The 57,671-nt window shown below is 47.0% G+C and carries 44 protein-coding genes and 1 pseudogene (1 of these 45 running past the window's edge); 14 read left to right on the top strand and 31 right to left on the bottom strand.

Going from position 1 to position 57,671, the window contains the following annotated elements:
• The 5 genes from VIM72_RS31175 to VIM72_RS31155 form a co-directional block, all read right to left on the bottom strand.
• Positions 1 to 446: the start of a DUF1266 domain-containing protein gene (locus tag VIM72_RS31175; RefSeq protein ID WP_332006700.1), read on the bottom strand. It extends 448 nt beyond the left edge of the window; only the first 446 of its 894 coding nucleotides appear in the window; its start codon is at positions 444 to 446; its stop codon lies off the left edge, out of view.
• A 317-nt stretch (positions 447 to 763) separates the two neighbouring features.
• Entirely contained in the window at positions 764 to 2,008 is a 1,245-nt protein-coding gene (locus tag VIM72_RS31170) for a DEAD/DEAH box helicase (protein ID WP_332006699.1), read from the bottom strand.
• 288 nt (positions 2,009 to 2,296) lie between these two features.
• Positions 2,297 to 2,704, bottom strand: coding sequence for a c-type cytochrome (locus VIM72_RS31165; protein WP_332006698.1), 408 nt, complete (start codon positions 2,702 to 2,704; stop codon positions 2,297 to 2,299).
• Positions 2,705 to 2,885: 181 nt separating this feature from the next.
• The gene (locus VIM72_RS31160) at positions 2,886 to 4,349 is read right to left on the bottom strand and encodes a RagB/SusD family nutrient uptake outer membrane protein (protein ID WP_332006697.1); all 1,464 of its coding nucleotides are present in this window, start codon (positions 4,347 to 4,349) and stop codon (positions 2,886 to 2,888) included.
• Positions 4,350 to 4,360: 11 nt separating this feature from the next.
• A complete protein-coding gene (locus VIM72_RS31155) occupies positions 4,361 to 7,504 on the bottom strand; it encodes a TonB-dependent receptor (protein ID WP_332006696.1) in 3,144 nt (1,047 codons plus the stop codon).
• Positions 7,505 to 8,042: 538 nt separating this feature from the next.
• Here VIM72_RS31155 and VIM72_RS31150 point away from each other — a divergent pair.
• From VIM72_RS31150 to VIM72_RS31135, 4 genes are all read left to right on the top strand, one after another.
• A complete protein-coding gene (locus VIM72_RS31150; protein WP_332006695.1) occupies positions 8,043 to 8,879 on the top strand; it encodes a methylated-DNA--[protein]-cysteine S-methyltransferase in 837 nt (278 codons plus the stop codon).
• A gap of 484 nt (positions 8,880 to 9,363) precedes the next feature.
• Entirely contained in the window at positions 9,364 to 9,783 is a 420-nt protein-coding gene (locus VIM72_RS31145; protein WP_332006694.1) for an SRPBCC domain-containing protein, read from the top strand.
• Between the two features lie 160 nt (positions 9,784 to 9,943).
• Positions 9,944 to 13,876 carry a Pls/PosA family non-ribosomal peptide synthetase gene (locus tag VIM72_RS31140; RefSeq protein ID WP_332006693.1) on the top strand — a complete coding sequence of 1,311 codons (3,933 nt, stop codon included), beginning with the start codon at positions 9,944 to 9,946 and terminating at the stop codon, positions 13,874 to 13,876.
• 18 nt (positions 13,877 to 13,894) lie between these two features.
• Positions 13,895 to 14,422 (top strand): GNAT family N-acetyltransferase, encoded by a 528-nt coding sequence (locus VIM72_RS31135; protein WP_332006692.1) that lies wholly within the window; start codon positions 13,895 to 13,897, stop codon positions 14,420 to 14,422.
• Between the two features lie 18 nt (positions 14,423 to 14,440).
• On the opposite strand, the gene VIM72_RS31130 is transcribed toward VIM72_RS31135, so the two are convergent.
• The 8 genes from VIM72_RS31130 to VIM72_RS31095 form a co-directional block, all read right to left on the bottom strand.
• Positions 14,441 to 15,697 carry a DUF2264 domain-containing protein gene (locus VIM72_RS31130; RefSeq protein ID WP_332006691.1) on the bottom strand — a complete coding sequence of 419 codons (1,257 nt, stop codon included), beginning with the start codon at positions 15,695 to 15,697 and terminating at the stop codon, positions 14,441 to 14,443.
• Between the two features lie 18 nt (positions 15,698 to 15,715).
• Complete coding sequence (locus VIM72_RS31125; protein ID WP_332006690.1) at positions 15,716 to 16,909, bottom strand: glucuronyl hydrolase; 1,194 nt, start codon at positions 16,907 to 16,909, stop codon at positions 15,716 to 15,718.
• Positions 16,910 to 16,930: 21 nt separating this feature from the next.
• A complete protein-coding gene (locus tag VIM72_RS31120; RefSeq protein ID WP_332006689.1) occupies positions 16,931 to 17,983 on the bottom strand; it encodes a LacI family DNA-binding transcriptional regulator in 1,053 nt (350 codons plus the stop codon).
• A gap of 28 nt (positions 17,984 to 18,011) precedes the next feature.
• Positions 18,012 to 18,773 carry an SDR family oxidoreductase gene (locus VIM72_RS31115; protein ID WP_414649078.1) on the bottom strand — a complete coding sequence of 254 codons (762 nt, stop codon included), beginning with the start codon at positions 18,771 to 18,773 and terminating at the stop codon, positions 18,012 to 18,014.
• Positions 18,774 to 18,826: 53 nt separating this feature from the next.
• Positions 18,827 to 21,112 carry a DUF4861 family protein gene (locus VIM72_RS31110; RefSeq protein ID WP_332006688.1) on the bottom strand — a complete coding sequence of 762 codons (2,286 nt, stop codon included), beginning with the start codon at positions 21,110 to 21,112 and terminating at the stop codon, positions 18,827 to 18,829.
• Complete coding sequence (kduI, locus tag VIM72_RS31105; protein WP_332006687.1) at positions 21,072 to 21,914, bottom strand: 5-dehydro-4-deoxy-D-glucuronate isomerase; 843 nt, start codon at positions 21,912 to 21,914, stop codon at positions 21,072 to 21,074. Before kduI ends, VIM72_RS31110 begins: the two co-directional genes overlap by 41 nt.
• A gap of 56 nt (positions 21,915 to 21,970) precedes the next feature.
• Positions 21,971 to 23,299 carry a DUF2264 domain-containing protein gene (locus tag VIM72_RS31100; RefSeq protein ID WP_332006686.1) on the bottom strand — a complete coding sequence of 443 codons (1,329 nt, stop codon included), beginning with the start codon at positions 23,297 to 23,299 and terminating at the stop codon, positions 21,971 to 21,973.
• Positions 23,300 to 23,468: 169 nt separating this feature from the next.
• Complete coding sequence (locus VIM72_RS31095) at positions 23,469 to 25,418, bottom strand: heparinase II/III domain-containing protein (protein ID WP_332006685.1); 1,950 nt, start codon at positions 25,416 to 25,418, stop codon at positions 23,469 to 23,471.
• A 557-nt stretch (positions 25,419 to 25,975) separates the two neighbouring features.
• Here VIM72_RS31095 and VIM72_RS31090 point away from each other — a divergent pair.
• Positions 25,976 to 27,622: an altronate dehydratase family protein gene (locus VIM72_RS31090; RefSeq protein WP_332006684.1), complete on the top strand. Its 1,647-nt coding sequence runs from the start codon at positions 25,976 to 25,978 to the stop codon at positions 27,620 to 27,622.
• 213 nt (positions 27,623 to 27,835) lie between these two features.
• On the opposite strand, the gene VIM72_RS31085 is transcribed toward VIM72_RS31090, so the two are convergent.
• The 5 genes from VIM72_RS31085 to VIM72_RS31065 are packed head-to-tail and all read right to left on the bottom strand — an operon-like array spanning position 27,836 to position 33,718.
• On the bottom strand, positions 27,836 to 29,125 hold the full coding sequence (locus tag VIM72_RS31085; RefSeq protein ID WP_332006683.1) for an MFS transporter: 1,290 nt from the start codon (positions 29,123 to 29,125) through the stop codon (positions 27,836 to 27,838).
• 33 nt (positions 29,126 to 29,158) lie between these two features.
• Positions 29,159 to 29,821, bottom strand: coding sequence for a bifunctional 4-hydroxy-2-oxoglutarate aldolase/2-dehydro-3-deoxy-phosphogluconate aldolase (locus tag VIM72_RS31080; RefSeq protein WP_332006682.1), 663 nt, complete (start codon positions 29,819 to 29,821; stop codon positions 29,159 to 29,161).
• 3 nt (positions 29,822 to 29,824) lie between these two features.
• Positions 29,825 to 30,823, bottom strand: a complete 999-nt coding sequence (locus VIM72_RS31075) for a sugar kinase (protein WP_332006681.1) — start codon at positions 30,821 to 30,823, stop codon at positions 29,825 to 29,827.
• Positions 30,823 to 32,217 (bottom strand): glucuronate isomerase, encoded by a 1,395-nt coding sequence (uxaC, locus tag VIM72_RS31070; protein WP_332006680.1) that lies wholly within the window; start codon positions 32,215 to 32,217, stop codon positions 30,823 to 30,825. Before uxaC ends, VIM72_RS31075 begins: the two co-directional genes overlap by 1 nt.
• Before the next feature lie 7 nt (positions 32,218 to 32,224).
• Positions 32,225 to 33,718 carry a tagaturonate reductase gene (locus VIM72_RS31065; protein WP_332006679.1) on the bottom strand — a complete coding sequence of 498 codons (1,494 nt, stop codon included), beginning with the start codon at positions 33,716 to 33,718 and terminating at the stop codon, positions 32,225 to 32,227.
• 197 nt (positions 33,719 to 33,915) lie between these two features.
• Between VIM72_RS31065 and mnmA the strand changes: the two genes are divergently transcribed.
• Positions 33,916 to 35,022 (top strand): tRNA 2-thiouridine(34) synthase MnmA, encoded by a 1,107-nt coding sequence (gene mnmA, locus VIM72_RS31060; RefSeq protein WP_332006678.1) that lies wholly within the window; start codon positions 33,916 to 33,918, stop codon positions 35,020 to 35,022.
• A gap of 69 nt (positions 35,023 to 35,091) precedes the next feature.
• On the opposite strand, the gene VIM72_RS31055 is transcribed toward mnmA, so the two are convergent.
• The 3 genes from VIM72_RS31055 to VIM72_RS31045 all read right to left on the bottom strand — a co-directional run bounded on the left by VIM72_RS31055 (position 35,092) and on the right by VIM72_RS31045 (position 40,776).
• On the bottom strand, positions 35,092 to 36,249 hold the full coding sequence (locus VIM72_RS31055; protein ID WP_332006677.1) for an RsmB/NOP family class I SAM-dependent RNA methyltransferase: 1,158 nt from the start codon (positions 36,247 to 36,249) through the stop codon (positions 35,092 to 35,094).
• A gap of 98 nt (positions 36,250 to 36,347) precedes the next feature.
• Complete coding sequence (odhB, locus tag VIM72_RS31050) at positions 36,348 to 37,925, bottom strand: 2-oxoglutarate dehydrogenase complex dihydrolipoyllysine-residue succinyltransferase (protein WP_332006676.1); 1,578 nt, start codon at positions 37,923 to 37,925, stop codon at positions 36,348 to 36,350.
• Between the two features lie 91 nt (positions 37,926 to 38,016).
• On the bottom strand, positions 38,017 to 40,776 hold the full coding sequence (locus tag VIM72_RS31045; RefSeq protein ID WP_332006675.1) for a 2-oxoglutarate dehydrogenase E1 component: 2,760 nt from the start codon (positions 40,774 to 40,776) through the stop codon (positions 38,017 to 38,019).
• Between the two features lie 241 nt (positions 40,777 to 41,017).
• Here VIM72_RS31045 and rpsT point away from each other — a divergent pair, with 241 nt between their 5' ends.
• The 5 genes and pseudogenes from rpsT to VIM72_RS31020 all read left to right on the top strand — a co-directional run bounded on the left by rpsT (position 41,018) and on the right by VIM72_RS31020 (position 44,224).
• The gene (gene rpsT / locus VIM72_RS31040; protein WP_291923005.1) at positions 41,018 to 41,272 is read left to right on the top strand and encodes a 30S ribosomal protein S20; all 255 of its coding nucleotides are present in this window, start codon (positions 41,018 to 41,020) and stop codon (positions 41,270 to 41,272) included.
• 73 nt (positions 41,273 to 41,345) lie between these two features.
• Complete coding sequence (locus VIM72_RS31035; protein ID WP_332006674.1) at positions 41,346 to 43,070, top strand: M14 family metallopeptidase; 1,725 nt, start codon at positions 41,346 to 41,348, stop codon at positions 43,068 to 43,070.
• A 151-nt stretch (positions 43,071 to 43,221) separates the two neighbouring features.
• A pseudogene (locus VIM72_RS32490) lies at positions 43,222 to 43,688 on the top strand (PDDEXK nuclease domain-containing protein).
• A 172-nt stretch (positions 43,689 to 43,860) separates the two neighbouring features.
• Positions 43,861 to 44,019 (top strand): hypothetical protein, encoded by a 159-nt coding sequence (locus tag VIM72_RS32485; protein WP_414649077.1) that lies wholly within the window; start codon positions 43,861 to 43,863, stop codon positions 44,017 to 44,019.
• Between the two features lie 58 nt (positions 44,020 to 44,077).
• Positions 44,078 to 44,224, top strand: coding sequence for a hypothetical protein (locus VIM72_RS31020; protein ID WP_332006672.1), 147 nt, complete (start codon positions 44,078 to 44,080; stop codon positions 44,222 to 44,224).
• On the opposite strand, the gene VIM72_RS31015 is transcribed toward VIM72_RS31020, so the two are convergent.
• From VIM72_RS31015 to VIM72_RS30970, 10 genes are all read right to left on the bottom strand, one after another.
• Entirely contained in the window at positions 44,221 to 45,237 is a 1,017-nt protein-coding gene (locus VIM72_RS31015; protein WP_332006671.1) for a beta-ketoacyl synthase chain length factor, read from the bottom strand. The two genes, VIM72_RS31020 and VIM72_RS31015, sit on opposite strands and share 4 nt — an antisense overlap.
• A gap of 16 nt (positions 45,238 to 45,253) precedes the next feature.
• Complete coding sequence (locus VIM72_RS31010) at positions 45,254 to 46,468, bottom strand: beta-ketoacyl-[acyl-carrier-protein] synthase family protein (RefSeq protein WP_332006670.1); 1,215 nt, start codon at positions 46,466 to 46,468, stop codon at positions 45,254 to 45,256.
• 13 nt (positions 46,469 to 46,481) lie between these two features.
• Positions 46,482 to 46,739 carry a phosphopantetheine-binding protein gene (locus tag VIM72_RS31005; RefSeq protein WP_127035163.1) on the bottom strand — a complete coding sequence of 86 codons (258 nt, stop codon included), beginning with the start codon at positions 46,737 to 46,739 and terminating at the stop codon, positions 46,482 to 46,484.
• Positions 46,740 to 46,831: 92 nt separating this feature from the next.
• Positions 46,832 to 48,151: an ABC transporter permease gene (locus tag VIM72_RS31000; protein WP_332006669.1), complete on the bottom strand. Its 1,320-nt coding sequence runs from the start codon at positions 48,149 to 48,151 to the stop codon at positions 46,832 to 46,834.
• A gap of 7 nt (positions 48,152 to 48,158) precedes the next feature.
• Positions 48,159 to 48,905, bottom strand: a complete 747-nt coding sequence (locus VIM72_RS30995) for an ABC transporter ATP-binding protein (RefSeq protein ID WP_332006668.1) — start codon at positions 48,903 to 48,905, stop codon at positions 48,159 to 48,161.
• Between the two features lie 18 nt (positions 48,906 to 48,923).
• Positions 48,924 to 49,928, bottom strand: a complete 1,005-nt coding sequence (locus tag VIM72_RS30990) for a BtrH N-terminal domain-containing protein (RefSeq protein ID WP_332006667.1) — start codon at positions 49,926 to 49,928, stop codon at positions 48,924 to 48,926.
• A 90-nt stretch (positions 49,929 to 50,018) separates the two neighbouring features.
• Positions 50,019 to 50,417, bottom strand: coding sequence for a hypothetical protein (locus VIM72_RS30985; RefSeq protein WP_332006666.1), 399 nt, complete (start codon positions 50,415 to 50,417; stop codon positions 50,019 to 50,021).
• A 24-nt stretch (positions 50,418 to 50,441) separates the two neighbouring features.
• Entirely contained in the window at positions 50,442 to 51,578 is a 1,137-nt protein-coding gene (locus tag VIM72_RS30980; RefSeq protein ID WP_332006665.1) for a beta-ketoacyl-ACP synthase III, read from the bottom strand.
• 225 nt (positions 51,579 to 51,803) lie between these two features.
• Positions 51,804 to 52,724 (bottom strand): hypothetical protein, encoded by a 921-nt coding sequence (locus tag VIM72_RS30975; RefSeq protein WP_332006664.1) that lies wholly within the window; start codon positions 52,722 to 52,724, stop codon positions 51,804 to 51,806.
• 325 nt (positions 52,725 to 53,049) lie between these two features.
• Positions 53,050 to 53,787, bottom strand: coding sequence for a head GIN domain-containing protein (locus VIM72_RS30970; RefSeq protein WP_332006663.1), 738 nt, complete (start codon positions 53,785 to 53,787; stop codon positions 53,050 to 53,052).
• A gap of 92 nt (positions 53,788 to 53,879) precedes the next feature.
• Here VIM72_RS30970 and guaA point away from each other — a divergent pair, with 92 nt between their 5' ends.
• The 3 genes from guaA to VIM72_RS30955 form a co-directional block, all read left to right on the top strand.
• Positions 53,880 to 55,418 (top strand): glutamine-hydrolyzing GMP synthase, encoded by a 1,539-nt coding sequence (gene guaA, locus VIM72_RS30965; RefSeq protein WP_142685473.1) that lies wholly within the window; start codon positions 53,880 to 53,882, stop codon positions 55,416 to 55,418.
• 129 nt (positions 55,419 to 55,547) lie between these two features.
• Positions 55,548 to 56,858 carry an ABC transporter substrate-binding protein gene (locus VIM72_RS30960; protein ID WP_332006662.1) on the top strand — a complete coding sequence of 437 codons (1,311 nt, stop codon included), beginning with the start codon at positions 55,548 to 55,550 and terminating at the stop codon, positions 56,856 to 56,858.
• 73 nt (positions 56,859 to 56,931) lie between these two features.
• Positions 56,932 to 57,671 (top strand): ligase-associated DNA damage response exonuclease (locus tag VIM72_RS30955; RefSeq protein WP_332006661.1); only part of this gene is annotated, 740 nt, incomplete at its 3' end.

The raw sequence follows: 57,671 nt of genomic DNA, 5'->3' as shown, positions 1-57,671 counted from the left end.
GCCTGCCAGATAATATCGTATTCTATCCGGTGGCCGCTTTCCTGTAACCAGCCCAGCTTTTCCTGCAATGCAGCAGTATCCCTGATATCCCACCACTCCAGCAACTGCTCACGGCATTGTTCCCAACCGGCCCCGGTGCTGAGATCATTCAGGTACTGGCGGTTTACAAAGGCTATATCAGCCCCGCAGGCAACCGCCCATTGCTGCCTGGCATCCAGCCGGCTATGCTGATTCAGATATATAACCGGCGGATGTTCATCCCCATCGGTTACATCTGCATCGTCGCCTGAAAATAACTGGTTGAATTGTTTCACACTATTCTTATAAAGGGCTGGCCAATCAGCCGGACTAGCCGGGTGTGCCAGTTGCTGCTTATACATGGCAATTGCTTCTTCACTAAGTCCCATGTTACGCAGTTGTTGCTCCATATAGTGCTGCTGATCCATTAGGATTGGTTAAGGGTTCGGTTAAAATGAGCTAATTCCTGGTATTTACGGATAAAACCGGGGCAAAGATTTTTCTTTAGGTACAGCAAATATAGATAATGTTCTGATACCTACCTGTTATTTAAGTAAAAGTAGGCCCAATATCTGCCTGGGGGAAGGGCGGTTTGTGGCGACCGGAACAAAGTTAAATGCCCGTTTACCCGTTACCGGTAGTGCCTTCAGTTCCGGGCCGGCGCCCGGGATCATGGCTGAAAGCTGGCCTGTATATGCAAAATAAAAGGGATGTTGTGGTACAACATCCCTGTCACTATGACTATCTAAAACGTTTTGTCGCGCTTATCAATTTTGCCCCTGCGGTTATGCGGTTTGGGCCTTCTTGGCGGCGCCTTTGGCATATCCGGGTTAGCGCTGTTGGCTTCCATCAGGGCCGCCTCTTCAAACGGATGAGGCACAGACGGAATGGTTTGCCGGATCAGTTTATTGATACTGTGGAGATATGGCCTTTCAGTGGTATCACAGAAAGAAAGCGCATAACCAGCCGCACCTGCCCTACCGGTTCTGCCTATACGATGTACGTAAGTTTCAGACACATTTGGCAGGTCGTAGTTGATTACATGTTCCAGCGAATCCACATCAATCCCTCTCGCTGCAATATCTGTAGCCACCAATACCCGGAGGCGGCCGTTCTTGAAATTGTTCAGGGTATTCTGACGGGAAGCCTGCGACTTATCGCCATGCAGGGCATCTGCATTGATATTGCGTTTCTTCAGGTTTTTAGCGATCCTGTCGGCGCCATGCTTGGTTTGCGTAAACACAATGGTGCGCTCAATACGGCGGTCTTTCAGGATGGTTTCCAACAGCGACTGTTTATCTTTCTTCTTCACAAAATAAACAGATTGCTCAATCCTTTCCGCGGTGGAAGATACCGGTGTAATGGTAACTTTCTCCGGTTTATAAAGTAATGAGTTAGCCAGTTGCGCAATGCTTGGCGGCATGGTAGCCGAGAAGAAAAGCGTTTGGCGTTGCTGTGGCAGTTCCCTGATCACCTTTTTGATATCGTTGATAAAACCCATATCCAGCATACGGTCGGCTTCATCCAATACAAATATTTCGAGGTGACTCAGGTAAATATACCCCTGGTTCATCAGGTCGAGCAAACGGCCTGGCGTGGCAATGAGAATATCGGTTCCGTTACGCAGGGCAATGGTTTGCCTGTGCTGGGGAACACCACCAAAAATCACATCGTGTTTCAGGCCGGTGTATTTGCCATAAGCGGCAAAACTTTCATCGATCTGCATGGCCAGTTCCCTGGTAGGCGTGAGGATCAGTGTACGGATATGTTTAAAACCCTGTTTTGCCGGGGTATTGTTATGTAATAACTGCAAGATGGGAATAGCAAACGCGGCCGTTTTACCGGTACCCGTTTGTGCGCAGCCGAGAAGGTCTTTCCCTTCCAATACAATAGGAATAGATTGTAATTGTATAGGAGTAGGTGTGGTGTACCCTTCGTTTTTAACTGCTTTTAAAATAGGCTCAATAAGCCCTAATTGCTCAAATAACATGTTGATATATGTGATGTAATAAATATAAAATAACGCTTCTTAGTTTTTAGCGTTATTACAATTGAGGAGAGCAGTAAAGAAAAGATTTCCGGACTGGAGAGAATAGATATTTCTGTGCTTTATGCTTTTAACTCAACAGACGGAGCAAAGATACTGATTTTTCTTGTCAGGATGTGGATAAATTAAAAAAAAGACATATGAAAGGGGTTTGTCCCGGTGTAAAAATGCCCAAAATTGCCATTATACAGGGCTAAATTAAAAAGGCCGCTATGACGCGGCCTTAAAAATTTACTTTGCCGCTTCCGGTGCAGCATCCGGTTTGGTTTTTGGCTCTTCATTCCCGTGGTGGCAGGTATAGCAGGAAACCGCCATTACTTCACTACCCTTAAAGAACTTCTTGTTGATACGTTTGGTCATTTTCATCATGTCCCTGGCAGTGCCTTTATGCGGATTGGCGTCGCTGGCGAAATCCAGTTTCTTGGCGTCATCCTTCCGGGGCTCGTGACAGAAATTACATTTCACACCCAACGCGGCGTTAAAGCCCCGCATTACCTTAATGAGGTCGTCATGACTAATGTCTTTCGGTAATACTTTCAGATTAGTAGCCTTCTCCGGCTCCTGGGGCAATGCGAGTGAACATAGGGTACCGACAGCCATAAATGCCGCCACCACTACATAGCTTTTCCTGATTTTCATTGACAATGGGTTTAAATAAGTCTATAAATGCTTCCTTCAGAAAGGAATCTACAAAAAAGAACAATAGGTAGTAGAGGTATATACCTGCTTTTTCTTTCATCCCACCGGCGGCGCCAAACAAACGGTAATAAAAACCCCGTACCCAAATGGGCACGGGGGCTTTTTTTGCAATTAAGAGGACTTAGTTATTGTCAACACAAAGCTTGTTATAGATCAACTCATCGGAAGATATTGGCCAGATGTATTGCGCCACTGTTGGTGCAATAACAGGCACCGTACTGCTTTTCGCAGGGAAAGGGATACCCAGCCGGGTAATTTCCATGCTACGGAAGCCTTCTCCCAGCAATTCAATATGTTTTTCCCGGGTAATAGCTGCCAGTAAAGCCGCTGCATTGGCAAAATCGGCGATGGTATAAGTAATAGTGGCATCAGAGCGGTGCCTTACTGCCGATAATAACGCCACTGCAGTTGGATCAACCGAATTGGTTTGCCGCACCCTGGCCTCTGCCAGGTTCAATAACACTTCTGCATACCTGATCACCGGAATATAATCTGTAAAAGGACTGGGAGTCGGGAACTTCGTCCAGTAGTTCTTCCCGAGCGACTGAACAATGAACTTCCTGCGTGCATCTGTGGCTGACTTCCAGGAAGAATCAGCAATGATGCCATTGGGATGCATGGAGTATTCTCCATTACCTGTAAACGGTTTGGAGGATGGTGTAAAATAATATCCCAGCTGGGTTTGCGTACCCGGGAAATCATCTGTAGAACCGGTAAATGGCAGTGAAAATATAGATTCTTTTGTAGAATAAGGTGGTGCAAATACCTTCTGAATGTCTGCTTCCAATGCGTGCCCGCCTGGTGAAACAAACGGTGCGCTGCCGGATACCAGTTTTGCCGCCTCTGCTATCACCTTATCATACTGTTCCATGAACAGGTATACCCTGGTTTTATAAGCGATGGCGCTATAGGCATTAGCACGTGTAATTGAGGTTAGCGCCCCGGCAGCGGGTTTGGGCAATAATGCCTCTGCCGAATCCAGGTCGCGGATAATCTGTGCATAGGTTTCATTTACGGTGCTACGGGCACGGGCATAATTCCCGATTTTAGCATGGCCTTCTGTATGAATAATCAAACCGGGCTTGCTACCTGCCCCATCCCAGTGAGGGCGTGCAAATAATTGCAGCAGCGAGAAATAACTTACGCCACGTACAAACTTCGCGTCGCCGGCATACAGTTTCGCTATAGAGTCGCCCACTACCTGGTTCCCAACTGCATTCATGCCCGCCAGGAAAACATTCACGTTATTAATAGTGATATATCCCTGTGACCAGATCTCTTTCACCTCCTGCGTTTCGCCGGTTGGCACCATTCTCCAGCTGGCATTCATTGTTACGTTGTTCGCTTTTTCATTCACAAAGTCCTCTCCCCTCACTTCATTGGCGATGGCATATTTTCCCCCCAGGAACTTACCGTGCTTCATTACAGAATACAGTCCATTCGCCTGGCTGGCAATCCGCTCTTTGGTTTCAAAAGCCCTGAAATCGGGGATATCTGTAGATGGCACCGGGTCCAGCAAATCTTTCTGGCAGGCGTTCAACCCTATCACCGCAACAACCAATATATTCAAAGCATATTTTTTCATCTTCCGTTAGTTTAAAAGTTAACATTAAGCCCCACAGTAAATGTCCGGCCATTGCCAAGTGTATTACGGTCCACGCCCTGACCGGAGGCATTATTACCATTGGAGGATACCTCGGGGTCCGGTCCCGGGTACTTCGTGATCAGCGCCAGGTTCTGGCCCCTTACATATACCCTGGCGCCCTGCAACCGGATGGATTTTGCAACATTATCGGGAATATTATACGTGAGTGCCGCCGTACTTAATTTCACAAAATCACCTTTAAAAACATTCGCGGCAATGGCAAAGGAAGAACCGTTGGAAATGTTATCTCCATATACTACACGTGGCATGTCTGTCTGGTCACCCGGTTGCTTCCACCTGTTCAGTACATCGGTACTGTTGTTCCAGTAACGCTGATCCCTTAATCCTGCATTACTGCCATAGTAAACATAAAACCCGGTTTGATAAGTAAGCAGTACATTCAGCTCAAAAGCTTTATAGCGGAAAGTATTCTCCAGTCCGCCGAGTACTTTGGGATTAGTGTTTTTATAGGCAACTGCATCTTTCACACCAACGGTAGGCGCTGTTTTACCATCTTCGTATTTATACTTCACCGCGTCGGCATTATTAAAATAAACCTTGTCGCCATTCGCATTAATAAAGATCCTTCTGCCGGTAGCGGGGTCCACTCCATCGGTACGCACTACATACAACATACTGGCAGGATATCCCACCTTATTGATGCTGGTTTGCTCCAGGCCACTGGTAACAAAAGGAATAGCGGTGATATCGCCGGCCAGCGATGTTATCTCATTTTTATTGTGCGCAATATTGAAACCTATGTTCCAGGAGAAATCGCGCTTATCAATCGCAACTGCATTTACACTGAACTCAATTCCCTTATTGTACATACTGCCCACGTTGGTAGGAATGGTAGCAATAGTAGCAGTGATGCTGGTAATTGGAATACCAGCCGATGGCATCTGTGGTACAAACAGGATTAACCCGTTAATATCATTGTAGTAGTATGAGAACTCACCACTGATCCTGTTGTTCAATAAGCCATAGGTAAACCCTACATCTGTTTTCTTGCTGGTTTCCCAGTTCAAATCAGGGTTACCGGCCTGGTTAAAATAAATAGATGGACTGCCGCCATAGGGAGAAGGTTTGTACAATGATAATGCATCATAGTCGCCAAGACCTGCGAAGTTGCCCACCTTACCATGGCTTGCCCTGATCTTGAAACTGCTGAACACATTATTAAGACCAGCGTTTGTCCAGAATGCTTCTTTTGTAATTTCCCATCCGGCGGAAAAACCATAGAATGTACCTTTCTTAAAATTGGGACCAAAAGCGGAGTACTGGTCCTGTCGTATATTGGCGCTTAAATAATATTTCTCGTTATAATTATAATTTAAACGGGCGAAGGCAGATAACAGGTAGTTCTCCTTTCGCAGTAAGTAGCGCGACAAGTCCGTGAGCCAGCCGCCTTCACTGTTATTGAAATAATTATCCATCTGCTTCTGGCGGCGCAGGCCATAACGTTCGCGGGCATCACGCTGCTGTTCAAAACCGGCCAGCAGGCTCAGGTTGTGCTTACCAAAGGAACGGTCCAGTTGTGCGGTATTTGTCCATACCCAGCGTTTGTTCTGTGTATAAATGCTGTTAACATCGCCGGTAGAAGAAACGCCATCGCCCGAGAGGTAATTAAGGTAAATATCATTATTCATCAGTATGTAGTCTGCACCATACTGGGTTTTTAATGTGATCCAGTCGGCCGGTTTTAACTGCAGGTAAACGTTTCCCTGGATATGACTGGCTTCTGTATTGGAATGATCCATATCCAGCAGTACCTGCGGGTTGTAAATCGCAACAGGCAGTGTATTTTTTCCACCGCTCATACCCGAGCCGCTGATATTGTAGCTTCCGTCGTTGTTATACGGAGATACCAGTGGAGAAGTAAGAAAAGCAAGACGTGCAAGTCCTCCCGAGTTAAAGGCTTCTCCTTCCAGTGAGCCGGATGATCCGGTGATCAGGCTTTGTTCATTAGAGTAAGACATACGCGCTCCAATGGAAAACCCTTTTCCCAATTGCTGGTCAATACTGAACAGGAGGCTTTTACGGGCAAAGTCATTCTTTTTCAGGATACCCTGTTGCTTGGTGTATCCGGCTGAAAAATAATAGCTGGTGTTCTCCGAGCCGCCGGAAACATTTACGTTGTGATTATGTGATATTGTTTTATCGCGGTATATCACATCCATCCATTTTGTATCAATCACTTTGCCGTTGGCATCTGTGTTAGCTACATAGCGATCGGTATTACCGGCATTTGCCAACGCCTCATTTTTCATTTCAAGATACTGTTCCGTGTTCAATACCCTGGGCAGGCGGGTGGGCCTGGTAGTACCCACCCATCCATCGTAGGCTACTTTCGGGCGGCCGGCCTTTCCTTTTTTGGTGGTTACAAACACTACACCATTGGCAGCGCGGCTACCGTAAATAGCCGTAGCGGCGGCATCTTTCGCAATGTCAATAGAAGCAATATCAGCCGGGTTAATGCTTGATAATGGGTTCAGGGGAGAGTTGGAAATACCGGCGCCTACATCTCCTGAAAATGCAGGTACTCCATCAATAACAATCAACGGATAGGCGCTCATGGAAATAGAGTTGGAACCGCGGATACGGAATACCGGCGGGTTATTCACAATCCCGTTGGGCACCGTGATCTGTACGCCGGCGGCGCGCCCGCCCAGGCCGGCTTCAAAGCTCTGCACCGGCAATTCAGCGATAGCGCCTCCTTTAACGGAAGCGATACTGCCGGTTACATCTTTCTTTCGTTGTGTACCATAACCCACTACCACTACTTCCGAAATAGCTTTTGAATCTGGCATCAGGATTACACTGCCTACCGTGTTACCAGTAATAGCCAATGTTTTTGTTTCGTATCCTACGAAAGATACTTTCAGTGATTGAGCGCTCTCTGGTACGGAAAGGGAAAACTCTCCCTTTGAATCGGTGACGGTACCTGTTTTCCCCCCGGGCAAGCTTACAGAAACACCGGGTAATCCATTCCCTGTATCATCTGTTATCTTTCCTTTCACGGTACGGGAATGCTGTGCCAGCAGCGAGGTAGCCACCAATAGCATACCTGCCAGCACGAGTAGAAGTTTCCTCATGTCAGTTAGATTTAATTGTTGATAAAAATTACAATGGTAGTATTCAGATTTTGGCAATAAACATCCTGCTCCGGATCATGAAACCGGATTGGGACGCATAAAAAGACCAGGTTACTAAATTAGCTACAATGCTTTACAGTATTGAATTTTAGGTTTCAGATTCAGTTATAGTATTTAAAGGTTTAGATTCAGATTTTTGGTTGCCGCTACAATTACATAATAAGGCTTGCCAGTATTACTGGTCGCTTAAAAATAAAAAAGAAATTTCAATTTTCATTGCAGTAAAAAAAAATTACTGCCGGTTCATCTCTTCAAAAATAATTGAATCACCTGCCAATACTAGCTATCAGCATCTTATATATTTACTTCATAAAAGATTTTCTTTTGTTCTCCTTATCCTGTTAACGTATAGGCATCACCGGTACCTGAAGGATGCTACTTCAGTAGCGGCACCAGGCAGGCGCCTGTAATTAATCCGCAATAACCGGGTTTTTTGCCGATATTCACGAAGCTACCTTTGTTTAAAAACATTGAAGCCATGAATCATTACAACACCATCGCCTCGGCAATCGACTATATTAAAGCGCATTTCAAAACGCAGCCCGATCTCCGGGAGATTGCTGCAGCCGTACATATGAGCCCGTTTCATTTTCAGCGGGTATTTGCAGAATGGGCAGGGGTAACTCCTAAAAAATTCCTTCAATACCTTACACTGGATTATGCTAAAACTATATTGAGAGAAGAAAAAGTGACCGTTTTCGACGCAGCTTTTGAAGCAGGGCTTTCAGGTACCGGACGCTTGCATGACCTGTTTATCAACATAGAAAGCATGACGCCGGGAGAATACAAAAACGGCGGTAAAGCGCTGCACATTAATTACAGTTTCGCGGAAAGCCCATTCGGCGATATCATAGTGGCATCCACTTCCAAAGGTATTTGCCATATGGCCTTTGCAGACAACCAGCAACAGGCCTTCGAGGATCTGAAAGCCCAGTTCCCCCATGCACAGTTTACCCAGATGGTAGATCTTATCCAGCAAAACACCCTGTATATTTTTACGCAGGACTGGAGCCGGCTGTCTGAAATTAAGCTGCACCTGCGGGGAACGGACTTTCAGCTGAAAGTATGGGAAGCGCTCCTGAAAATCCCGGTGGGAAACCTAACTACTTATTCGCACCTGGCAAGTACTATCAAGCATCCCAACGCATCCCGTGCAGTAGGCACTGCAGTTGCCCAAAACCCCGTGGCATTCCTGATCCCCTGTCATCGTGTTATTAAAGCCAGCGGCGATACCGGCCAATACCACTGGGGCAGCACGCGCAAAAGCGCCATCATCGGATGGGAAGCTGCAAAAAAAGGGAATAAAGACGGATGAAAAATATAATCATCTTATCAACCTCCTGTAAAAGTCAAAACAAAGGGCTGCCCGCTTGTGTAGGACAGCCCCGTTTTTGCTTATGAAAAAAAGGACCAGCACTAAATAGTGCCTGCCGGTTAGACGAGGAAAAAAATTTATCAGAAAGTCAAAAATACCACTATTGTATAAGCGTTATCAACATGCCTGCAGGCATGCGCATTAGTTTCTCACGAAAGATCAGCGCCTGGTTTAGATATTGATCAAGTTAGTATATCGTTTGTGATAATTCCGTTTTTCAGATTTTGGTTGCTATAAACACATCCTCCCGCAGATGCTCAGTAGTGCTTAATAGGTTACCTTAAAAATAAAAAATTATTTCGCATTTCCATATATAAATTTTTGCGTTTGTTCCCCGGGATCAACAAAAACTATATCAATATTCAGCATCAATCCTTTACATATACCAATATCCATTGGTTTTCTTACCTTTCCGAAAAAAACAATGACATCCGGAAAGAAACCTGTTGGCCTTACAGACTCCCAGGGCTGGGAAACCGGCATCCGGCGCACTCTTGCCATCAACCCCGCAGATGCCTGGGAAATGTTGTTTACACAACCTGTTCTCGGGTACTGGCTGGACGGTAGCGCCAGTCTCCCTTTTGAAAAAAACGATACCTATACTACCGCTTCCGGTATTACTATCAGGGTTGCTTCCGTTACTACCGGTAAAGTGATCCGGATGAAATGGCAGGAAGCTCCGGGCACAGATTCATCTACCCTGCAAATAAGGGTGATTCCGGCCAAAGAAAAAACGGTTATCGCCTTTCACCACGAATGGCTGAAAGATGAGAAGGAAAGAATAAAAATGAACGATTACTGGAAAGGAGTACTGGATAAAATAGAAACTTACCTGCAGAAATGATGTTTAAAGTTTACCTGTGTGAAGATGTGACCTTAAAAACACCTTAACAAATTATACGCTTTTTTCCCCAAAGAACCTATTATTTTTAAGCCTATTATAAGGCTGTGCTCCGATTCTTACCCCTAACTTTGCAATACCAAACCTACGGGAACGCGAACTTATGAATGTTTACAGTATAGTTAAAGGGCCCCAACAGCCAGAACTGCTTCACCATGAAACACTGGCGGATATCTTTTCCCAAACCGTGCGGGAACACGCCCAACACACCGCACTGGTATTCCGGCAACAAACACTCACTTATCAGCAGCTGGATCACTGGAGTAATGCGATTGCCGTATATCTTCAATCGAAGGGAATAGGCCCGGGAAGCGTGGTGGGCATCTGGTGGCCGCGCAGCCTGGAACTGCATGCAGCAATACTTGGCATTATAAAAGCCGGTGCTGCCTATGTACCGCTCGACCGGGAAATGCCTGCAGAAAGAGTGGAAGGCGTGCTTACAGAAGTGAAGGCAGCAGCCTGTTTCAGCGAAGTGCCCCTGCAGCTGAATGCCGAAATACTAACCGTTCCCCCAATGCCGGATCATTCCGGGGTGTTTTCTCTGGAAACTGGTCCGCAGCCGGAAAATTTCGCTTATGTGCTGTATACCTCTGGCAGTACCGGTAAGCCTAAAGGCATCCCCATCAGTCACCGGCAGATCTGCCACCTGATCAGGGCGGAACAAACCGTATTAAATATCCGTGCTACAGATAAAGTATACCAGGGCTTTTCCGTATCATTCGATATGTGGTGCGAGGAAACCTGGCTTAGCTATTTTGCAGGCGCCACCCTTTGGGTGGCCGATGCAACTACTGCCAAGGCCATCGATGAACTGGGCGATGTATTGCGCCGGGAAAACATCACCATATTACATGCTGTTCCCAGTTTACTGGCCATCATGGATGATAACATTCCTTCGCTGCGCCTCATCAACGCCGGCGGGGAAGCATGCACCCCCCAGGTATTATCCAGGTGGGCCATTCCACCACGCCGCTTCTATAACAGTTACGGCCCTACGGAAACTACTGTAAGCGCTACTTTTGCGGCACTCAAACCCGGGGATTATATCACCATCGGTCAGCCGTTGCCTAATTATAACATGGCTGTGGTAGACGAAAAACTGGATATTCTTCCGTTGGGAGAACGTGGAGAGCTGGTGATCTCCGGCCCGGGTGTAGGCGCAGGCTATATCGACAGGCCCGAGCTTACGCACGAAAAGTTTGTGGATAAACCCGCCAGTATGACCGAACTGCCTGGCGATCGCCTGTACCGCACCGGTGACGCCGCTATCATTTTGCCCGATGGCAGTATCGATTTCCAGGGCCGGCTGGACGACCAGATCAAACTACGCGGATACAGGATCGAACTGGGGGAAATTGAAAACCAGCTCCATGCCATTGCCAGCATCGCAGCCGCCGCAGTAGCGGTTAAAAAAGACAGCAACGACCAGGATCAACTGGTAGGTTATATTCTGAAAGAAAATGATACTCCTTTTGATGAACAGGCCCTCCGCACTGCGCTCGCAAAGGTATTACCACCTTATATGGTACCAGGCACCATTGTGGCATTGGAAGATATGCCACGCCTGCCCAGCGGAAAAATAAACCGCAAAGCCCTGCCTCTGCCGGCTGCCTTTGCAGAAGTAACCACCCATGAAGCCATCAACCCGGATGCACCTGTAGCTGAAAGGATCACGGCTATACTGTCGAAAGTGTTCCCCGACCGGACGATCGATCTCCAACAGGATTTCTTTACAGACCTCGGCGGGCATTCATTACTGGCAGCGGCCTTTGTATCACGACTGCGCCGCGAGGCCAACGTGCCTAACGCATCTCTCAAAGATATTTACATACACCGCCCCTTACAGGAACTGGTAAATGTATGGGCGGCACAACCACAGGAAGGTCAGAAACCACCGCGTGTATTTAATAAAATACCCTGGTGGCGCCACCTCAGCTGCTGGATAGCGCAAACCATTGCGGTACTGGTGATCTTTGGATTATTTGCTATGCAGATATTCCTGCCTTACCTGGGATACTATTATGTAGAACAGGATACCAGTCATCTGGGATATGCTATTCTTACTGCCCTCATCATGTTTTGCCTGCTGCCTCCCCTTTTCTCTGTTCTTATTATCAGTACCAAATGGATCGTTATAGGAAAGATGAAAGCAGGTGATTATCCATTATGGGGCACATACTACTTCCGTTGGTGGCTGGTAAAAACAACCCAACGGCTGATGCCATCCCAATTCCTTAACGGCACACCGCTATACCCCAGGTACCTGCGGATGCTGGGTGTGAAAATAGCGCCGGATGCACAACTCGGCGCAGTAACCATTGGCGCAGAAGACCTTGTTACCATTGGCAGTGATGTGAGCATCAGTTCACAGGCGGTCATCAACAATGCCTTTATAGAAGATGGCCTGTTGAAACTGCGCACCGTACATCTGGGCGATCACGCATACATAGGTAGCAGCGCGGTTATAGGTGGCAACACAGTAATGGAAGACTGGAGCGAGTTACAGGACCTTAGCTTTTTGCCTGGCAACAGCAGGGTAAAATCCGGTGAAGTATGGCAGGGAAGTCCGGCTGTATTAAAAGTAACCAAAAGTATCAGCGACTTACCGCAACCATTGCCTGTATCCAATGCAACCCGCAGAAAATACGGCGCCATCTTTTCCATGTTCCTGCTGGTGTTTCCATTCACGGTATTACTTCCGTTATTGCCCACCATCATCATCCTGAACCAAATGGATAATGCAGCGCCGGATTACAACTTTAATTACATGGTGATCACACCGGCATTGGCGCTTACCTATATTATATTATTCACTGCGCAAACAGTGCTGCTCACCCGCTTACTGCAATGGGGAATAAAGCCCGGCACCTACCCCGTTTACAGCCCATTCTATGTTCGCAAATGGTTTGCCGATCAACTCATGTCTTTATCATTGATCGTGATACATCCCATTTTTGCCACGGTGTATATTTCTTCCCTGTTCCGCGCACTGGGGGCTAAAATTGGCCGTAACACGGAAGTATCCACCGCCAGCAGCGTTACCCATCCTTTACTGGAAATTGGTGAAGGCGCCTTTATTGCAGACGCGGTAACACTTGGTGAATCAGATGTACGCGGACAAAAACTGATACTGGAAAAAACGATTATCCATAATACCAGCTTTGTAGGTAACAGCGCCCTGATACCCCAGGGATATGAACTGCCGGAAAATATGCTGATAGGCGTGTTGTCCACACCGCCTTCCAAAGAACAACTGGAAACAAGCACTGCACGCGATTGGTTTGGTTCGCCGGCTATTGCGCTGCCAAGGCGACAGGAAAGCCATTTCTTTCCACCGGAGCTAACCACCCACCCTTCGCCTCAACGCAGGCTGGCCAGGGCCACCGTGGAGTTTATCCGCATTCTTATTCCTGAAACAGTGGTGATCTGTTGCAGTATCCTCTTCATTGCCTATGCGCATGACCTGGTAACAGATGAATCCTGGTGGATGATCCTGCTGCAGTTCCCGTTCTATTATCTGTTTTTCCTGGGACTGCCTGCATTCCTCTTTACCGTACTGCTCAAATGGATCCTTACCGGCAAATACAAAGCTTTACAAAGCCCCATGTGGACCTCCAAGGTGTGGCGCAGCGAAGCCATCACTTCCACCTATGAAGCGCTTTCTATTCCATTCCTGCTGGAATACCTGAAAGGCACTCCATGGCTTCCCGTACTGCTTCGCTTACTGGGCGTAAAAACAGGTCGCCGCGTATTATTGAACACCGCAGACATTACCGAATTTGATATGGTGGAAATTGGGACCGACAGTGTGCTGAATGAAGATAGCGGTCCGCAAACCCACTTGTTTGAAGACAGGGTAATGAAGATAGGGCCTATTAAAATAGGCCGCAGGAGCAGTATTGGTGCAAGGTCTATTATCCTGTACGACAGCGAAGTGGGCGATGATGTAAACATTGCGCCATTATCGCTGCTGATGAAAGGAGAAAACTTACAGCCAGGTACCAGCTGGACAGGTAGCCCGGTTAAACCTGACTAACGCTTTCAGCTATACGAAATGATCACTATTACATCCATACAGATCAGGGAGCATTATGAGCTCATCAACGCCATGATGGAACAGCTGCATCTTTCAGAGAAAGTATTTTTCTTCAAAACGGCTGACTGGGAAAGCATTGCCGCCAATTATATGCAGCATGTGATGGAAATGCAGGAAACCTGCAAGGGTACCTGCCTGGTGGCTTATGCAGATGATGTGCCGGCGGGTTTTATTTTTGCCTACCTGGAAGAAGCAGATGAAAGCCGGATTGAAGATTACACCGGCAATACCTTATATGTTTCTGATGGTTATGTGGCTCCTGAATTCCGCAGGCAGGGCATCTACCGGATGATGAACGAGGAACTGGAACGGATATACGTAGAGATGGGTGTACGCAGAATAGTAAGGTATACATTAGCTAATAACTATCGTATGCAACAGTTCCTGGCGTTGGAAAACTATGAACCGGTGCGGCTGGTGTATGAAAAATGGCTGACGCCCGACGGGACAAAACCGGTTCCGTTGTTTCCGTCCCGTACGGAATGACCTTTTTTTTACAGCATATCAGTAATCAATAGCGTGATCTTTTTTTACCATAGCTCCACTGTATACCTTTGCAGTTGTCCATAGTTGCGCGGGGGCCGACCAGAATGGATGCGCAGGCGGTAATCCAAGTGCCAGGAAGCCCGTGCTGCACAGGTACAGGCTGCCTGTAGAGGTATAAACATCCGCAATGTCCGGCTGGTGCCCACAGAAACCTATCTGCAGCCATCCCTTTTTATCAAAGGTACCGGGCGCTTCAAATATTCGTTTATTCACTGCCGTTAGTGCGCATCTTACCTGGGCGGGTGAAAGCTCTTCCGGTAACTTTTCCTCCAGTGCAATTTGTGCCAATGCCTGAAATGCTGCATTGCGGTAGGGCATAGAGCGGCCTACTATAGGGAAAGTGCCCTCCGGAGATATTTGCCGTTCCAGGATAGCGGCATAACGCTGCATACGTTTTAATGCAAGTTCATAATTTGCTTTACTGCTTTCTTCTTTTTCAGCCATTACCTTGAGTACATCCACCAGCATAGGCTGGATCACAAAGGAGTTGTAGTAGTCGTAATGAAAATGTGCGCCATCTCCGTACATACTGTCGCCTTTATACCACTCTATGATCTTTTGCACGGCAAAGTCTATTGGCTTGCGGTCCCAGTCGGCGCCAAACTTCAGCAACATCGCTTCAATAATAGCGGAGAACAATACCCAGTTACTTGTATATGCTTTAATACTGCGCAGGCTGACCAATCCGTCGATCACCTGTTGCTGTGTTTTTGCCGGTAACTGCGCCCATACCTGTTTAGGTGCGCGCAGTAATCCATGCGCCAGGAAGGCGCCGTCTACCAGCGGCTGTGCATCAAATTTACCGGTAAAGTTCATGTAATCGGGGGATGCAGGATCTACCGCCATAGCTATTGCTTTACGGGTCATTTCCAGCATGGCCAAACGCTTACCGGCTTCAGACGTATTATCGTCTCCCAGTTCAAGCCAGGGAGCAATACCCGCAAGGGTTCTGCCAAACGCCTCCAGGTAGGTTACTTTCTCCACCGGTTTTGAGTAGTTGGGCGCCACTTCGGTAGGCATAGTTGCTTTCAGTTGCCCTTTACTCAATTGCTCAATAACGGGACGGCATATACGAATCATCAGCTCCAGGTTATATGCCCTGTCGCCCAACAATGGTTTCTCCGCAGCCATCGCTTTCAGCACTCCTTTTTCCGAACCTATTGAGCTGGCTATACCCGCCATGGGAATAGCTTTGATAAAAAAGCGTCTGTCCATGTAAAAAAATTTACCGTGTTATTTCGCCCATTGTTTATACCGCAGCAATGCTTCTACAAAATAGTAATCCGCATAGGTAAGCGGTACATCCACTTCCGATTTGTTTGGCAGGTGGCCTACGCTATGCATCAAAATAAAATCATTATTCTCTCCTTCTTTTGCCAGGTATGCCGGGCTGCAAAGGCTTGTCAGCATTTTCTCTGCTGCATTCCAGTAACGTTTGCCATCTGTTTTGTTGGTGTAACGGCTCAGTTCAAGCAGGGCAGATGCAGCTACTGATGCAGCTGATACATCTCGCAGGGCATTGGGAATATCCGGCGCATCGTAATCCCAGTATGGCACCAGGTCGGCCGGCATATGTGGGTTATTCAGGATGAAGTCCGCAATATGACGTGCCTGTTCCAGGTAAGCTTTATCCTTTGTATCCCGGTACATAAGTGTATAGCCATATAACCCCCATGCCTGTCCGCGCGCCCAGGCGGAGCTGTCTGCCAGTCCCTGGTGTGTTTTACGCTCATTTACGGCGCCGGTGGCAGGATCATAGTCCACAACGTGATAAGAGCTGTAATCCGGGCGGAAATGATGCTTCATGGTAGTGTTGGCATGCGTGCGCGCAATGTCCGAGAATTTTTTATCACCGCTTTCACGGGCTGCCCAGTTGAGCAGTTCCAGGTTCATCATGTTATCAATGATCACAGGAAATTTCCAGGTGCCATGATCCCAGGATTTTATACAGCCTACTGTTGGATTAAAGCGGGTGGATAAGGATTGTGCGCTGGTAAGCAGAATGGCTTTGTAGGCAGAGTCTTTCGTAATACGCAGGGCATTTCCGAACGGACAGTACATCATAAATCCAAGGTCGTGTGTATGCGTATTATATTGCTCCTTTTCCACTAACGCCATTTTTTTGAGCGCTTCGTTCTTAAAGGCCGGATCTTTTGTATACTCAAAAAGATACCAGTTGGTGCCGGGATAAAAACCGGATGTCCACCAGCTGGAGTTGGAAGTCATCAGGCTGCCATCTTTATTGGTGCTGCGTGGCAATACGGTATCGGGCACGTGTGCCATCATCAGCTTATATTGCCGGGCGGCAAATTGCAGGGTAGCATCAGCTTTCGCAAGCAAAGCTTTATCTGCTTTTCCTGACTGTGCATACGATTGCATGAAAAATGCGGGTAATAACAGTACCGTAAAGAACAGGTTCTTTTTCATAATAACGTGATTATAGTATGATCATTTCTTTTTTCCGCCGCTCTTTGCTGCACCGGCAGAAGACTCGCGGGCTATCAGTTGAATAGGTATTATTTCCTGTGAATAACGTGGCGTATTGGATGGTGCAGTATTGATCAGTTCCATAAGGGCGGCTACTACGCGCTCACCCATCATAGCCGGATACTGGTCAACGCTGGTAACAGGAGGTGTAACTATCTCTGTGCGGGGATCGTTTGAATAGCCCACTATTTTCAGATCTTCGGGCACCCTTACATTGATCTTGCGGCAATACTGCATAATAGTAATGGCGGTAGTATCATTGGAAGCAAATATGCCATCGGGAAACGGTGGTTGCGAGAATATTTTTTCGCAGGTTTGCCAGGCGTTGTCACGTGTAAGCTCGTGGTAGAACACCCGCGTTTTTTTGAACGGTAATTTGAATTCCTGTAAGGCATTCTTATAGCCGGCCACCCTTTCCACATAAAGATTACAGCTCAATGGGCCTGATATGTGAACAATATCCTTACATCCTTTTTCTATCAGGTGAGTAGTGGCAGTATAACCTCCTACATAATCATCTCCCTTAATTACTTTTACATTATAATCTTTGGGCACCCTGTCAAAAAATATCAATGGTATTTTATTATCCTTGAATACATCGAAATGGGAAAAATCGGTGGTGTACAAAGTGGTAGATACAACTAAACCGTCTACCCGTGCGGAGTACAGCGTATTCACCAACGCCACTTCCTGTTCATAGGAATCGTTCGACTGGCAGATGATGAGATTATAGCCATGCTCCTGCAGTTTGTTTTGAATGATAGTACTGATGGCAGCAGGAAAGAACATAGAGATGCGCGGCACAATAAGCCCGATGGTTTTACTTTTATTGTTGCGTAAACCGGCAGCCAGCGCATTTGGGCGATAGCCTAGTTTACGGGCCATCTTCTTCACTTTGTCTTTCGTACGTGCGCTGATGTTAGGATTATCATTCAGGGCACGGGATACGGTAGATACTGAGAGTTTCAGTTCTTCTGCAATATCTACAATCGTTTTTTCAGTACGTTTGCTCATGTATAGAGGCTATTAGCTGTAAAAGTTCTTATCTTCCCATCCAGCCACCATCCACTGTAAGGATAGTACCATGCACATAATCAGCCGCTTTTGAGGCGAGGAATATGACAGGTCCTGCAAAATCTTCCGGTTCTCCCCATCTGCCGGCAGGAATACGGTCCAGTATAGAGCTGCTGCGTTGCTGATCTGCCCTCAGGGCTGCGGTATTATCCGTAGCAATATATCCCGGGGCAATGGCATTCACATTCACTCCCTTTGATGCCCATTCATTGGCAAATGCTTTCACCAGTGATCCTACAGCGCCTTTACTGGCGGCATACCCTGGCACATTAATCCCTCCCTGGAAGGTGAGCAAAGATGCTGTAAAGATAACTTTTCCGTTTCCACGGGCAATCATTCCTTTCCCGATTTCACGGGTCAGGATAAATTGGGCGTTCAGGTTGATGTTAATTACCTCGTCCCAGTACTCGTCCGGGTGCTCAGCCGCGGGCTTCCGGAGAATAGTGCCTGCATTGTTGACAAGAATGTCTATTACCGGTGCATCCTGCTCCAGTTGCCTTATAAAGGCATAAAGACTGGTACGGTCTGAAAAGTTACACTGGTAGGCTTTAAAACTGCGGCCCAATGCTGTTACTTCCTTTTCCACTTCGCTGCCGTTCAGCTCCAGGGAAGCAGAAACCCCGATAATATCCGCACCTGCGGAAGCCAGTGCCACCGCCATCGCCTTTCCTATACCACGTTTGCAGCCGGTAACCAGCGCAGTTTTTCCTTTTAACTGAAATAAATCCATGATGAATGAGATGGATGTTTTTCAGCAGGCCATTTACGGGCCTGCTGAAAAAGTTATTGAATCTTTACCTGTAAAGGTTGTTTAATCTTTTGTGCAAATGTCTCCAGGTAGCGGAACCATTCTTCGGATGAAGTGATCCTCCCGCCTTTATTCCATGCCGCCCCGAAATAGTATTCATATGCCTGTCCGTTCCCTGCTGTTCCGGGGCTCAACAAATGTACCTGGTCTGTTTTCATTCCCGGGATTTCACGGGCAAAAACACAGCCTACGCCCAGTGTGCCATCTTCTCCATGCGTTGGCTCCCAATAACCCATTACACCGTTTTTTTCGTCCAGTAACACCGTCCCTGGTTCTTTGCGTTTTACGATGCCTGTTACCACCGGAATGCTGTTTCCTTTGAAACTGTATTGCACCTGCATTTTATTAAGCTGGGAACCTGCATCCAGGGAAATGGTTTTGGTAACGGTAACGGCGGTATTGCCTGCCTGCCAGGTATCGTAAGTAAGGGAAAAAGTAGTGCGCAACGGGCCGTTGTCCAGCGTTTTGGACTGCCGGTAATTCTTTGGGAAATAGATGGTATCCTTTCCGTATGGCGCTGTATCACCTGCTCCCAGTGTTAAGCCTACACTGTAATAATCCAGTCCCTGCCCGTTGTCGTGGTGATAATTATCCAGCTTATACCAGGTATCAATAACCATATCAGTAGTACGTTTGGCCCAGACATCAATGCCATAGGCCATTTCCTTTGGCACCAGTTCAAGCGCTTTACCATACATACGATAAGCCATACGGTCATTTTCCCAGGCATAATCATCTTTACGCTCAGGTACATAACGGCCATACGCTTTTGCTTTTACAGGCGCCGGGGTTCCTTCCACCACCGCCGCATATAAACTTGCCGCAGACGGTACAGTTACCTGTAACAATATTTTCTTTGCGGATTTATCACCTTCATAAATTAACTGGTAAGGAATTTCCTGTCCGCTCAATACATCTACCACTTTGAAGCCCTTCAACGTTTTTTTGGGCAGCTTTGCGCTGAAATCAGCGTAAGGGATTTCTGTTACTTCTTCTATCCTGTTGATACCAGTGTTATTGGAGATGACCAGGTGGGCTGCAGCATTTTTCCTGAGATCATATTTGATCAGTTCAGAGCCGGCTAACAGGAACGCACCTACGCCATATACTTCTGTATCACTGGCAGTCGCTTTTCCCGGCGCAGCGCCTATTTCCTGAACAAAACCAAGTTTACCGTTCGGCTGCACGCAACCGGTAAGCGCTTCCCATCCTTTCTGTATCACCGGTAAAAATTGCTTCTCAGGTAGCAGGCCATTGTTCACACCCCACATTAACGCATATACGTAAAACCCGGTGCCGCTTGTTTCCTTTGCCGGGTAGCTGTCGGGGTCCAGCAGGCTGGCATGCCAGGTGCCATCTGCTGTTTGTAGCGCTGCAATGCGGTAAGCCATTTGCTTGTACAGCTCCTGGAAACGCGTTCTGCCTGCATAACCAGCCGGCATATTATCCAGCATACGTACCAGGCCGCCCATTACCCAACCATTACCACGGCTCCAGTACACATTGGTACCATTCTTTTCTTTTTTGCCGATATAACTGCCATCACGGTAATAAAGGCTATCCTGTTTGTTGTACAGGTAATCGGTGGTTTTCCACCATAATTTATCCGCGGTCTCCAGGTAGCGGGGATCACCGGTAGCAGTGCTTAAATAAGCCAGTGCCGGAGGTCCCATGAATAATGCATCACACCAGGCCCATTCCCGGTGATGAATACCATCTTTCCATTCGAGCGATTCGGTATGCGGCGCCGCAACGATACTATCCGCCAGCTTGCGGAACTTCTCTGTCATTACCGGGTCTTTATACACACTGTTCAGTTGCGAATACAGCTGTCCCACGCAGTATTCATCTGCGAAGAAACGGTCTGGTCCCGTATTCCAGTCATTATCTCTTCCCACCTGCACCAGGCGGTCAATAAAGAATGGATTGGAAGTTACCTGTGCCAGCGACATCATACCGGCATACATGGCACCGTTGGTCCAATCGGTAGGTGCATGATTCCAGCCATTGGCAGTAATATGACGCCATTGCCAGGAAGCTACTTTTTCCATTTGCGCCCTCACTGCAGCCGCAGTATGGGCATCGGCAGCAACCATGGCATGCTGGCCGGTAACAGGTCCTGTTGCATGCACCGGTAAGCCGGCATGCAGGAAAGACAAGCCCAGCAAGCTTCCTGCGATAATTGTTTTCATCATCATGATAGCAGCTATTATGAATTCATTAACGTAGTTCAGTGATCTTACAATGATCCATATCACCATAGTCGAGATTTTCACCGGCCATCCCCCATATAAAAGTATAGTTGCTGGTGCCAGCCCCGGAGTGGATAGACCAGGGCGGGGATATCACCGCCTGCTCGTTCTGTATCCAGATATGACGGCTTTCCTGCGGCTGCCCCATAAAATGGCATACCGACTGTCCTTCCGGTACTTCAAAATAAAAGTACACTTCCATTCTGCGGTCGTGCGTATGCGCCGGCATCGTATTCCATACGCTGCCAGGTTGCAGCTCCGTCATACCCATCTGCAGCTGGCATGTTTCCAGTACACTGTTTACCAGTAGTTTGTTGATGGTACGGTGATTGGAAGTTTCCAGCGCGCCCAATGTTACTACTTCCGCTTCTTTTCTCGACACTTTACGTGTTGGATAGCTATGATGTGCAGGTGTGGAGTTCAGGTAAAATTTAGCAGGTGTCTGAGGGTTTTTACTGGAGAAGATCACCTGTTGTTTTCCTTTGCCGATGTATAACGCTTCCTTGTACGCCAGTTCAAACTTCTCCCCATCTACTTCTACTATTCCATCACCACCTACATTGATCATTCCCAGTTCCCTTCTTTCCAGGAAATAAGCCGCCTTCAGCAGGTCAATGGTTTCCAGTGTTACCGGGCCTTTAACGGGCATTGCACCGCCGGTAAGATAGCGGTCGTAATGCGTATGCGTCCATGCAATATGATCTGCATCAAAAATCTTTTCCATTAAAAATGCCTGCCTGAGTTGCGTGGTGTCCATTTGCTTTACTTCAGCCGGACTGCTGGCATATCTTGATTCGAACGTGGTACTCATATTTTGCTTTTGATATTTCAGGTTATTGATAACATAACCGGATATGGCTTTCCGGCTTAATAATTTACATGGTAATCTTTGCGGATAGTTTTGCCTGACCATACCTTTTGTGCAGTCCATTCTGCCGCAGGATCAGACCAGAAAGGATCCGTTGCCGGTAAGCCCAGCGCCAGGAAACCATTGGTACAGATATACAGGCTGCCTGTTGAAGTGTAAACATCCGCAACTTCCGGCTGGTGACCGCAGATGCCCAGCTGCAGCCAGCCCTGTTTATCGAAGGTGCCCTTCATTTCAAAAATGTTCTTCATGATGGCCGACATAGCGCAACGTACCTGTGCAGGTGCAATGCTATCGGGCAACTGGTGCCGGAGCGCCAGCTGAACCAACGGCTGAAAAGCTGCCGTGCGGTAGGTCATTGACCGGCCTAACGCAGGGTAGGTACCATCAGGAGCGATCATCCGCTCCTGCAGTTCTGCAAACCGCTGCATTCTTTTAATCGCCTGTTCATAATCGGCCTTGCTTCCCTGATGCTTATCCAGCAATACTTTCAGCATATCGGTAAACATGGGATGAATTACATAACCATTGTAGTAATCCAATGAAAATTGCGGGCCATCACTATAGAAGCCATCGCCTGCATACCATTCCTGGATCTTTTTGGTAGCAATCATCGTACGCAGGGGTTCCCATTCTTCATCTATCGACAACAGGAAAGCCTCTACCATAGCGGCAAAGAGCAACCAGTTATTATAAGCCGGGCGTATGCGTCTTAATTCTTTCAGCTCCTTTACAATATTTGCTTTCGTAACATTATCCAGTGGTTGCCATAATGCTTCAGGCGCACGCATAAACGTCTGGCACAAATAGGCAGCATCTACCAGGGGTTGGGCTTCCGATCTGAAGTTAAGATAATCAGGTGAAGCGGGGTTTACTCCATTCACAATACCCTGTAATACCTGTTCCCTTACCTGTTTGCGCTGTTTACTTTCCGGAGTAGCATCGTCGGGTAGTGCCAGCCAGGGCGCCAGGCCGGAAATACAGCGGCCAAAAGCCTCCAGGTAAGTTACCTTCTCCACCGCCAGGCCATAGCCCGGGCCTCTTTCAAGGGGCATGTTCTTTTTCAGTGTGCCTTTGCTCATATTCTCCACCACTGGACGGGAAATACGTTGAAGCAGGTCCAGCTGGTATTGCCTGTCTCTGCTGCCATTGATAACCGTATCCTGCTGAGCATGGTTTTGCCCGTTTGCAGCATTCAGCTGGTCCTTCCCGGTGGAGGCACTGTTCACCGTTGGCCCTTTTACCGCTTCTGCTATGGCCTGCGCAGGAGCCATTGCTCCCGCCAGACCAGCCAGCGGCACTATTCTGATAAAATTCCTGCGTTCCAATGTAGCATACTTTTATTAGTTAAAAAGGCGGTTTCATTACGTGGTTCCTGGCCAAAGCTCTAAAGTAATGCAAACGTTTGCAAAAATCAAGCATTTATTTTAAAAAGTCTTTTAAACTACCACCTTATGTAAACGGCCTTTTCTATAAAAAAACAGCCATGTTACCATCTTATTTACGGCTCATAATAAATCCAACTGAATGCTTACCGGCCAGTGCTTTGCCACGTGATTTCAGGCTGATACGCGTAACATGATCGCCCCATACAGGTGATAACCGGCCGTCTTTTACCTCCTGTTCCTCCGTTATTACTTCAAATAAAGCAGGATCATATGAGAGTAACAGGTTGGCAGTACTGCCTTTTAACAGTATCCGCCCGGGGGTATTGGTATCAGCGGGCAAACAGGTCATGAAATGCAACAGGAAAGGCTCTTTCCACTCTTTAAGCTGGTATGCTTCCGATAATTGCAGGGAAGTTTTTGCAGGATTGAAGGTAAAAGTACGCTTCCACGACTGCACCTCCGCCTCCGCCGGGTAAGCAGCGGCAATGTCCATACTCAGTTTATTGCGGGCATACTGCACCGCAGTGGCCTGGAACTGCCGGCCATCGCGCTGCTGGATACCGTTTATAGTGGGACAATTATGCCATTGCGACTGCATAAACCATAATTTATAACGGTCAGCACTGAAAGTTTGTTTGGTATAAGTGCCCACACCAACGTCAATAAGTGCAGGCTTACCATCCATATAGAGCACAAAGTTCCCCACATCGTTATGATTATGGCTTTCCGCGTTATGACCACCCTGTGCGGCGAAAAATAAACCCTTTGCTTCACCCGCTGCCGAACGCAGTGACAATACCTGCAGGTCGGGAAGCCAGTTTTCAGCAGTATAGGGCGCCGCTGCTTTAGCTTGCAGCAATGCAGTACGGTGCTCTACATTATACACAAAGAAAGCCAGGGAAGGTGTTTTAACCCGGTTACTGTCGGGGTTCTCCAACCGCGACAAGTAAGCGGCAAAATTGATCAGCAATGGATCATGAAAGGTAGCTCCGTACAAATAAACTGTATGCGCCGGTGGAATAGTACTGGCAGAAGCGTCTGCAAAATTCACAAACCGGCTGCTGTCTACATGCATTTTGTAAATATAGGCGCCGATACGGTGAATCAGTTCATTGTGGCTCCAGTCGAGCCGATGTTTTGAAGCACTGCTCAACAGGTCTGTAAACTCAATGAGCTTTCCTCCCGCATGTCCCCAATAGGTAGGGCCTTCGTCGCAACCACCATCATCAGGATATCCATTCACAAAATTATCTGCACTACGGATCGTTTTCTCAATCACCTTATTTCGTATATCCGTTTCATTTATACTGAGCAGGGCTGTTTGCAGCACATTGGTATTGATCCAGATGTTCCAGTTATTCACGGAGCGGCCGGCCCATCCCATCCACCAGAAATCGTTCCGTTCCAGGAAGGGCGTTATAATGCGGTGCTGCAGCTCAAAGTTGATCCGTTTATTTACTACCGGCGAAAATTTATCCAGCTGATCATGCAGTAAAAACTGAGCCCAGCTCAGCGTAGCGGCAGTTTCGCCGGCAAACAGATCTACCACAGGTTCAGTAGGATCTGGCAGCCCGCTGCCCGCTTTCTGTGCGCCTATATGGGCAGGTAACACCCAGGTGCTTTCTTCCAGTATCAGCCACAGGCCATTTACAATCTGCGGGATATATTTTCCTTTGCCGTCTACCAGTTCACCCGCCACTAAGGCCGACAAAACTTTGCGACGCTCAAACTGTGCATTTTCAAAATTTACACGATTACCGTTATCACGGTATTGCAGATATAAAGTAGCCGGTAACGATGGCCAGTTAAATGATATCGCCTTATCCGCCTCTTTCAGCAGCAAAGCTTTGCTGGCAGCAGGCAATGCTGCAATTTTTTCCGTAACAGACCTGTATAATTCTTCCCGCCATTGCGTAACCTCTTTAAAAGCGGCGTCGCTTCCTTTTTCCCTGTACTCCCCGTATAAATAATTTCTTGCTTTACCGGCTTCCTGGGCTACGGGATGGCCGGCTATACCCGAAAAAAGCAACAAGGTGCAGATCAGTCTTTTAACGTGCATTTGACATTTATTTTTTATAAGATGAATAACAGGACTTATATAGGGTTAATGGTTGAAGGTATTGTTTGTTCAATTGGTTAGTTATGCGCTCCCCGCATGCTTGTTCACTTTGGAATTGTATGACAACTACTCCCGGTGTCATTCCGCATATATGGCAGATACCCGGTGTCAGCGGCATTCTGCATAGATGGCAGATATTTCAGTGTCACACCTGGAATAGCGGCATTCTGTATATCCACCTGATTTCAGCTCCCGGCTTTGGTATTATCCAAAAGAACCTGCATTTTTTTGTAAAGAACGGTGGGCCGAAACCCGCTATCAGGCTTAAAAATATTAAAATATGCGGTAATTACAAACGTTTGCATAAATATTACAACAAAACGCATTTTTGTATACCGGAAGGCCCAACCCTACTAATAGCGGATTAACAATTTCTAATTCATTCCTGACCTGCACCCACAAAGTGTTCCAGCGATATAATCAAATAGTCAAAATCTTATCAAGGATTAACATTTTACTATCATCAGCCGGAACAGTTATTTACTACTTTAGCTGTTATGAACGCTTATTTACAAATTCATCCTGACGATAATGTGCTGGTAGCCTTACAGGATATACCGGTAGGAACCGATATCTCATTTAACGGGCATAATATTCAACTGCAACAAAATATTTCTGCTAAACATAAATTCCTGATCAACGATATCCGGGAGGGCGATCCCATCACGATGTATGGCGTACTGGTGGGCAAAGCCAGCAAAAACATTGCGAAGGGAGAATCAATCACTACCGGAAACGTAGTACATGACGCCAACGCTTTTCATGAAAAAGACAGTTCACTGGAATGGCAGGCTCCTGATGTGAGTAAATGGAAAAACCGCACTTTTATGGGCTACCACCGGGCCGACGGGCAAGTGGGTACCCGTAATTACTGGCTGGTAATTCCCCTGGTTTTTTGTGAGAACAGGAATGTAGGAGTGATTAAAACCGCTTTCGAAAAGGGGTTGGGTTTCTCTCCCGCAGAAGTATATAACGAACAGGTAACAGACCTGGTGACCCTTTACAGGAACGGCGACCTGGAAGCCATCAAGAACTATGAAGCGGGCGCGCTAACGGAAACGGGCAAACGAAATGTAGTTTTCCCAAATATTGATGGTATAAAATTCCTTACCCATGAAGGGGGTTGCGGTGGTACCCGCCAGGATTCTGATGCCTTATGTGCTCTCCTGGCCGGCTATATCCATCACTCCAATGTAGCAGGCGCCACTATTCTCAGCCTCGGCTGCCAGCATGCGCAGGTGTCTATTCTGCAGGAATCACTCAAAAAATTAAACCCGGCCTTCAACAAGCCGGTACTGGTATACGAACAGCAGAAAAGTGCTTCGGAATTTGCGATGTTGTCTGCTGCTATTAAGGACACTTTCCTTGCATTGGTAGAAGCCAACAAACAAACGCGTAAACCAAGCCCTCTTTCCAAACTGGTAATAGGATTGGAATGCGGCGGCTCCGACGGATTTTCCGGTATTTCGGCCAACCCGGCGGTAGGCCATACTTCAGACCTGCTGGTAGCGCTGGGCGGGACCTCCATTCTTTCTGAATTCCCTGAACTGTGCGGGGTGGAACAGGAGCTGATCAACCGTTGTCAGACGGAAGAAACATCCGATAAATTCATCCGCATCATGCGGGCATATGAAAACCAGGCCCAGTCTGTTGGCTCTGGTTTTTACATGAACCCATCGCCCGGCAATATCAAGGATGGCCTTATTACGGATGCCATCAAATCTGCCGGAGCGGCAAAGAAAGGTGGCACTTCCCCCGTGGTAGATGTATTGGATTATACAGAATATGTAACTAAACCAGGATTGAACCTGCTTTGTACACCAGGCAATGATGTGGAATCCACTTCTGCGGAAGTAGGTTCCGGCGCTAATATAGTACTGTTCACAACCGGGCTTGGTACGCCAACCGGCAATCCCATCGCCCCGGTGGTGAAGCTGGCCACTAATACCAAACTGGCTACCCGTATGAAAGATATCATCGATATCAATACCGGTACCATCATCAGCGGCGAACAAAGCATTGCCGGTATGGGTGAAGAGATCCTGGAATACGTGATCAAAACCGCCAGTGGTGAAGTGCATACTAAAGCAGAACAGCTTAACCAGGACGATTTTATTCCGTGGAAAAGAGGCGTTTCGCTGTAACGCGGATTTTGTCTGACTCAGGATTAAACTGATTACGCTGATTACGCTGATTTGATTACTTTGGATTTAAAATGATTTGGGGAGATTTAAGCGAATACTTTCGCCTGAATCTCCCCAAATCTTTTATAAAATCATAACAAAATCAAATCAGCGTAATCAGCGTAATCAGTTTAATCCTGAGTCAGACAAAATCCGCGTCAGACAAAATCCGCTCTAATCCAGCTTCACCTGCTCCATTTTAGGTGCGAAGAAGTGCATCACCAGCCAGGCTATCAGGTAGGCCAATGCACAGATTGTGAACAGGATATTGTATCCGATACCAATGTTGCCAATTAGCTTATAGTGATCCAGCATCGCGCCGATCAGTATAGGGAACAAAGTACCGCCAATCGATCCCGCCATACCGCCAATGCCGACAACAGAACTTACTGCCCGCTTAGGGAACATATCAGAAGCAGTGGTGAATATAGTAGCAGACCAGGCCTGATGTGCAGCAGTAGCCAGGCTGATTAACGCTATGGCAAACCATACATTATTCGAGTACTGGATGAGCATGATAGGCAGTACGCACAACGCAAAGACCAGCATAGATACTTTACGCGCTTTGAAAACCGGCCAGCCGGATTTGATGAGATAGGAAGATAACCAGCCACCGCCAATACTGCCGAAACTTGTAATGGAATAAATAATGATCACCGGCAGGCCCAGCGATTCCTTCATATTTACATGGAAAATGGATTCCAGGTAACCCGGTAACCAGAAAAGGAAAAACCACCACACCGGATCAGTCAGTAACTTACCGAATATGAAAGCCCAGGTTTGCCTGATCCCCAGCAACTTAATCCATTTAACCGGTTTAGGTTTCACTTCTTCCACTTCCTGGTCGGAATGAATGTGATCAAACTCTGCTTTAGATAATTTCTTGTGACGGGCAGGGACTTCATAATAGATCCACCAGAAGATCAGCCAGATAAAACCAATGGCGCCAGTCCACACAAACGCGTTTCTCCAGCCATGATTAGTAGCCAGCCAGTATACCATTGCCGGGCCAACTACCGCGGCGATATTGGAGCCTGAGTTAAAGATTCCCGTTGCCAGTGCGCGCTCTTTCTTGGGAAACCACTCTGCGGTGGCTTTGATAGCAGCAGGAAAGTTTCCCGCTTCGCTTATTCCCAGTATGGACCTTACCACACCAAATCCCAGCGTGGAACGCACCAGTCCGTGCGCCATGGCCGACAGGCTCCATACAACAATAGAAAGGGCATACCCCAGCTTGGACCCTATCTTGTCTACCAATGCCCCAAAGAAAAGCAAGCCAATCGCATAGCAGGCGGAGAACGCCATCACCAGGTTACTGTAATCTGTTTCTGTCCAGTTGAACTCTGCCGACAGATCCGTTTTTAGCAGCCCCAATATTTGCCTGTCTATATAGTTAATAGTTGTGGCTACGAATAAAAGTGCGCATACCCGCCAGCGATACTTGCCTATAGTTGTGGAATTCATTACGGTCTGTTTGGAATTTATAATGTGCATAAGTTACTTCATCGCGCTGAGAAATGCAAACGTTTGCATTATTTTCTCTTTCAGTCCGTCCCAATCCTTATTTTCAATCAGGGATTTGGACAGCAGGTTGGATCCCATTCCCACGCAAACCACACCTGCATCGAACCAGGCGTCCATACTGAGTTGGGTGGGCTCTACACCACCTGTAGGCATAAATTTCAATTGCGGGAACAGGGGTTTAATGGCTTTTACATAGCCGGGCCCCAGTACATTACCCGGGAAAAGCTTTACCAACTGAGCCCCATTCTTTTCGGCTACAGAGATTTCGGTAGGCGTCATACAACCGGGAATCCAGGTAATATTCTCAGACCGGCAACAGGCCGCCGTTTCCGGATCCGCTACCGGGCATACGATAAAATCGGCACCCATACCGGCATATATGGCAGCATCCGCAGCGTTCTTTATAGTGCCGATGCCCAGGTACAGATCAGGCATGGCAGCCAGTTTTCTATCGCGCATCGCAGCAAAATTCTTACGGGCGTTTTCTCCCCTGCTGGTAAATTCAAATACCCGTAAGCCGCCGTCATAACAGGCTTGCAGCACTTCCAGGCAAACATTCTCGTCGTCATGATAAAAAACCGGGATAATCCCGCTTTGCTCGAATGCAGCTATTATTGTTTCGGAACTCGGTGCCATAGGCTATATCAGTTTTATTATTTCTTTTTCAGAAGTAGTATTAAAGTCACCCTCCACAAAAAATTTGGAATAGGCGGCGGCCGCTGCAAAAGAGATGATCTGCTGATCATCCAACCCCTGGAGCTGTGCGTGGATCAACCCGGCCATAAAGCAATCCCCGCTGCCTACACGATCCACTACCTCATTGGTATCATATTCCCGGGAAATGCTCATCTGCCCGTTATTATAGTAAAAGGCATAATACAGGTTATGCGTGGCTGAATTACTGAAGCGGAAAGTAAAAGCCACCCGTTTGCAACGTTTATACGTGGCCGTGATTTCTTCAGCTACCTTTTCCGCCTGCTGAAGGAATACATTTTTTGTATTGGCGGCCAGCGCATCAGTATCAAGTGCAGTATCCAGCATATTGTTGGCAGCCCAGATATTTCCCATGATCACATCGCAGTATTGTACCAGCTCCGGCATTACATCTACCGGCTTTTTCCCATACTGCCATAACTTGCTGCGATAATTAAGATCTGTGGAGATGATCATTCCCTTGCGGGTGGCCGCCTGTAACACTTCTTTGCAAACCTCAGCTGCATCAGGGTTCAATGCCGGGGTAATAGCGCTCCAGTGGAACCATTCGGCATCCCCGAGCAGGGCATCCCAATCTACCGTACCCGGCTTTATCTGGCTGAACGAGGACCAGGCCCTGTCGTATACCACCTCAGCATGCTTTAGGTCGCTGCCCTGCGCCAGGTAGTAAATACCGATGCGGTCACCACCCCATAGTACCCTGTCGGTATAAATACCGCGGTTACTCAGCTGCGTCAACACATCTTTCGACAAGCCATTTTCAGGGACTTTACTGATATAAGCCACCGTTGTGCCCCAGTTAGCTAATGCCGCTGCCACATTGGCTTCCGCGCCACCTACATAAATGGCGGCTGTGTTCTTCGCCAGTTGCGGCGACAAGCGTAATAATATTTCTCCGAATGTGATAACTTTTACCGGCTTCATTAGAATCCAAAATATGCTTTTGCGTTATAGTAACATATATCCTGTACCATTTTCCCTAACCAGGCAACATCATTTGGCAATTCACCGTGCTCCACATCATGGCCGATCAGGTTACACAAAATACGGCGAAAATATTCATGTCGTGAGTAAGATAGAAAACTTCTGGAATCCGTTAGCATTCCCACAAACCTGCTCAGTAATCCCATATTGCTTAGTACATTCATTTGCTTTTCCATGCCGTCTTTCTGGTCCAGGAACCACCATCCGGAGCCATACTGGATCTTTCCGGGAACAGTGCCATCCTGGAAATTGCCTGCCATGGTGGCAAACACTTCATTATAGGAAGGATTCAGGTTGTATACTACTGTCTTCGCCAGTTTATTCTTCTTATCCAGTGCATCAAAAAATGCGCTCATTGTTTCAGCAACACGCCAGTCGCCGATAGAATCCACACCGGCATCCGCGCCTAACTGTTGCAATAAACGTGAATTGTTGTTACGGATAGCGCCTACATGAAACTGCTGTACCCATCCTCTTTCCTGGTTCCATTCACAAACCGCCTGTAACACAGCGGTTTTAAACTGCGCATTTTCATAGGGCGTAACAGCGCCGTGCTGGCGGGCATTCCGGAAAATAGTATCCAGTTCCTTTCCGCTGGCAGGTGAAAAATAAAAAGTGTTGATACCGTGGTCACTCAACCGGCCGCCAGCCTCATGAAAATAAGTATGCCGGCTGTGCAATGCTTCCACGAGGTCGTTAAACCCATTGATCTCCTTATTGGTAACCGCCGCCAGCTCATTTATAAACCGGTTGAACACTTCAGGGTTATCCACCGCCATAGCCCGGTCGGGACGGAAAGTGGGCAGCACCTTTGTACCAAAAGGTTTGTTGGCAATAGCCCGGTGATGCTCCAGTGAATCCACCGGATCATCAGTGGTGCACAAGGTATCTACTTTATAATGCTGCAGCAGTGTTTGTGTGGATAGCTGTGGTAATTGTGCATTACAGTCGTGGTATATCTTCTCTGCCGTTTTTTCATTGAGAAGATCAGTGATGCCAAAAGGATTTTTCAGTTCCATGTGCGACCAGTGATACAAAGGGTTCCGCATGGTGTAAGGCGTGGTAGCTGCCCAGTGGCGGAATTTCGTATAGTCGTCGGCGGTACCCGTTATAAATTCCTCCGGCACCCCATTGGCACGCATGGCGCGCCATTTATAATGATCCCCCTTGAGCCAGATAGCATAAAGGTTGGCAAATGTTTTATCCGCTGCTATTTCTTCGGGCGGCAGATGATTATGATAATCTATCACCGGCATTGAAGCGGCATAGTCGAAATATAATCGTTTAGCCGTTTCCGTTTGTAACAAAAAATCTTCAGACAGGAATTCCTTCATAACATCATTAATTTTTGAGCAGCTGCGATTGAATAAATGCTTTTACGCCGTTGGTTTTCAACATTTTTAAAAGATGGGCTACCTGTCCGGCAAACCCTGGAATAGCGGCCAGGTCTGTTTCCCATAACCGTTTATCACTGCAGATGCCGGCCACCATATCGTTTATATTGCTGTGATCGCGCCACCAGGCAGCGAATACAGCGGCATTGTCGTCTGTAATAAGATACTCCTCACCGTTCCTGCTGCCATAATATTTTCCGGCTTCTTCCCGCACCGGGCAAAGGAACAACAACATGGCCGCAAAACCCAGGCTCAGATGATGCGGAAGTGTTTTATATTTTTCATAGTAACGAACCAATGTACGCACATTGCGGGCGTTCATCTTGGAGCTTTCCTGGAAAGTTATGCTGATAAGCTTATGCGCTATAAACGGGTTCGCAAAGCGGTCCAGCACTTCCGGTGCAAATGCAGTTGCAGTAGGACATGCTTCTTCAATAGTAGGCAGTATTTCCCGGAGCACCACTTCTTTGAAGAAATGGCTCATGTAGTCGTCCTGCATACATTCATACACCGTGTTAAGACCGGAAAGGAAAGCCAATGGCACCGCTGCCGTGTGGCTACCATTCAGCAACCGCAGTTTCTGCTCCCTGAATGGGGTGATGCTTGGCTCAATGAGCATTCTTTCATCTGCCTTATAAAAAGATAACACAGAACGAATATGCTCATTCCCTTCAATAGCCCATAACAGGTAAGGCTCTACTTCTATCCACAATTTATCGGCGTACCCTGCTTTCTGCTCAATTTCAGTAAGATTGCGGGGCTTACCGGGAACAATCCGGTCTACCAGGGAATTACAGAAATGATTATCCTGGTTTACCCACGATATAAAAGTTTGCGGCAATTCGTTATAAGCGGCCAGCTGCAATACAATATCCTTTAGCAGGCGTCCATTGTCTACCACCAGTTCTGTGGGAACAATTACAAAGCCTGTATTGGCGCTGCCTTTAAAATAGGTGAACCGCTCCCACAGTACTGCCAGCAGTTTCCCTGGAAAGGAAGCTGGCACTCTGTCAGCAATTTTCTCAGGCACATACTGGATACCTATTTCCGTGGTATTTGAAATAATAGTTTGCAAAGCCGGTTGATGAACAGCGGCTAAAATAGCCTCCCATTCTGCATTCGATTGCAAAACCCGGCTAATAGCTGCGTTGATCAGCACCTGATCTACCAGTTCTCCCTGGGAAACACCTTTGATATGAGTGGTAAAAAGGCTGTCCTGGTTGGAGAAATCAGCAGTATCCCCATCGGTCGATTTCACTACAACTATTCTTCCCTCGTAAATACCCTGCCGGTTGGCTTTGTCTACCAGGTAATCTACTAAACCGCGCAAAAGCACGCCGGTACCAAATTGCAGGATCTTTTCAGGGAAGCCGAAAGTCTTTTCATGAACGCCGGAATCCGGATTTTTTAATATAAATTCTTTATTTAATATAGGTAGCATCGCAATTAATTTATGCTAAAAGGTGGCTAAAACTAATAAATATATAATTCCCAATTAAGAATTTATAATTTTCTCTAAATAATCACTAAAACAGGTCAAAATATAATCAGAATCAATCAGCCCATTGTCAGGATCAATAAAGCGCAGATGGCCGTTGGCTTAAATTTAAGTAATTTTGCTGCTCTAAACTTTTATAAATGAGCAAGCATGGTAAAGTGCTGGTAGCCATGAGTGGCGGTATTGATAGCACTGTTACAGCCCTGATGCTGCATGAACAGGGGTACGATGTGGTGGGAATCACCATGAAAACCTGGGATTATGCATCTGCCGGTGCCAGTAAAAAGGAAACCGGCTGCTGTAACCTGGATTCTTTTAACGACGCCCGCGCTGCAGCGGTGCATCACGGGTTCCCACACTTCGTGCTGGATATCCGCGATGAATTCGGTGATTTTGTAGTGAATAATTTTGTCGAGGAATATATTGCAGGACGCACGCCTAATCCCTGCGTGCTGTGCAACACGCATATAAAATGGCGCGCGCTGATGAAACGTGCAGACGCGATGGATTGCGAGTTTATTGCTACCGGCCACTACGGCCAGATCCGCCAGCACGACAATGGCCGGTATGTGATCAGTAAGGGCCTGGACGAAACCAAAGACCAGAGCTATGTGCTGTGGGGGATCCAACAGGATGTACTGGCCCGCACTATTCTTCCTTTGGGCAAATACCGTAAAACAGAAATACGCCAGATGGCGTTTGACTTCGGCTACCCGGAACTGGCTAAAAAAGCCGAGAGCTATGAAATATGCTTTGTTCCGGACAACGATTACCGCGGCTTCCTGAAAAGAAAAGTAGAAGGCCTGGAGGAAAGGGTAAACGGAGGCAATTTTGTACTGGCAGACGGTACGATCGTTGGTCACCATAAGGGTTACCCTTTCTATACCGTTGGGCAGCGTAAAGGGCTTGATATTGCCCTTGGCCGCCCGGTGTTTGTAACGGAGATCATCCCGGAAACCAATACGGTGGTTTTAGGTAATGAAGATGAACTGCAGAAAAGTGAAATGTTCGTGAGCGGCATTAATATGGGTAAATATGATACTATCCCGGAAGGCATGGAAGCAGTCACCAAGATCCGTTATAAAGATAAAGGCGCACTGAGTAACCTGTACAATGAAAACGGACAGGTAAAGGTGAACTTCTATGAAAGTGTGAAGGGAATTGCGCCTGGACAATCAGCTGTTTTTTATGAAGGCGATGATGTGATCGGGGGCGGAATTATCCAGCGGAGTATACCGGTTTTATAATTTTATAAATCAGATATAGAAAAGGGTGGGAAGATGAGATCTTTCCATCCTTTTTCTTATTTCAGGAAATTAAGATAATCTCACGGCATACATCGTATCCGCTCCTTTATCATACCCGGCAATCACGCCCCCTTCCTGTTTCCGCAAGGCGCTGATGGTTTCTATATATTTTACCACTTCTTCATTTTCCTGTTTAAAAACAGAACAGGTAATATAAATGAGCGAGCCGCCTTTTTTCACAAACGGCGCCACATTGCGCGCTATCTTCTGTTGCAGCTGCTGGTACTTCACGATCTCTTCCTTTTTAAAGAAAGTAATACTTTCCGGCGTACGGCCCCAGGTACCGGAGCCGCTGCAGGGCGCGTCCAGGATAATACCATCAAACTGCTGGCTGCCCATGGAAGCAGCGAAATTGTCTGCAGTAAGATCTGCCCCCCGTGCTTCATAATTCTTCACGCCCGCTATAGCAAAGCGTTGCTGCAGGTTTTCCAGGATAGACCTTCTTACATCAGACACCAACAGTTGCACACCCGGTTGCTGATCTTTAAGCAGGATAGATTTCCCCCCGCTGGCTGCGCAGCAATCCCACCAGCGCTGCTGTTTTTGCGGATGAAACAATTCGCCTGTACGCTGACTGGAAGCATCCTGCACCTCGTACCAGCTTTTCTCCGGCACTATCGCTTCTATTTTAGTGCCGTTAGGCAAGGCTATAGTAGTATTGTTAGGGAACAGCTCATATACAATGCCGGCCTTATCCAGCAACTGCAATATTTTCTCAGGTTTATTATTGCGCACACGGATAAATAACCGCGGCTGTTTTAAAATAGTATAGGCGTATGCGTTAGTATCTATTGTATCAGATAATTCGGTTAAAAATGGGAACAAGGCATCAGCATTTAATGGAACGGGCAACAGTGCAGCTTTGCCTGCCAGCGGCAATGCCACCTGCTCATTCCAGGCCGGGCGGATAGCAGCCAGGAAATCGTTGGAAGCAGTTTCACAAAGAAATGCGCCGGTAATGATCCGTTCTTTTACTGAAAGCGTTTCCCCCCATTTCCCGAGCCGGAAATAATGGTATACCAGCTGCGAGATCCAGCGCCGGTCGCGCCCTCCCATATAAGGATGCTCTTTAAAAAAAGATTTCAGGAAATGATGTAACGGCAGGCTGCCCTGGTAGGCGCCGATAATTTTTTCTGCAGATGCTAAGTAATTTTCCCAACGGGTCATACGCGAAGATACGGGCTAATATTGACGCCACAGGAGAATCGCATAAAAAAATCCGGTCTGTTACCAGACCGGATTCCATTTTATCTTACCTGCTGACACTAGAGTTTCAGCAATGCTTTCAGCGGATCTTTACCAAACAGCAGCTGCTCAGGATTTTCCAGCATTTCTTTTACCCTTACAAGGAAGCTCACCGATTCGCGACCATCAATGATACGGTGGTCGTAGCTCAGCGCCAGGTACATCATCGGGCGGATCACCACCTGGCCGTTGATAGCCATTGGGCGGTCCTGGATTTTGTGCATGCCCAGGATAGCGGATTGCGGGATGTTGATGATAGGTGTGCTCATCAGGGAACCGAATACACCGCCATTGGTGATGGTGAAGGTACCACCGGTCATTTCAGGCATGGTCAGTTTATTGTCGCGGGCCTTGGTGGCCAGGTCTACTACTGCCTTTTCAATACCTGCCATATCCAGGCTTTCTGCGTTGCGGATCACCGGTACTACCAGTCCTTTCGGAGCAGACACCGCGATGGAAATATCACAGTAATCATGGTACACCAGTTCTTCTCCATCGATATAGGCGTTTACAGAAGGGAATTCCTGTAAAGCGAAGCAACATGCTTTTGTAAAGAAGCTCATAAAGCCGAGGTTCACCTCATGCTGTTTCTTGAACACTTCCTTGTATTTGGCACGCAGCGCCATAATTTCGGTCATGTCTACCTCGTTAAAGGTAGTTAGCATTGCCGTTGTATTCTTCGCTTCCACCAGGCGGCGGGAAACGGTTTTACGCAGGTTGCTCATTTTTTCACGGCGTTCATTGCGGGAGAACATTTCCTGACCAATAGCCACACCCGGATTTTGCAGGGCAGCAAATACATCGTCTTTCATGATCTTGCCATGGGCGCCGGAACCTTTGATGCTGGATGGATCCACATGTTTATCAGCGATCACTGCTGCAGCCACCGGTGATGCTTTCACATCATTAGGGATGCTGGTAACAGGGGCCTGTTGCGGTTGTGGCGCAGCCTTTGCCGGTTGGGCAGCAGGAGCGGCTGCCGGTGCGGCTTTACCAGCTGGTCTGCCAACGCTTGTATCAATTTTGCAGGCCACATCGCCTATTTTCAAAGTATCTCCTTCTTTGGCTACGGTAATCAATGCGCCTGCTTCTTCTGCGTTAAGTTCGAAGGTGGCCTTCTCTGATTCCAGTTCACAAACCACTTCATCACGCTCTACATAATCACCATTATTCTTTAACCACTTTACCAGTGTTACTTCGCTGATAGACTCCCCTACTGTAGGCACTTTCATTTCAATCGTCCCTTTATTTACCGCCGGAGCTGCCGGTGCTTCTGCTGCGGGAGCAGGCGCCGGTGCAGTAGCTGCAGCTGCAGCAGGTTCAGCAGCCGGAGCGGCGCCAGTGGCCGGTGCGGCAGCATCTGTATCAATAGTACAGGCTACATCACCAATCTTCAAGGTAGCTCCTTCCTGGGCAGCAGGAGCAATCTTCAGGACGCCCGCTTTTTCTGCATTCAGTTCGAAGGTGGCTTTCTCAGATTCCATTTCACACAATACCTCGTCCTGCTGAACATAATCTCCGTCTTTCTTCAACCACTTTGCAATTGTTACCTCGCTAATAGATTCTCCTACCGTAGGGACTTTGATTTCGATAACCATATTTAATCAGTTGATGGTGATACCAGGTTTTTCGTTGAGCGGTCAACTTTAAACGTAAAGCCTGGTTATTCTGTTTATACTTTGAATTTTTTTAGATGTTAAAAGCCGTGTCGATGATCTGTTGCTGCTCACGTGCATGCACTTTTGCATAACCCGTTGCGGTGGAAGCACTCGGGTTGCGGCTGATAACACCATAGTTGATCTGTTTCAGGTTCATTTGCAGGAATGCTGCAGCGCCCATGTTCAGTGGTTCTTCCTGTACCCAGAAGAACGTAGCGCCTTTATACTTCTGCGCGATGGTTTCCAGTTGTTTAACCGGCAGCGGGTACAGTTGTTCCAGGCGTACAATCGCTACATCTTTGCGATCATCTTTAGCCTGTTTATCACTCAGATCAAAATACATTTTACCAGAGCAAAGTAATACTTTCTTTACTACTGCTGCGTCGTCAATAAACGGATCATCCAGTACTTCTTTAAAGCCGCCCTGTGTAAATTCCTCCATAGCTGAATAAGCGCCTACATGCCGCAGGTTGGCTTTTGGAGAGAAGTTAATGAGCGGTTTGCGGAACTGCCAGGTTAACTGGCGGCGTAACGCATGGAAGAAGTTGGCTGCAGTGGTAATATTGGTGATCACCATATTTTCTTCTGCGCATTGTTGCAGGAAGCGTTCCGGACGGGCATTGGAGTGGTCTGGTCCACCGCCTTCATAGCCATGTGGCAATAACATCACCAGGCCGTTCTGCGTGGTCCATTTCTGTTCTGCGCTGCTGATATACTGGTCAATAACTGTTTGCGCACCGTTCACGAAATCGCCATACTGCGCTTCCCATAATACCAGGTTATTGGGGTTGGCCATGGCATAGCCATATTCAAAGCCCAATACGCCATATTCACTCAGTAAGGAGTTATAAATTCTGAATTTACCCTGGTTTTCCTGTAAATGGCTGAGGCGATTGTAAGTTTCATTGGTATTTTCATCAAACAATACCGCATGGCGATGGGAGAAAGTACCACGTTTTACATCTTCCCCGCTCATTCGTACATCTTTTCCTTCAACCAGGAGACTGGCATAGGCCAGCAGTTCACCGGTAGCCCAGTCTACTTTACCTTCTTCCTGGTAAAGTTTTATTTTATCCTGCAGCAGTTTGCTCACTTTACGCAGTGGTACGAAGTTGTCCGGCCATTTCATCAGGCTGTCGAACAACCGTTTAAAATCTTCTTCCCTTATAGCAGTTACCGGGGAAGCTTCAAAATCCTGCGGGGTGGCTTTGCGCAGGGCCTGCCACCACTGTTCCGGCTTCTGGCTCACATAGGGCAGCGGATGTTGTTTTACATCATCCAGGCGGGCCTGTAAGTCGTCCCAGAAGCTTTTCTCCATTTCCTTCGCCAGCGCCTGTGCGTCTGATTCGCCATTGTTCAGGAGGAACTGGGTATATACTTCACGCGGATTGGCGTGTTTTTCAATGAGGGCGTAGAGGCTTGGTTGTGTAAACTTAGGTTCATCACCTTCGTTGTGGCCATGTTTGCGGTAGCAAACCATGTCTATAAACACATCTTCATTGAATTCCTGGCGGTAACGGGCAGCCAGCTGGGATACTTTCACCACTGCTTCTGCATCATCGCCGTTTACATGGAATACCGGAGCCTGTACAATAGATGCCACGCTGGTACAGTAATCGGAGGAGCGGGCATCGTCAAAATCGGTGGTAAAACCGATCTGGTTATTGATCACAAAGTGAATGGAGCCACCTACGTAGTATCCTTTCAGTTTGCTCATTTGTTCCACTTCATACACAATTCCCTGGCCTGCCACTGCAGCGTCGCCATGGATGAGGATGGGCAGTATTTTATCGTAATCGCTGTTGTAGATCACATCCGCTTTACTGCGTGCAAATCCCACAACGATCGGGTCTACCACTTCCAGGTGGGAGGGGTTGGGCATCAGCTGCAGGTTCACCGGTTTGCCTGCGGGAGTAGTTACCTGGGAGCGGAAACCGAGGTGGTATTTCACATCACCGCTGCCCATGGTCATATCCGGAACGGCCAGGCCTTCAAATTCATTGAAGATCTGTTCATAGGTTTTGCCCAGGATATTGGCCAGTACGTTCAAACGGCCGCGGTGGGCCATTCCTATCACAGATTCCTGTACACCGTATTCAGCCGCCACGTTGATAATAGCATCCAGCGCGGGAATGGTGGCTTCGCCTCCTTCCAGGCCAAAACGCTTTTGCCCGATATATTTTGTGTGAAGGAATTTCTCGAAAATAACGCCCTGGTTCAGCTTTTGCAGGATACGTTTGCGTTGTTCCAGGGATAAAGGCTGCTGCATGATTGCCTCAAACTCTTTCTCCATCCACTTTGCCTTTGTCCGGTCGTTGATGTAGGTGTATTGAAGTCCTACCGAACCGGCGTAAATCTGCTGCAGGTAAGCAACGATCTTTTCCAGGGTGGTTTTGCCCACACCGATGGTAGTTCCTGCGTAAAATTCTGTTTTAAGATCAGCATCCCCTAATCCAAAACTGGCGAGGTCGAGATTGGCCTTGCGGTCTTTTCTTTCACGGATGGGGTTGGTTTTAGCAATTAAATGGCCTTTTTTGCGGTATGCCTGTATCAGGCGGTATACACCCAGTTCTTTCGCCAGCTGGTCGTCGCTCACCGGCAGTGAAGTGCTGCCTCCTGCTACCGGCGCTGTTGGCGCCGCCTTGCCGTTAACATTGGATACTGCAAAATCAAATCCTTCGAAAAATTTAACCCAATCCGGGTCTACAGAGTTGGGATCTTTGCGGAAATCCTGGTATAACGATTCAATGTAAGCAGGATGTGAGTTGGTGACGAATGAGAAGTCCTTCATTTACAACGAGTTTTGCTGATCTTCAGTTCAAATACTTTTCTGTTGATCCCAATATATTAATATATGGGATTGCAAATATCGCTCGTTTTTTGATACGCTGGTTGGAAAAAATGAGAAAAAATCAAGTGATTATCTGTGATAAAAGGTGCTTATATTTGCAGTTCACAGGAAAAACTACATTTAGTTTGTTTTGTAAAGGTAATATAGTTACCTTTGCCGTCCGAAACTTGAAATTTGAAAAATGGCAAACCATAAAGCAACAAAAAAAGACGTACGTCAAAGCAGAAAGCGTAATGAGCGTAACCGTTACTATGGTAAAACTACCCGTAACGCCATCCGTGATTTGAAAGCAGTTACCGATAAAGCAACAGCGGAGAAAGATCTGGCAGAGGTAGCTTCTATGCTTGATAAGCTGGCTAAACGTAACGTTATTCACAAGAACAAAGCTGCAAATCTGAAAAGCAAGCTGGCTAAGAGAGTATTAGCTCTGGCTTAATTGCTTCAGTAACAATATTTACAGCTCTTCCTCCAAAAGGAAGGGCTTTTTGTTTTTCCATTATATCAAGATGATGAAAAAGATACTCCTGCTTCTTGCCGCCCTGTTTCCCCTGCTCTCCTACACGCAGGACCTCACCACACGATACGAAAAAACCAATGGCCGGGAAACGGCCACATATGCCGAGGTTATCCAATATTACCAGCAACTCGCCAAACGTTTTCCACAGATCCATTTACAGGCTGTTGGTACCACAGATGCCGGTTTTCCCCTGCACCTGGTTACTTATTCCCCCGGGCGGAATTTCGACTTTAAAAGCCTTCACCGGCAAAATAAACGGGTTATCCTTATCAATAACGGCATTCATCCCGGCGAGCCGGATGGCATAGACGCCAGTATGATGCTCCTGCGCGACCTGGCGCAAGGCAAAATCCATCTCCCCGAAAATATTATCCTCGCTGTTATCCCGGTATATAATATCGGCGGAATGCTGAACCGCTCCCCCTGGTACCGGGTAGATCAAAACGGCCCCGATGCTTTTGGCTCCCGTGGCAATGCCCAGAACCTGGATCTTAACCGCGATTTCATAAAAGCCGATTCAAAGAATGCCCTTGCCTTCCAGCAGATCTATCATCTCACCGATCCGGATGTATTTGTGGATAACCATGTCAGCAACGGTGCCGATTACCAGCATATCATGACCCTGCTTACCACCCAGCATAATAAGCTGGGGGGAGCAATGGGCGAATTCATGAACAAAACATTTGAGCCTGGCCTGTATGCCCTCATGAAAAAGAAAGGGTACGACCTGGTGCCTTACGTAAATCACTTTGGGGAAACGCCAGATAGCGGCTGGGTGGAATTTACCGACCTGCCCCGCTATTCCAGCGGTTATACTACTCTTTTCCACACGTTTGGTTTTGTGCCGGAAACACATATGCTGAAGCCTTATCCACTGCGCGTAAAAGCTACCTATGCCCTGATGGAATGCTTCATCGAATTTACGGCTACACATAGCGAAACAATTAAACAATTGCGCGAACAGGCAAAACAAGCCGCGCGTACACAAAAAACATTTCCACTCGCCTGGCAGGCTGATATGAATAAATACAGCCTGATCACCTTCCGTGGTTTTGCTTCCGGACATAAGCCCAGTGCTATTTCCGGACTGCCCAGGTTATATTATGACCGCACAAAACCATATACCCGGCAGGTGAAATTCTACAATTATGCTACAGAAGGAAATTTTGTGGAGAAACCGGAAGCATACATCATCCCCCAAGGCTGGTGGGCGGTGATCAACCTGCTGAGAAATAACCAGGTAAAAATGCAGCCGTTACAACAGGATACCACCATATTTGTGGAAGTATATCATATTGCCGATTTCCAGAGCTATACAAAACCATTTGAAAAACACTATCTGCATACCAACATCAAAGTAAGCAGCAGCAAGGACTCCATCAGATTCCGGAAAGGCGATTACTACATCCCGGTGAACCAGGATGCTAACCGCTACCTGGTAGAAACACTGGAGCCCACCGGCGGCGATTCATTTTTTGCATGGAACTTTTTTGATGCTATCCTCGGACAAAAAGAAGGATACTCTCCTTATGTTTTTGAAGATACCGGCGCTGAATATTTAAAACAGCATCCGGAATTGCAGGAGTTATTAAATAAGAAAAAAGCAGGTGATACTGCATTTGCCAACAACGCCAGCGCACAGTTAAATTTTGTATTTAAAAATTCACCTTACGCAGAGCCGGAATATATGCGCTACCCGGTATACAGGGTACGATAAAATATTTTTGACAAAGGGATCGGAGATATAAGCAGGGCTTATATCTCCGATTTTTTATGCATGCTGTTCATGATAATGAACGGATCATTTCACCCCTGAATAAAATGAACGGGATTTTAATAAAGTATCCTTTAAATTCATGCCTATTTAAATGTTTGTTGACAATGAAGAAGATGATGAAGGTATACCTGAAAACGAAATAGTAAACAATATCAGGAAGTTTATTATGAGTATGGGCAAAGGATACTCTTTTATCGGCAACCAGTACAAACTGGAAGTAAATAACCAGGACTTTTTTGTGGATCTTCTTTTTTATAACCGCCACCTGCAATACCTTGTGGCCATTGAGCTTAAACGCAAAAATTTAAACCGGAATATGCCGGCCAGCTGAATTTTTACCTGAACGTACTGGACGATAAAGTAAAACTGCCTCATGAAAACCCAAGTATCGGGATTGTGCTTTGCAAACAGAAAGACAATATGGTAGTAGATTATGCCATTAAATCCATCAATAAAGCCATGAGTGTAGGTACTTATACACATTACCAGGCGCACACTGTGCCTGAAAATATGAAAGAGTTTTTGCCTGATGCAGAAGCACTGGGTAAAATGTTATAAAATTTCCGCCAATCACATCCTGCCTACGACCTGTTTACATCGTTAATCCGTTACAACAAAAAACAGCACCAAATGAAATTTAACCATCTGCTTAACAGCATTGAAACAACACATGTACATTTCCAGGAAGTAGCAGCCAAGCTATTAACCGCTCTCTCACTATCCGCAATGGATGATTGGATGTTATATTGTAGAATATGAACAGAAAGGTGTGGACAGGGCGAAATGTGGCGCACAATTACTGGAACAGATTTCGAAAGAACTTCCCGCGTTAAAATTATCTGCGACTAACCTCCGGGTATGCAGACAATTTTATCAGTATTATCCATAAATCAGTGAGGTGGTTTCAGACGAATTTGAATGGGATTAGCATGCGAATTCATTAGACAGTGTCTGATGAATTCGCGCTCGCCGAATATGCCATTCCTGAAGGAATGGGCCGGCAGATGTTTGTCTCTACCTACGCCATACAACTGCCAACTAAAGAACAGTTACAACAATTCCTCGCGGGTGAATTAAGAAGATGTGAAAGTTAAACCCTCTCCAGCTTCAGCATAACATGCTGTTCGCCATAAAAGTGGTTATAGAAAAGGATGGAATGAACAGGCGCAGACAAATGCTCCACACCGGGAAACCATGCTGCGGGTATTTGCTGCGCTTTAAGGATCCGCGCGGCCAACCATAAACCAAATGCACCGGCTGTATCATATTCACCACAAAGATGCTTAAATGGCAACTGTGGTATGCCCGGGAAACATTGATCCAGCTCCTGGTAATAATGCTCAAAATTACTATCGCCATTGCGGCCGGTAATTATAAGATCAGGGGCTGTGGTAAAGGCTTTCAGAGCAGCGGTCAATTTACCGCCGGTTGGTTTATACAACATCCTGAAATCTGAAATAGCAGCATAGCTTTGCAGGGTAGGCGTGCCCGTTAGTATGAAAAATGTTGCCCCCTCCCCGGCAATACTGCCCGGTGAAAGACGACGGTATAATTCCCGGCTATCTGTGGGCTGGTCTTTCCAGAATCCGATCCGGCTTTTTATGTAAAAATGCTCTTTTGTTATTTCCTCAAAGGCCCCGGTAAGCGTATGCGTGGCGCCCTCCTGCAGCAACATCATGCTGTCCAGTAAAGCATTTTCAAAGGAAAAACCGCGGTGTACAAAAGTATTGTTATAGGCTGTACATTTTTGTTGCAGGGCTATTAAGCCATTCACAGAATTGTAGGTGGATTGAATAAAAGGAGTGGGATTCAACGCCGTTTCCTTATACTCTGCAATTTCTTTGATGAACTTTTCCGTATCCTGCAAACTGCCTTTACCTGTGCCGGTAATAATAGGGCCTGGTGCAGTAATACCACTCTCCTGGCTGCATTTAAGCGCAGCCGTTAATCCCATTTTAAGCACCCTTGTCATACGGCGCAGGCTATTGCCCGGAATAAATGGTTTATAATCAGGCTCTACACAGGCAAGCAGATTACTGTCTGTATGTACCAGCGGCGCCGAAAAAATATCCCCTTCAAAAGTTGGCTGCGGGGAGATGGCCGCCATTGCTTGTATGTAACACTTACCCTTCATATTTGCTGATCACCAGGGAAGCGTTGTTGCCTCCAAAGCCGAATGAGTTTGAAATAACATGATTTACCGGGTACCCTTCCATCAGGGTGGTAACCGGACTGATAGTCAATTCCTCCATTCTTTCTGAGAAATTGAGATTGGGAAAAATTAACCCATGTTGAATAGCCAGTATGGAGTAAATGGCTTCTATGGCCCCCGCCGCTGCCAGTGTATGACCGGTAAACGGTTTAGTGGAGCTGAAAAGAGGTACTTTATCGCCAAATAAACGTTCCAGTGCTTTTCCTTCAGAAACATCATTATTGAGCGTAGCTGTACCGTGAACATTAATATAGGATACCTCTTCCAGTGAATGCCCGCTCATTTCAAGCGCCGTTTTCATGGCTTCGTAAGCGCCATCGCCATCCGGTGAGGGGGAGGTTGGATGGAAGGCCTCATTGGTATTGCAGTACCCGCTCAATTCCGCCAGGATGCGGCTGTTATTGGCCCTGGCGAAAGTTTCACTTTCCAGCACTAGGTACGCCGCACCTTCGCCCAGGTTCAAACCAGTGCGTTGCTGGTCGAACGGCCGGCAAAACTGCTTATCCACATTTTTGAGTGAATTGAATCCATTCAATGTAAAACGGGTGAGCGCTTCTGTGCCACCGCATACCATCCGTGGCAGCATGCCCTGCTTTATCATACGTGCACCAAACATCAGCGCGTTGGCAGAAGAAGAACAGGCGGTACTGATGGTGGCAATATGTTCACTAAATCCTACGGTATCGGCTATACGCTGTGTACAGTCCGCACAATCCAGTGTATCTATGTATTGTAAAAAGGAGCCTGTCTTTCCAGGATCAATGATATCAAAATATAACTTCTCGGTATCGCACATGCCGCCTACCGTACTGGCATTGATAAAGCCTGTGGGGGCAGACTGTATATCGGTAATACCCGCATCCTGCAATGCTTCCCGCATAGCGGCCAGTCCAAGTAAAGTGGTACGGGTATACCCTTCCTTTGCCGGCATACCGGCAAGCGCAAACAGGGAATCACTGGCGTGTTTCACTTCTGCAACCGGCAACACATTCCTGTAAACGGTATCAATATAGCTGCTATATCCCAAACCGCTGTGCTGCAATCGCAGATTGCGCAGGTTTCCGGCTACATTATCACCAATAGCGGTGATCATTCCTATCCCTGTTATAAACACTCTTTCCGCCATGTAGCCTGCTTACTTATGCCGGTTGTTTCGATTGGATAAACTCTGCCATAGACTGAACGGACTGCAAAATCTTACGGCCTTCGCGGGGATCTTCTACTTTGATGTGATATTGTCTTTCCAGCAATACCATCAATTCAAGAGAATCGATACTATCGAGTCCCAGGCCTTCTCCAAATAACGGTGCATTGTCATCAATGTCTTCCGGTTTGGTGTCCTGAAGGTTGAGTGCCTCAATGATTTGTTCTTTCAGTTTCTTTTTTAATTCTTCCATAATGTTGTAGGTTTATCACCTGTTGTTCACAACAGGCGAATGCCCTTGTGGGGAGTAAAAATACAGTTTTACTATTGTTTTGAAAACATTTATCAGTTCATTCTTCTTTTTTCCACCCATCCGGCTATGGCCAGCATGGCCAGTCCGGTAAGTATTAATCTCAGCACATTCTTCCACACAAATGCCATATCTCCGTTACGCAAATAAATATCGTTGATAGCATCCAGCCCCCAGCTTAAGGGCGACAAATGCCCCAGCAGCTGCATCCTGGCGGGCATTACTTCCAGCGGTATCCATATGCCTCCAACGGCCGACAAAATCACGATAGAGATGGCCCCGAAATTAAGCGCCTGGTTAGGCGTTTTAAATACTGTGCCAATCAGGATACCGTAAGCCGTTGCTGCCAGCCCTATTGCGCCTGCTACCAGCAGCGTTGCTCCAGGATGCCGGCCCATTACCAGCTGCGGCAGATCAAGCAGTGGCAGCACATAAATACCCACCAGCATCATCAGGTAAAACTGCAGGATACAAACTCCTACAAAGAACAGCATCTTACCGGCAAGTATAGCCAGGTAAGATCCTGGTATCAGCTTCATCCGCAACAGGCTGCCATCTTCCCTTTCCCGGATCATGTTTCCGGCAATGGGTATTACAATAAAAAACATGGCAAAAATACTCCAGGCAGGTACGTTGTGCTGTACAGAATTGGAAATTACATCCAGCTGTTTCCCCGTACCGGTGCTTTGCTCCTTCAGTCCAACTGCCTGTAAGCGGATGGCTAAAGTATCTGCGGTACCGGCAGTGCTGTCTTTGCTCCGCAATTGTTGTTTAATGCGGCTCAGCAGCAGATCAGTTTCCACCTGCGTAAGAAAATTATCTACCGACTGGTGGATGGCGCCTTTAAATGCCTTCTTTGCAGCCGGGTCAAAATAGATCGTCACGTTTAATGAATCAGCTGTCTTTTTTACCGGTAAAGACACTGACATTCCCATCCTGTTAGTGATGTCATTTACAATACGGTTAGCATTGCTCACAATAGCCGCGGTAGCACCTGCAGGTATGATAATGCTGATCTTGTATTTACCTTCGTTCACCAGTTGTTTGGCCTGTTCAGCAGTTACCGGCCGGCCATCAAGGGAATCGATAATATGGAATTGTCCGCCTGAAGCCAGCCCTTCTTTCACAGAGCGGCCCAAACGGCCATGATCATTATCTACCGTTAAAATATCGAACCTGATATCCTGGTAATCTTTAAAAGGGGCATCCTGGATCAGCGCCATTACAGTAATTAATACAACAGGCATTATAAACAGGAGGATGATCCCTGTTTTATCACGTAACAGTAATTGCCACTCTTTCCTGATTGTTGCCAGTAGTCTTAACATCGCTTTCTTAGCCCTTCGCTTTAGCATTTAAAAATTAGTCCCGGAGCGCGTTTCCGGTAAAATGCAGGAATACGTCTTCCAGGTTGTTACAGCCGGGGTGCTGATGTATCAGGGTTAACGGGTTACCCTGCACTATCATTCTTCCTGCGTCCATGATCACTACTTCCTCGCACAACGACTGTGCCTCTTCCAGCAAATGGGAAGTATACAGGATGCTGGCTCCCTGGTTGTTGTAATCACGGAGGAATTGTAATATCATGCTACGCGACTGAACATCCACTCCTGCAGTAGGCTCATCCAGCACCAGCAATTTGGGGTCGTGCAGGATTGCTGCAATAATGTTGGCCCGCCGTTTCATTCCACCGGAATATTTATGTATTTCCTTGTGCGCACTTTTCTCCAGGCCAAACAGTTCCAGGTAATGCATAATTTTTTGTTGCAGCGGTTTTCCTTTAAAACCGTACAGATTACCGAAATAGGTAAGATTTTCAACAGCAGAAAGTTGTGGATACAGTGCTATCTGCTGTGGTACTATCCCGATAATCTGTTTGATGGCTTCCCTGTGGGCCGCCTCCTGCTTTAAGTCCTGTATGATCACTTCCCCGCTGTCGCTCCGTACAATGCCGCATAATATTGAAATCGTAGTAGTTTTGCCTGCGCCGTTAGGGCCAAGCAAACCGGCAATCCTGCCCTTCCCGAACTGAAATGTAAGTCCCTTCAGTGTGGGCTCTGCACTGTCCTTGTAGGTTTTATATAGTTCTTTTACAGATATGCCGGACATGATACTTTGAATATTTAATTACCACTTCACCTGTGCCAGTTTCCGGAAAAACGCATCTTCGGAGGCTGCACATTCCAGTAACATCTGGCTTAGTTCCTTATAGGAAACATTATCTGCTGATCTGCTCTTGCATACGCGGCCGGCGGCAAAGGCAAAATTACGCCATAAGTCCCCGGTTTGCGTCAGTTCTCCCGCCAGTTTACTCAGCTCATCTTTCTTCAGTAACACAGCAGCTTCCTGTAAAAATGCAGCATACATGAAACGGAAGCCAGCGCCGCCGGTACCGATCTCTTCCTGCATACGGATAATATTTCCCAGGTATAGCGTAGCTTTCCGGTCGCCTGGATTTTCGGCATAGTTAGCTACTCTTTTGGCAAGAAAGCGGATCCCTTTCACACCAAACAGGGGGATAGGCACTTTCAGCATAAAGTGACAGGCCTGTTCTATACCCGCTTTGATTGGTTTTTCAAATGAGGCAGAAGGAGGTACATGCACCGGGTAGTACATTTTTCCTTTAGGCGCCGGGAATCCTTTCGCAAAGCGGGCCTGCGCCAGGCTCTCCGGATCAATGGTGGTCACTGAATCCATTATCGGATCGCTTACCAGGTATTGCCCATCCTTTTTGTCGTAAACAACCAGGTTATGTGCATTGAAATGAAACCGGTAAGAAGCAGGAAAGTAAGGCAGGTAATATACGCTGGATTGCAACCCAACAGGAATACCAGCTTCAACCACTTTATCGAGCGCCTGCATTCCTTTCTCCGGTGTGGAAAATTTCCGGGACTCCATCCGTACTCCCAGCCGCTTGCATACCCGCTGGAAAATAGCTCCGGGCCATATCCGGTAGGTAGTGCCCGGCACCCCGTTCACTTTTACAAAAGGCAGGTGGCCGAAAAAGATACCTGCACCAATACCAAATGCCATCGGCTCACTGATCTGTAAACCATAATGCCCCAGCAGGTTTGATATTACACCACTTTCACAATGCGCGGTCTGGTTGTGTTGGAAAAAAGAATTAGTCATAATATTATTTGTAGCAGCATTACGAATAACGGATCTGTGGGAAGATCATCGGATAACGCCTACCCACAAATCCGTTATTACCATTATGCTTTATCTGATCTGCAGGAGATCTGTTAAACTCACTTTGAAGGCATCTGCATAACGCTGCAATAGTTTTGGACTGAGCTTTTTGAAAACGCCTGGTTTCATATGTCTTTTCACCTGCCACTGGAACTTACCTACATGACTGGCCAGCAAAGGCAGATCCATCAGGGTCTTTTCCATGTAATAGGCTACCGGGCTTATTTCTCCGGCTTCCACCCGCGCCCGCGCCGCTTTTACTCTTTCGTTTACTTCTTCCCAGGCCTGGTCAAGTGCAATATTTTCCGGCTCCCAGCCAGCACTTTGCACCTGTACATAATTGCCGGAATTATCCACCGCATACATAATTTGCTTGAATGTACCTTCATGCAGATTATCACTGTCCTGCGGTACTTCCTCTTTTTTCATGAGAGCAGTTTTAGAAGTGATCGCTTATACTACGGTAATATGTGCATAAGCATATGAAAAACGTGCGCTTTCCGGAACCATCATTACTACTTTCTGTCCTTTTTTAAAGCGGCCGGTGTTCATCAGTTCTTCCAGCATCAGGTAAGGGGATGCGGTACCTACGTTACCTACGTTGGCCAGGTTGGTAAACCATTTCTCCAGTGGGATGGGAACACCTAACCGGGTAATTTCCTCATCTATCTTTAACCTGAAAAATTCAGACGACAGGTGGGGCAGGAAGAAATCTATTTCATCGAGATTAATATTGTGGCGCTCTACCAGCTCTTTCCACATCTGTGCTCCGGAAGGAACAATATTTTTACCGAGTAACCGGGTATCCTGTTTAAAGGAGAATACGCTGTGCTGTGCCCATTCTTCCGGGGTCATATCGATCCATCCGGTGGTAGTGCCGTCCGGCTGTTTGATAGCGCCGGCATACATGCACGTTTCCAGCTCATTGGCATAAGAGAGTATTTCTACCCAATCAACCCGCAGGGATAAACCTTCTTCATTGGGTTTATCCTGGAAAAGGGCTGCGCTGGCGCCGTCTGATAACATCCAGCGGAGGAAGTCCTTTTCAAAGGCGATGATGGGATTTTCGTCGAGACTTTTCAGATTTTCAGCTTCCGGCTGGAATTTCTGTGCCAGCATCCAGGCGGAGAATTTTTCAGAGCCGGTACTTACAGCGTTGGAAGTATTACCGCAACGAATAGACATCCAGGCATATTTAAACGCCTGCATCCCTGCAGCGCAGGCGCCTGTAGCTGCAATCAGCTCTACCGGCTGGCATTTCAGGATACCATGCACCATGGCGGCATGATTGGGTAACAACTGATCCGGAGAGGTGGTACCGCAGGCCAGTAATTGCAGTTTGCTGATGGGAAACTGCTCATCAAATAACTGCGATACAGCGGTTGCTGTCATTTCCGCATTGGAATGGGTGGATTTCCCTTCCTTGTCCAAAGAGTAGTAACGGGTTTTGATCTTGTTGTTACCTAGTATCTTCAAACGCGCACGGGAAGCCTTTCCATCTACCATGCCGAGAATGCTCTCCATTTCATCATTTTCAACAGGCTTGTTGGGTAAAAATTTAGACAGCCTGGTAATATAAACTTCCTTCATTTGAATTTATTCGTCTTTTAAGGCTACATGTAAAACCTGGTCTGAACTGCCCTGCCTCGCCAGCCAGCTCACGGTAAAATATATTTTAATTTAATATACGTTATATACAGACGTAAATATAGAATTCTAATTGGAATTACAAGTATCACGCCACTGCGTAAAGGTCGCTTTGTGCCGGCATTACACCCGGATTTGAGACACCTTTAAGGCGGACCTGGTACACTTTTATCTCAGGGAAATGCCCTTATAATAGTCCACTTCGCGACGCAGCCTGGCCTTTTTCAGATTCAACTGTATAAGAGAAGTAACCAGGGAGACAGGTGTTAAAACAAAGATACCTGCCAGCAGCAACACCCGGTACATGGTTACACGTCCCTGGCGGGAAGCCGCTCCGGGTCCGCCTTTAGCGCTAATGAATTTAGCCCAGAAACGGAAAGCCCTGATACCCTTGTTTTCGAGAACCACCAGGTTGGGAAGCAGTTCCACGGCATCGAGTGCCAATAGTTCCGAATGCAATGTATCCCATTTGCCATGTTGCAGTGCGGCGGCTATAGGTCCGGCAAACCGTCCGGAAGTAAGGATCTCGTTTTCCTGTACTCCTGCCTGCGGCAAAAAGCGGGTAGCCTCCTTTTTTCCCTTGAATGCCCACCGGAGTATGGTGATCACGGAAATGAGATTGGGTGATTTATCTACCAGCACAATGTTGCCCACAAGGGTACTCCCCGCCTGGTGCAGGTAATTTTTTACTTTTTCCTGTGCATTCAGCCACATATTACGGCTTCCCAGCAGCGTAATCACCTTTTTGCCCTTCAGCAGCTGTTTGGCAGCTTCACTTTGCAGGAAGGCGGCAGTTGGCTGTGAGGGAGAAAGGAACCAGGGCTGATAAGCCAGGATAACCAGGTCGAAATGCGCATTCACGTCCACTTTCAGCGGTTCAATGCCACGGGGGGTGGATTGAACGGTTTCCGGCATAGTGTCGTAAAATTGTTGCCTTCCCCAGGGGAAAGGAAAAGGCGTTACAGGCACCAGTTCCTCAAATGTAAAGTCGGCTTTGCCTTCCAGCGGGGCCAGCACATGATCAATAATCCTTTTCAATTGCCCTGTTTGAGTATAATATACCACCAGGATCTTCGGTCTTTCGTTCATAAAAGGAATAGGAGTTCAACAATTCAAAACGTAAATCAACAATTCAAACGGTAAAATCTGCAATTCAAGCCGTAAACATACAAAAAAACAGCAATCATTCATGTGATTTAATGATAATTTGACGCGAAATGTTGATGGAGTGGGGTATTTATTATGGGGTTCTGTCTTGTGCCCCAGCCAGGTACAGCATCAGCGGGTTAATGATAGCGAATGCTGTACCTGGACTCAAGGACTTTGATATGTTTTTCTTCAAAACATCTCTATAAACTCTCTGACACCAGTAAATATGATATTTAAAATGTTAAAGATTTGTAAATGTTGATGCCTATTTTTTATTAATACTACCAGAACCCGCTACAGAAGAGGATATCTGGGGAGAGCCCTTATAATTTACGTCACCGGAACCGGCAATTTTCGCTTCCAGTTTTACGCTGGCATAAACATCTGCATCACCACTACCGGCAATATTAATGCTTACGTTTTCAGACAGCAGCTCATCGCCTTTAAAGTTACCGCTGCCGGCAATGGAAAGGTTCACATCCTTCGTTTCCCCTTTCAGCCTGATATCACCTGAACCGGCAATAGAAGCCTTTACCGCAGGAGCATTGATGTCTCCCCTGAGGTTACCGGAGCCAGACAAACTGAATTTAACATCAGAGCGGGAATTAAACTTACCATCCAGCAGCAGATCGCCGGAACCGGCCAGGCTGGCATCATCTACTTCAGGAGTGGTGAGGTACACGTTCAGCTCTTTATGGGTGCTGATAGATACGCCCCGCCTCATCCTTACTATAAGACGGCCGTCTTCTTCCACCAGTTCCACCAGCGGCGCAATATTATCTTCCGCCTCAATAACGGCTGCTTTGGCAGCGCCCTGGGTAAGATATACGTTCATACTGCCCTCTACCTTGATCCTGTGAAAAGGACCTACCTTCCTTTCCTCTTTAATCACATGGCCATTGCCTTTTACACGATTTTGTCCGGTTACGTCGCAGGAAAAAAGGAGTACAGCAGCAGAAAAGGCCATAGTGGCCTGACATAGGAGCGATTTTGTTGATATCATGGGTTTAAATTATAACAGGAAGATACGCCGGATTTCCGAATTTCGAATTTCCAAATCTGAAATTCGTAGAAGGACTTTATCTTTGCACCACCATGACAGAAAAGATACTTATCCTCGATTTCGGTTCCCAGTATACACAGCTGATTGCACGCAGCATCCGTGAACTGAATGTTTATTGCGAAATTAAACCTTGCCTTCAGCCTATTGCCTGGGATGAAACCATTAAAGGTGTTATTTTATCAGGCAGTCCTTTTTCGGTAAACGACGAAAATGCGCCCATTCTTGATATTGCAGCCATTGCTGCAAAAGTACCGGTACTCGGTATCTGCTATGGCGCCCAGATGATGGCCAAGGTTTTTGGCGGCGAAGTGGCCAAAAGCAACCTCCGCGAGTACGGACGCGCCTTTATGGAGCACAACGACAAAGAGGAAAAGTTGTTATATGATATCTCTGCAAAAAGCCAGGTATGGATGAGCCATGCAGATAGCATTAAACGGATCCCTGAAGGATTTGAAATCATCGCCACCACAGAAAATATACCGGTAGCGGCTTTCAAAAATACTACCCTGGCAGCCAACCCGATGTTTGGTTTGCAGTTCCACCCGGAAGTAACCCATTCCCTGGAAGGAAAACTGATCCTGCGCAACTTCCTGTTACATATTTGTAACTGCAGCCAGGACTGGACCCCGGCCGCTTTTGTACATGAAACAGTAGAAAGGATCAAAGCCCAGGTAGGCGATAAAAGAGTAGTAATGGCCCTCAGCGGCGGCGTTGACTCTACCGTTGCTGCAGAACTGATCCATAAAGCCATCGGCAAAAACCTGTTCTGCATATTTGTAGATAACGGCCTGCTGAGAAAAGACGAATTTGAAACCGTTCTGGAATCTTATAAACATATGGGTCTGAACGTAAAAGGGGTCAATGCAAAAGATCTTTTTTACGGAAAACTGGCAGGCGTTTCCGATCCGGAACAAAAACGCAAGATCATCGGTGGCCTGTTCATCGATGTTTTCCAGCAGGAAGCCACCCACCTTACCGATATTTCTTTCCTGGGCCAGGGTACCATTTACCCCGATGTAATTGAATCCGTTTCTGTAAACGGCCCTTCCGTTACCATCAAATCCCACCATAACGTAGGCGGATTACCGGAAAAAATGAACATGCAGCTGGTAGAGCCACTGCGCTTCCTCTTTAAGGACGAAGTACGCCGCGTAGGCCGCGAGATCGGTATCAGCGACATATTCCTGGGCCGTCATCCTTTCCCCGGTCCGGGACTGGCTATCCGTATCCTCGGTGCTATTACCCCCGAAAAAGTACATATGCTGCAGGAAGCAGATAATGTTTATATAGAAGGACTGAAAGAAGCAGGTTTATACGACAAGGTTTGGCAGGCAGGCACCATCCTGCTGCCGGTACAAAGCGTTGGCGTAATGGGCGACGAACGTACCTATGAATTTACAGTGGCTTTGCGTGCGGTAACTTCTGTAGATGGTATGACCGCCGACTGGGCGCATCTGCCTTATGAATTCCTTGCTAAAATGTCTAATGACATCATTAACAAGGTAAAAGGCATCAACCGCGTGGTATACGACATCAGCTCCAAGCCACCTGCTACCATCGAGTGGGAATAAAAAGGATGCAATAAAATACTGAGCTATAGTTACGGAGTTGTGGATAGACAGAATAATTTCTTCTATCCATAACTCCGTAATGCTTTATTTCACATTCCCCGGAATGATTTTTGTAAATTAGCGCCAATTATGAACCACTTAGTTTCAATTAAACACCTGTTATCCGGATTGGCTTTATTGGTTTTGATCAGCTCCTGCTCATCTACCAGGAAAAGTGCCAGTAAGGTAGACGGGCCACCACCATCTCTGAGTAAACCTAAACCGGAAAAAAAACCGGAGGATAATAAGAAAGAAGCTGCAAAGGCGCCTTTTAATGTACCTGCATTTGGCAAAGAAGTTAAAAAAGCTACCTACAACATTGCATTCTTTGCACCATTATACCTCGATTCCGTTTTTGCCAACAGCACAGAAATTCCGGGCCGCACTATGCCCCGGTATGTATTGCCCGGCCTTGAATTTTATGAAGGCGCCCAGCTCGCGCTGGATACCCTGCAACAACAGGGATATAACCTGAAAGTGACGGTATACGACAGCAAAGCCAGGCAGAGCGTATCTTCCCTGATTCGCAGTAAAGCGCTCGACGGAACAGACCTGATCCTCGGAGCTGTAAGCAATCCCGAACTGAAAGAGCTCAGCGATTTCGCCAGAAACAAAGAGATCAATTTCGTTTCAGGCACTTACCCCAACGATGGCGGTATCAGCGACAACCCGTTTTTATATATCTCCAACAGCACGCTGAAAACACACTGCGATGCGCTCCAGAATTATATCCAGGATGCTTTCGCCAATAAAAACATTGTACTGTTCCGCAGGAATACTGCCTTCGAAACAAGACTGGCAGCAGATTTTAAGGCTTCCTACGATAAGATGGAAAGCACCCGGAAATCAAGGATCCGCGAAGTGGTATGGAATGACGCCACCACACCGGAAGAAATTTCCAAATACCTCCTTACAGACCGTACCAACGCTGTTATTGTAACTGCCCTGGATGAAGCCGGCGCCAAAAGCCTGCTGCGTAAGCTAAGCATTTCCGCCGCTACCTATCCCCTGCAGATCTTTGGTATGCCCACCTGGGATGTGATTAAGCTGAAAGAGCCCGAGTTTAAAGGCTTACAGGTATATTATTCATCTCCCTATTACAACGACAAAACAGATTACTATAGCCGGTATATCTCTGATTACTTCCGCAGGGTATACAAAGCACGCCCATCGGACATGGCTTTCAAAGGTTTTGACCTGACTTACTACTTCGTAAAACTGCTGTATACAAACGGCGTTTATTTCAACAGTATGGTGAGTAATGCACCCAAAGTGATCACTAACTATAACTTCCTGCCGGTGTACCTGAAAGAAGGAGAACAAACACCTTCCTACTTTGAAAATAAAAATATCTACATTATCCAGAAAGGCGACAGTGCAGATATTAAAATGAATAAATAGCTACTTTGCAATAGCATCTGAATCGTGCCACGACAACCACCGTGGCACGATTTTTTTTGCGTACATTCCCTGTATGAACGTGCTGCAATTTACCGACAACGGCATCTACTGCGCTGCAGGGGATTTCTACATCGACCCCTGGAAACCCGTTAAGCGTGCTGTGATCACTCATGCACATTCCGACCATGCCCGCTGGGGAAATCAATACTACTTATGTGAAAACGCCAGTGTTCCCTTGTTACGGCTCCGGCTCGGTAACGATATCAGGGTACAGGGCGTTGCTTACGGGGAAACTATTTTTTTTAATGGTGTGAAAGTATCCCTTCATCCGGCAGGCCATATCATTGGCTCCGCACAGATACGGGTGGAGCAGGATGGCGAAGTATGGGTAGCCAGCGGCGATTACAAGCTGGAGAACGACGGGCTGTCGGCCCGGTTTGAGCCCATCCGCTGCCACACGTTTATCACAGAATCTACCTTTGGGCTGCCTATTTACCGGTGGGCGCCGCAACAACAGATCTTCAACAGTATCACCCAATGGATATACGAAAACCAGCAGGCCGGCAAAGCCAGTGTGTTGCTGGCTTACAGCCTGGGCAAAGCACAACGGTTGCTGTATCACCTGAAAGACACAGTGGATCATTTCCTGGCGCATGGCGCCATTGCTATTCCGCATGAAGTGCTGTTACAGGAAGGCTGGCCTTTGCCTCCGGTAGAAAGAATCACTCCTGAAACACCTAAAGCAACCTTTAAAAATGCGGTAATCATTGCACCGCCTTCGGCGGAAGATAATGTATGGATGCGCAGGTTCCA

The sequence above is a fragment of the Chitinophaga sp. genome (genome assembly GCF_036569185.1).
GTDB lineage: Bacteria > Bacteroidota > Bacteroidia > Chitinophagales > Chitinophagaceae > Chitinophaga.
This window is presented reverse-complemented; position numbering and strand designations above follow the sequence as displayed.

Excerpts from the sequence above, each read along its gene's own strand:
- VIM72_RS31170 (WP_332006699.1), bottom strand. The coding sequence starts at position 2,008 with ATGTTATTTGAGCAATTAGGGCTTATTGAGCCTATTTTAAAAGCAGTT.
- VIM72_RS31165 (WP_332006698.1), bottom strand. The coding sequence starts at position 2,704 with ATGAAAATCAGGAAAAGCTATGTAGTGGTGGCGGCATTTATGGCTGTC.
- VIM72_RS31160 (WP_332006697.1), bottom strand. The coding sequence starts at position 4,349 with ATGAAAAAATATGCTTTGAATATATTGGTTGTTGCGGTGATAGGGTTG.
- VIM72_RS31155 (WP_332006696.1), bottom strand. The coding sequence starts at position 7,504 with ATGAGGAAACTTCTACTCGTGCTGGCAGGTATGCTATTGGTGGCTACC.
- VIM72_RS31150 (WP_332006695.1), top strand. The coding sequence starts at position 8,043 with ATGAATCATTACAACACCATCGCCTCGGCAATCGACTATATTAAAGCG.
- VIM72_RS31145 (WP_332006694.1), top strand. The coding sequence starts at position 9,364 with ATGACATCCGGAAAGAAACCTGTTGGCCTTACAGACTCCCAGGGCTGG.
- VIM72_RS31140 (WP_332006693.1), top strand. The coding sequence starts at position 9,944 with ATGAATGTTTACAGTATAGTTAAAGGGCCCCAACAGCCAGAACTGCTT.
- VIM72_RS31135 (WP_332006692.1), top strand. The coding sequence starts at position 13,895 with ATGATCACTATTACATCCATACAGATCAGGGAGCATTATGAGCTCATC.
- VIM72_RS31130 (WP_332006691.1), bottom strand. The coding sequence starts at position 15,697 with ATGGACAGACGCTTTTTTATCAAAGCTATTCCCATGGCGGGTATAGCC.
- VIM72_RS31125 (WP_332006690.1), bottom strand. The coding sequence starts at position 16,909 with ATGAAAAAGAACCTGTTCTTTACGGTACTGTTATTACCCGCATTTTTC.
- VIM72_RS31120 (WP_332006689.1), bottom strand. The coding sequence starts at position 17,983 with ATGAGCAAACGTACTGAAAAAACGATTGTAGATATTGCAGAAGAACTG.
- VIM72_RS31115 (WP_414649078.1), bottom strand. The coding sequence starts at position 18,773 with ATGGATTTATTTCAGTTAAAAGGAAAAACTGCGCTGGTTACCGGCTGC.
- VIM72_RS31110 (WP_332006688.1), bottom strand. The coding sequence starts at position 21,112 with ATGGTGATATGGATCATTGTAAGATCACTGAACTACGTTAATGAATTC.
- kduI (WP_332006687.1), bottom strand. The coding sequence starts at position 21,914 with ATGAGTACCACGTTCGAATCAAGATATGCCAGCAGTCCGGCTGAAGTA.
- VIM72_RS31095 (WP_332006685.1), bottom strand. The coding sequence starts at position 25,418 with ATGCACGTTAAAAGACTGATCTGCACCTTGTTGCTTTTTTCGGGTATA.
- VIM72_RS31090 (WP_332006684.1), top strand. The coding sequence starts at position 25,976 with ATGAACGCTTATTTACAAATTCATCCTGACGATAATGTGCTGGTAGCC.
- VIM72_RS31085 (WP_332006683.1), bottom strand. The coding sequence starts at position 29,125 with ATGAATTCCACAACTATAGGCAAGTATCGCTGGCGGGTATGCGCACTT.
- VIM72_RS31080 (WP_332006682.1), bottom strand. The coding sequence starts at position 29,821 with ATGGCACCGAGTTCCGAAACAATAATAGCTGCATTCGAGCAAAGCGGG.
- VIM72_RS31075 (WP_332006681.1), bottom strand. The coding sequence starts at position 30,823 with ATGAAGCCGGTAAAAGTTATCACATTCGGAGAAATATTATTACGCTTG.
- uxaC (WP_332006680.1), bottom strand. The coding sequence starts at position 32,217 with ATGAAGGAATTCCTGTCTGAAGATTTTTTGTTACAAACGGAAACGGCT.
- VIM72_RS31065 (WP_332006679.1), bottom strand. The coding sequence starts at position 33,718 with ATGCTACCTATATTAAATAAAGAATTTATATTAAAAAATCCGGATTCC.
- mnmA (WP_332006678.1), top strand. The coding sequence starts at position 33,916 with ATGAGCAAGCATGGTAAAGTGCTGGTAGCCATGAGTGGCGGTATTGAT.
- VIM72_RS31055 (WP_332006677.1), bottom strand. The coding sequence starts at position 36,249 with ATGACCCGTTGGGAAAATTACTTAGCATCTGCAGAAAAAATTATCGGC.
- odhB (WP_332006676.1), bottom strand. The coding sequence starts at position 37,925 with ATGGTTATCGAAATCAAAGTCCCTACGGTAGGAGAATCTATTAGCGAG.
- VIM72_RS31045 (WP_332006675.1), bottom strand. The coding sequence starts at position 40,776 with ATGAAGGACTTCTCATTCGTCACCAACTCACATCCTGCTTACATTGAA.
- rpsT (WP_291923005.1), top strand. The coding sequence starts at position 41,018 with ATGGCAAACCATAAAGCAACAAAAAAAGACGTACGTCAAAGCAGAAAG.
- VIM72_RS31035 (WP_332006674.1), top strand. The coding sequence starts at position 41,346 with ATGAAAAAGATACTCCTGCTTCTTGCCGCCCTGTTTCCCCTGCTCTCC.
- VIM72_RS32485 (WP_414649077.1), top strand. The coding sequence starts at position 43,861 with ATGATTGGATGTTATATTGTAGAATATGAACAGAAAGGTGTGGACAGG.
- VIM72_RS31015 (WP_332006671.1), bottom strand. The coding sequence starts at position 45,237 with ATGGCGGCCATCTCCCCGCAGCCAACTTTTGAAGGGGATATTTTTTCG.
- VIM72_RS31010 (WP_332006670.1), bottom strand. The coding sequence starts at position 46,468 with ATGGCGGAAAGAGTGTTTATAACAGGGATAGGAATGATCACCGCTATT.
- VIM72_RS31005 (WP_127035163.1), bottom strand. The coding sequence starts at position 46,739 with ATGGAAGAATTAAAAAAGAAACTGAAAGAACAAATCATTGAGGCACTC.
- VIM72_RS31000 (WP_332006669.1), bottom strand. The coding sequence starts at position 48,151 with ATGCTAAAGCGAAGGGCTAAGAAAGCGATGTTAAGACTACTGGCAACA.
- VIM72_RS30995 (WP_332006668.1), bottom strand. The coding sequence starts at position 48,905 with ATGTCCGGCATATCTGTAAAAGAACTATATAAAACCTACAAGGACAGT.
- VIM72_RS30990 (WP_332006667.1), bottom strand. The coding sequence starts at position 49,928 with ATGACTAATTCTTTTTTCCAACACAACCAGACCGCGCATTGTGAAAGT.
- VIM72_RS30985 (WP_332006666.1), bottom strand. The coding sequence starts at position 50,417 with ATGAAAAAAGAGGAAGTACCGCAGGACAGTGATAATCTGCATGAAGGT.
- VIM72_RS30980 (WP_332006665.1), bottom strand. The coding sequence starts at position 51,578 with ATGAAGGAAGTTTATATTACCAGGCTGTCTAAATTTTTACCCAACAAG.
- VIM72_RS30975 (WP_332006664.1), bottom strand. The coding sequence starts at position 52,724 with ATGAACGAAAGACCGAAGATCCTGGTGGTATATTATACTCAAACAGGG.
- VIM72_RS30970 (WP_332006663.1), bottom strand. The coding sequence starts at position 53,787 with ATGATATCAACAAAATCGCTCCTATGTCAGGCCACTATGGCCTTTTCT.
- guaA (WP_142685473.1), top strand. The coding sequence starts at position 53,880 with ATGACAGAAAAGATACTTATCCTCGATTTCGGTTCCCAGTATACACAG.
- VIM72_RS30960 (WP_332006662.1), top strand. The coding sequence starts at position 55,548 with ATGAACCACTTAGTTTCAATTAAACACCTGTTATCCGGATTGGCTTTA.